At 69.1% G+C, this 57,671-nt stretch carries 42 protein-coding genes and 3 pseudogenes (1 of these 45 running past the window's edge); 25 read left to right on the plus strand and 20 right to left on the minus strand.

Annotated features, from left to right (window positions below; genetic code table 11):
* Positions 1-44: 44 nt before the first annotated feature.
* Entirely contained in the window at positions 45-1,013 is a 969-nt protein-coding gene (locus tag ABCR83_RS20685) for an Acg family FMN-binding oxidoreductase (RefSeq protein WP_462696586.1), read from the minus strand.
* Positions 1,014-1,371: 358 nt separating this feature from the next.
* Between ABCR83_RS20685 and ABCR83_RS20690 the strand changes: the two genes are divergently transcribed.
* From ABCR83_RS20690 to ABCR83_RS20705, 4 genes are read left to right on the plus strand one after another with little or no spacing between them, the layout of a single operon-like run.
* Positions 1,372-2,595, plus strand: a complete 1,224-nt coding sequence (locus ABCR83_RS20690) for an arginine deiminase (protein WP_462696587.1) — start codon at positions 1,372-1,374, stop codon at positions 2,593-2,595.
* Positions 2,596-2,633: 38 nt separating this feature from the next.
* A complete protein-coding gene (argF, locus tag ABCR83_RS20695) occupies positions 2,634-3,635 on the plus strand; it encodes an ornithine carbamoyltransferase (RefSeq protein WP_462696588.1) in 1,002 nt (333 codons plus the stop codon).
* A gap of 15 nt (positions 3,636-3,650) precedes the next feature.
* Positions 3,651-4,604 (plus strand): carbamate kinase, encoded by a 954-nt coding sequence (gene arcC, locus ABCR83_RS20700; RefSeq protein WP_462696589.1) that lies wholly within the window; start codon positions 3,651-3,653, stop codon positions 4,602-4,604.
* A complete protein-coding gene (locus ABCR83_RS20705) occupies positions 4,601-6,130 on the plus strand; it encodes a YfcC family protein (RefSeq protein WP_462696590.1) in 1,530 nt (509 codons plus the stop codon). Before arcC ends, ABCR83_RS20705 begins: the two co-directional genes overlap by 4 nt.
* A gap of 219 nt (positions 6,131-6,349) precedes the next feature.
* On the opposite strand, the gene ABCR83_RS20710 is transcribed toward ABCR83_RS20705, so the two are convergent.
* From ABCR83_RS20710 to ABCR83_RS20720, 3 genes are all read right to left on the minus strand, one after another.
* Positions 6,350-7,030, minus strand: a complete 681-nt coding sequence (locus ABCR83_RS20710; protein WP_462696591.1) for an Rv1733c family protein — start codon at positions 7,028-7,030, stop codon at positions 6,350-6,352.
* Between the two features lie 589 nt (positions 7,031-7,619).
* The gene (locus ABCR83_RS20715; RefSeq protein ID WP_462696592.1) at positions 7,620-9,005 is read right to left on the minus strand and encodes a sporulation protein; all 1,386 of its coding nucleotides are present in this window, start codon (positions 9,003-9,005) and stop codon (positions 7,620-7,622) included.
* 587 nt (positions 9,006-9,592) lie between these two features.
* A complete protein-coding gene (locus ABCR83_RS20720; protein ID WP_462696593.1) occupies positions 9,593-11,980 on the minus strand; it encodes a phosphoketolase family protein in 2,388 nt (795 codons plus the stop codon).
* 172 nt (positions 11,981-12,152) lie between these two features.
* Between ABCR83_RS20720 and ppk2 the strand changes: the two genes are divergently transcribed.
* From ppk2 to ABCR83_RS20735, 3 genes are all read left to right on the plus strand, one after another.
* Positions 12,153-12,965 (plus strand): polyphosphate kinase 2, encoded by an 813-nt coding sequence (ppk2, locus tag ABCR83_RS20725; RefSeq protein ID WP_462696594.1) that lies wholly within the window; start codon positions 12,153-12,155, stop codon positions 12,963-12,965.
* A 152-nt stretch (positions 12,966-13,117) separates the two neighbouring features.
* Positions 13,118-13,552, plus strand: a complete 435-nt coding sequence (locus tag ABCR83_RS20730; protein ID WP_462696595.1) for an Hsp20/alpha crystallin family protein — start codon at positions 13,118-13,120, stop codon at positions 13,550-13,552.
* A gap of 40 nt (positions 13,553-13,592) precedes the next feature.
* Positions 13,593-14,465, plus strand: coding sequence for a universal stress protein (locus ABCR83_RS20735; RefSeq protein WP_462696596.1), 873 nt, complete (start codon positions 13,593-13,595; stop codon positions 14,463-14,465).
* 57 nt (positions 14,466-14,522) lie between these two features.
* Here the strand turns inward: ABCR83_RS20735 and ABCR83_RS20740 are convergent, their stop codons facing one another.
* From ABCR83_RS20740 to ABCR83_RS20750, 3 genes and pseudogenes are all read right to left on the minus strand, one after another.
* Positions 14,523-15,176 (minus strand): molybdopterin-dependent oxidoreductase, encoded by a 654-nt coding sequence (locus ABCR83_RS20740; RefSeq protein WP_462696597.1) that lies wholly within the window; start codon positions 15,174-15,176, stop codon positions 14,523-14,525.
* A gap of 630 nt (positions 15,177-15,806) precedes the next feature.
* Positions 15,807-16,010, minus strand: a pseudogene (locus tag ABCR83_RS20745) (DUF1918 domain-containing protein); the annotation flags it as partial.
* 66 nt (positions 16,011-16,076) lie between these two features.
* The gene (locus ABCR83_RS20750; RefSeq protein ID WP_462696598.1) at positions 16,077-17,075 is read right to left on the minus strand and encodes an Acg family FMN-binding oxidoreductase; all 999 of its coding nucleotides are present in this window, start codon (positions 17,073-17,075) and stop codon (positions 16,077-16,079) included.
* A gap of 186 nt (positions 17,076-17,261) precedes the next feature.
* On the opposite strand from ABCR83_RS20750, the gene ABCR83_RS20755 reads away from it, so the two are divergent.
* The 4 genes from ABCR83_RS20755 to ABCR83_RS20770 all read left to right on the plus strand — a co-directional run bounded on the left by ABCR83_RS20755 (position 17,262) and on the right by ABCR83_RS20770 (position 20,435).
* The gene (locus ABCR83_RS20755; RefSeq protein WP_462696627.1) at positions 17,262-17,936 is read left to right on the plus strand and encodes a CBS domain-containing protein; all 675 of its coding nucleotides are present in this window, start codon (positions 17,262-17,264) and stop codon (positions 17,934-17,936) included.
* Positions 17,937-17,972: 36 nt separating this feature from the next.
* Positions 17,973-18,881 (plus strand): universal stress protein, encoded by a 909-nt coding sequence (locus ABCR83_RS20760; RefSeq protein ID WP_462696599.1) that lies wholly within the window; start codon positions 17,973-17,975, stop codon positions 18,879-18,881.
* A gap of 80 nt (positions 18,882-18,961) precedes the next feature.
* On the plus strand, positions 18,962-19,651 hold the full coding sequence (locus ABCR83_RS20765; protein ID WP_462696600.1) for a CBS domain-containing protein: 690 nt from the start codon (positions 18,962-18,964) through the stop codon (positions 19,649-19,651).
* 160 nt (positions 19,652-19,811) lie between these two features.
* Positions 19,812-20,435, plus strand: a complete 624-nt coding sequence (locus tag ABCR83_RS20770) for a helix-turn-helix domain-containing protein (RefSeq protein WP_462696601.1) — start codon at positions 19,812-19,814, stop codon at positions 20,433-20,435.
* A 283-nt stretch (positions 20,436-20,718) separates the two neighbouring features.
* Here the strand turns inward: ABCR83_RS20770 and ABCR83_RS20775 are convergent, their stop codons facing one another.
* Complete coding sequence (locus ABCR83_RS20775; RefSeq protein ID WP_462696602.1) at positions 20,719-21,963, minus strand: neprosin family prolyl endopeptidase; 1,245 nt, start codon at positions 21,961-21,963, stop codon at positions 20,719-20,721.
* 367 nt (positions 21,964-22,330) lie between these two features.
* Between ABCR83_RS20775 and ABCR83_RS20780 the strand changes: the two genes are divergently transcribed.
* The 8 genes from ABCR83_RS20780 to ABCR83_RS20815 all read left to right on the plus strand — a co-directional run bounded on the left by ABCR83_RS20780 (position 22,331) and on the right by ABCR83_RS20815 (position 32,695).
* Complete coding sequence (locus tag ABCR83_RS20780; protein ID WP_462696603.1) at positions 22,331-24,970, plus strand: aldehyde dehydrogenase family protein; 2,640 nt, start codon at positions 22,331-22,333, stop codon at positions 24,968-24,970.
* A 5-nt stretch (positions 24,971-24,975) separates the two neighbouring features.
* Positions 24,976-26,664 carry a thiamine pyrophosphate-binding protein gene (locus tag ABCR83_RS20785; RefSeq protein ID WP_462696604.1) on the plus strand — a complete coding sequence of 563 codons (1,689 nt, stop codon included), beginning with the start codon at positions 24,976-24,978 and terminating at the stop codon, positions 26,662-26,664.
* Positions 26,661-27,938: a beta-ketoacyl-ACP synthase II gene (gene fabF / locus ABCR83_RS20790; RefSeq protein ID WP_462696605.1), complete on the plus strand. Its 1,278-nt coding sequence runs from the start codon at positions 26,661-26,663 to the stop codon at positions 27,936-27,938. The genes ABCR83_RS20785 and fabF overlap by 4 nt, the downstream gene beginning before the upstream one ends.
* A 10-nt stretch (positions 27,939-27,948) precedes the next feature.
* Entirely contained in the window at positions 27,949-29,919 is a 1,971-nt protein-coding gene (locus tag ABCR83_RS20795; RefSeq protein WP_462696606.1) for a condensation domain-containing protein, read from the plus strand.
* Positions 29,916-31,163, plus strand: a complete 1,248-nt coding sequence (locus ABCR83_RS20800; protein WP_462696607.1) for an aminotransferase class I/II-fold pyridoxal phosphate-dependent enzyme — start codon at positions 29,916-29,918, stop codon at positions 31,161-31,163. Before ABCR83_RS20795 ends, ABCR83_RS20800 begins: the two co-directional genes overlap by 4 nt.
* Before the next feature lie 51 nt (positions 31,164-31,214).
* Positions 31,215-31,457: an acyl carrier protein gene (locus ABCR83_RS20805; protein ID WP_462696608.1), complete on the plus strand. Its 243-nt coding sequence runs from the start codon at positions 31,215-31,217 to the stop codon at positions 31,455-31,457.
* A 70-nt stretch (positions 31,458-31,527) separates the two neighbouring features.
* Positions 31,528-32,289: an SDR family NAD(P)-dependent oxidoreductase gene (locus ABCR83_RS20810; protein ID WP_462696609.1), complete on the plus strand. Its 762-nt coding sequence runs from the start codon at positions 31,528-31,530 to the stop codon at positions 32,287-32,289.
* Between the two features lie 109 nt (positions 32,290-32,398).
* Positions 32,399-32,695 carry a DUF1330 domain-containing protein gene (locus tag ABCR83_RS20815; RefSeq protein WP_462696610.1) on the plus strand — a complete coding sequence of 99 codons (297 nt, stop codon included), beginning with the start codon at positions 32,399-32,401 and terminating at the stop codon, positions 32,693-32,695.
* A 43-nt stretch (positions 32,696-32,738) separates the two neighbouring features.
* On the opposite strand, the pseudogene ABCR83_RS20820 reads toward ABCR83_RS20815, so the two are convergent.
* Positions 32,739-33,278 (minus strand): annotated as a pseudogene (locus ABCR83_RS20820) (carbonyl reductase); the annotation flags it as partial.
* 7 nt (positions 33,279-33,285) lie between these two features.
* On the opposite strand from ABCR83_RS20820, the gene ABCR83_RS20825 reads away from it, so the two are divergent.
* Positions 33,286-34,215 carry a LysR family transcriptional regulator gene (locus ABCR83_RS20825; RefSeq protein ID WP_462696611.1) on the plus strand — a complete coding sequence of 310 codons (930 nt, stop codon included), beginning with the start codon at positions 33,286-33,288 and terminating at the stop codon, positions 34,213-34,215.
* Between the two features lie 22 nt (positions 34,216-34,237).
* Here the strand turns inward: ABCR83_RS20825 and ABCR83_RS20830 are convergent, their stop codons facing one another.
* The 4 genes from ABCR83_RS20830 to ABCR83_RS20845 form a co-directional block, all read right to left on the minus strand.
* Positions 34,238-35,347 carry a SagB family peptide dehydrogenase gene (locus tag ABCR83_RS20830; protein WP_462696612.1) on the minus strand — a complete coding sequence of 370 codons (1,110 nt, stop codon included), beginning with the start codon at positions 35,345-35,347 and terminating at the stop codon, positions 34,238-34,240.
* 28 nt (positions 35,348-35,375) lie between these two features.
* Positions 35,376-37,544, minus strand: coding sequence for a TOMM precursor leader peptide-binding protein (locus tag ABCR83_RS20835; protein WP_462696613.1), 2,169 nt, complete (start codon positions 37,542-37,544; stop codon positions 35,376-35,378).
* A gap of 90 nt (positions 37,545-37,634) precedes the next feature.
* Positions 37,635-37,757, minus strand: coding sequence for a hypothetical protein (locus tag ABCR83_RS20840; protein ID WP_462696614.1), 123 nt, complete (start codon positions 37,755-37,757; stop codon positions 37,635-37,637).
* 218 nt (positions 37,758-37,975) lie between these two features.
* Entirely contained in the window at positions 37,976-39,124 is a 1,149-nt protein-coding gene (locus ABCR83_RS20845; RefSeq protein ID WP_462696615.1) for an NAD(P)/FAD-dependent oxidoreductase, read from the minus strand.
* A 604-nt stretch (positions 39,125-39,728) separates the two neighbouring features.
* Between ABCR83_RS20845 and ABCR83_RS20850 the strand changes: the two genes are divergently transcribed.
* The 3 genes and pseudogenes from ABCR83_RS20850 to ABCR83_RS20860 all read left to right on the plus strand — a co-directional run.
* Entirely contained in the window at positions 39,729-40,985 is a 1,257-nt protein-coding gene (locus tag ABCR83_RS20850; protein ID WP_462696616.1) for a phosphatase PAP2 family protein, read from the plus strand.
* Positions 40,986-41,203: 218 nt separating this feature from the next.
* Positions 41,204-44,359: a hypothetical protein gene (locus ABCR83_RS20855; RefSeq protein ID WP_462696617.1), complete on the plus strand. Its 3,156-nt coding sequence runs from the start codon at positions 41,204-41,206 to the stop codon at positions 44,357-44,359.
* A gap of 174 nt (positions 44,360-44,533) precedes the next feature.
* Positions 44,534-44,665: pseudogene (locus tag ABCR83_RS20860) on the plus strand (SDR family NAD(P)-dependent oxidoreductase); the annotation flags it as partial.
* Positions 44,666-44,677: 12 nt separating this feature from the next.
* Here ABCR83_RS20860 and ABCR83_RS20865 read toward each other — a convergent pair.
* Positions 44,678-46,282 carry an FAD-dependent monooxygenase gene (locus ABCR83_RS20865; protein WP_462696618.1) on the minus strand — a complete coding sequence of 535 codons (1,605 nt, stop codon included), beginning with the start codon at positions 46,280-46,282 and terminating at the stop codon, positions 44,678-44,680.
* A gap of 211 nt (positions 46,283-46,493) precedes the next feature.
* Between ABCR83_RS20865 and ABCR83_RS20870 the strand changes: the two genes are divergently transcribed.
* Together ABCR83_RS20870 and ABCR83_RS20875 are read left to right on the plus strand one after the other, a co-directional pair.
* Entirely contained in the window at positions 46,494-48,884 is a 2,391-nt protein-coding gene (locus ABCR83_RS20870; RefSeq protein WP_462696619.1) for an ATP-binding cassette domain-containing protein, read from the plus strand.
* A 102-nt stretch (positions 48,885-48,986) separates the two neighbouring features.
* Positions 48,987-50,030, plus strand: coding sequence for a zinc-binding alcohol dehydrogenase family protein (locus ABCR83_RS20875; protein WP_462696620.1), 1,044 nt, complete (start codon positions 48,987-48,989; stop codon positions 50,028-50,030).
* 9 nt (positions 50,031-50,039) lie between these two features.
* On the opposite strand, the gene zwf is transcribed toward ABCR83_RS20875, so the two are convergent.
* The 6 genes from zwf to ABCR83_RS20905 all read right to left on the minus strand — a co-directional run.
* A complete protein-coding gene (zwf, locus tag ABCR83_RS20880; RefSeq protein ID WP_462696621.1) occupies positions 50,040-51,518 on the minus strand; it encodes a glucose-6-phosphate dehydrogenase in 1,479 nt (492 codons plus the stop codon).
* A gap of 180 nt (positions 51,519-51,698) precedes the next feature.
* On the minus strand, positions 51,699-52,685 hold the full coding sequence (sbnA, locus tag ABCR83_RS20885) for a 2,3-diaminopropionate biosynthesis protein SbnA (protein ID WP_462696622.1): 987 nt from the start codon (positions 52,683-52,685) through the stop codon (positions 51,699-51,701).
* Between the two features lie 35 nt (positions 52,686-52,720).
* Entirely contained in the window at positions 52,721-53,791 is a 1,071-nt protein-coding gene (gene sbnB, locus ABCR83_RS20890) for a 2,3-diaminopropionate biosynthesis protein SbnB (protein ID WP_462696623.1), read from the minus strand.
* Positions 53,788-54,795: a TauD/TfdA family dioxygenase gene (locus tag ABCR83_RS20895; protein ID WP_462696624.1), complete on the minus strand. Its 1,008-nt coding sequence runs from the start codon at positions 54,793-54,795 to the stop codon at positions 53,788-53,790. The genes sbnB and ABCR83_RS20895 overlap by 4 nt, the downstream gene beginning before the upstream one ends.
* Positions 54,796-54,871: 76 nt before the next feature.
* Positions 54,872-57,409, minus strand: a complete 2,538-nt coding sequence (locus tag ABCR83_RS20900) for a non-ribosomal peptide synthetase (protein WP_462696625.1) — start codon at positions 57,407-57,409, stop codon at positions 54,872-54,874.
* Between the two features lie 35 nt (positions 57,410-57,444).
* Positions 57,445-57,671: the 3' end of a Pls/PosA family non-ribosomal peptide synthetase gene (locus ABCR83_RS20905; RefSeq protein WP_462696626.1), read on the minus strand. 2,383 nt of this gene lie beyond the right edge of the window; the window shows 227 of its 2,610 coding nt (coding positions 2,384-2,610); its start codon lies off the right edge, out of view — the gene reads right to left on this strand; it ends in the stop codon at positions 57,445-57,447.

A 57,671-nucleotide genomic window follows, 5' to 3' on the forward strand; every position in this document is an offset into this window, starting at 1 on the left:
GTGGAGTGTCCTGCACCACCTCGACGGTGCAGGACACGCCACCGTCATTCCGCCGTCGCCGCGGACGCCGTGGCCCGTGGAGTCGGACCGCCGTCCGGCCCGTAGCCGAAGCGGATCAGGAACTGCGGCCACCCCGGTTGTCCGTGGAGCAGCGCCTTGCGCAGGTCCGGCCACTCCAGGGCCTGGTGCAGGGCCGAGGTACGCACACCGTGCGCAGTGGCCAGCAGCAGCATCCGCTCCAGGGCCTGCCCCGCCCGGAGCCAGTCCTCCGGCCGGTCGTACCCCGTGCACACCAGCGCCAGTTGCGCGTGGCGCTCATAGGGCAGCGCCGGCACGCGACGCGCGTCACCGGCACCGGTGAAGTCACGCATCGGAATCCGCCGCGTCGCGTCCCGGGGACCGAGAGCGGAGACCGGGACACCGTACGGGCCGGCGCCGGGCGGGAGAACCCATGCCCGGCTCTCCCTCGTGCGCGCCTTGTCGAGGTGATTGCGCCGCTCCGCCTCGGCGGTCAGAGCGAGCATCCGCCGGGTGGCGACGATGTCGGGAACATGCAGTCGCGCGCCTTCCGTCCGGGTACCCGCCGCCATCTCCGCCACGACCGGCTCCGGCACGGTCCGGCCGGTGAAGGGTATGCGGCTCGTACGGCGCCGGGCTATGGCCTCGTACAGCGCGGGGTCGCGTGAACGGTCGACCGGGGAACCGGTCAGCCGCACCGTGGCCAGCAGATCGGGATCGTCCCCGGGCGGCAGCAGCCGCACCACGGGCTTCCAGCCCAGATGCGCTGCCGCGACGCGCAGGTTGAACACCGCCGCTCCCACGGAGAGATACTGCGCCCGCCTCCTGGGGTCCGCCAACGGTGCCGACCGGCCTCTGACCACGCGGACTTCCAGGGAGCAGGACGCCGGCTCCAGACGGAACCTCCACGGCTGGGAGTTGTGGATCGACGGCGCGGCCACCGCTGCCGAGAGCAGTGTCTCGAGGGAGGCGGCGTCGATTTCCGGTACACGCATCGCGGTCTGTCCTCTCCGGACCCATGACCACGGGCCCGTCGCGTTCTGTTCCCACCCCCACACTGGCCGCCGGGCGGTCGCCGGACCATGGTCCATGGGTCCCCGGCGGGCAGAGTCCGGCCCCCGTGTGATTCCGTCCGGGGTCCGAAGGTCCCGGCCAGGTGGTGGGAGTGGCCCCTGCTCAACTGGGGCCTGTCGGGCAGGCATTGGGACCCTGTGGCCGCCGATGGCAGTGGGGCCGTCGTGACACGTTGGGATTGTTCAACCGGTAGCCCCCGTGAGGTGGTACCGGATCCCAGAGGGCGAGCGCATCCGGCGCACCGGAGCCGACGCCCGTCGCTCCCGTTCCAGGAGAGCCATGAACTTCCACGTTGATTCCGAAGCCGGCCGGCTGCGGCAGGTGATCCTGCACCGCCCCGACCTCGAGCTCAAGCGCCTGACCCCGACGAACAAGGACGCGTTGCTCTTCGACGACGTGCTGTGGGTCAAGCGGGCGAGGGAGGAGCATGACGCCTTCGCCGACACCCTGCGGGACCGCGGCGTACAGGTCCATTACCTGGCCGACCTGCTCACCGAGACCCTGGCCAAGCCCGCCGCCCGCACGCTCGTCCACGACCGTGTCTTCGACGAGCGGGACTTCGGCCCCCTCGCCACCGACCGGATGCGGGCCGTCTTCGACGCCATGGAGCCCACCGAGCTGACGGGCTATCTGATCGGCGGGATGACCAAGCGCGAGCTGACACACCACCTCGGCGCGCTCCACAGCGTACGGCTGCACACCATGGCCCCCGACGACTTCGTCCTGGCCCCGCTCCCCAACCACCTCTTCACCCGAGACACCTCCTGCTGGGTGTACGACGGGGTGAGCGTGAACCCGATGAAGAAGCGGGCACGCCGCCGGGAGACCGTCCACTTCGAGGCCGTCTACCGGCACCACCCGCTCTTCGAGAAGCAGGAGTACCACCTGTGGTCCGGCGGCCAGGCGGACCACCCGTCCACCATCGAAGGCGGCGACGTCCTGGTCATCGGGAACGGCGCGGTCCTGGTGGGCATGAGCGAGCGCACCACGCCACAGGCCGTCGAGGCGCTGGCCCTGCGGATGTTCGCCGCCGGCTCCGCACGCCGCGTGGTGGCCCTGGAGATGCCCAAGAGGCGAAGCTTCATGCACCTCGACACCGTGATGACCATGGTGAGTGGTGACACCTTCACCCAGTACGCCGGGCTCGGCATGCTGCCGTCCTGCACCATCGAGCCGGGAACGGACGGCGACAAGCTGGTGATCACCGACCATGCGCCGGAGGACATGCACCACGCCATCGCCGACGCGCTCGGACTGGCGTCGGTCACCGTCCACTCGGCGACCCAGGACGTCCACTCCGCCGAGCGGGAGCAGTGGGACGACGGCTGCAACGTCCTGGCCGTCGAACCCGGCGTCGTCGTCGCCTACGAGCGCAATGTGACCACCAACACCCATCTGCGCCGCAACGGTATCGAGGTCATCACGATCCGCGGCAGCGAGCTCGGCCGGGGGCGCGGCGGTCCGCGCTGCATGAGCTGCCCCGTCGAGCGCGCCGCCGCCTGACGCTCGTCAATTCCCGATCAGCGGAGGAGTACGTCACCATGGCCCTCAACCTGCGACACCGCAGCTTCCTCAAGGAACTCGACCTCACTCCCGGCGAGTTCCGCTTCCTGCTCGACCTGTCCGCCCAGCTGAAGTCCGCCCGCAACACGGGCACCGAACAACAGCGCCTGCGCGGCAAGAACATCGCCCTGATCTTCGAGAAGACCTCCACCCGCACCCGCTGCGCCTTCGAGACCGCTGCCCACCAACAGGGCGCGCACGTCACGTACTTGGACCCGGCGGGCGCGCAGATCGGCCACAAGGAGTCCATCAAGGACACCGCCCGCGTCCTCGGCCGTCTCTACGACGGCATCGAGTACCGGGGCAGCAGCCAGCGCATCGTCGAGGATCTGTCCGACTACTCCGGCGTCCCGGTGTGGAACGGCCTGACGGACGAATGGCACCCCACCCAGTCCCTCGCCGACGCCCTGACGATGTGGGAGAACACCGACAAGCCCCTGCACGACATCTCCTTCGCCTACCTCGGCGACGCCCGCAACAACGTGGGCAACTCCCTGCTGGTCATGGGCGCGATGCTCGGCATGGACGTCCGCATGGTCGGCCCCGAAAGCCTGCGGAACGCGCCCGAGGTGGTCAAGGAGGCCCGGCGGCTCGCGGAGTCCACCGGTGCGCGGATCACGCTCACGGACGATGTCACCGAAGGGGTGGCGGGCGCGGACTTCCTTTACACCGATGTCTGGGTCTCCATGGGCGAGCCGAAGGAGATCTGGGACGAGCGGATCGCCCTGCTCAAGCCGTACCAGGTGACCGCGGACACGCTCAAGGCCACGGGCAATCCCCGGGTGAAGTTCATGCACTGCCTGCCGGCCTTCCACGACAGCGAGACCACCGTGGGAGCGGCGGTGCTGGCCCGGACCGGTCTGACCGCCCTCGAAGTCACCGACGAGGTCTTCGAGTCCGCGCACTCCATCGTCTTCGACCAGGCCGAGAACCGGCTGCACACCATCAAGGCCGTCCTCGTCGCCACGCTCGGCGACTGAATCTCGGGAGAAGTCATGCGCGTCGTCGTCGCGCTCGGCGGCAATGCCCTGCTCCGCAGGGGAGACCGTCCGGACGCAGCCGTGCAGCACGCCAACGTCAGGGCGGCCGTGGCCGCCCTGGCCCCCCTCGCCCACCGGCACGAACTGGTGATCACCCATGGCAACGGGCCGCAGGTCGGCCTGCTCGCCCTCCAGAGCGCCGCCGACCGGAGCCTCACCTCGCCCTACCCCTTCGACGTCCTCGGCGCCGAGACCCAGGGCATGATCGGCTACTGGCTGCTCCAGTCGCTCCAGAACGCCCTGCCCAATCGCCAGGTCTGCGCCCTGCTCAACCAGACGCTCGTCTCCGCCGCCGACCCCGCGTTCGGCCACCCCACCAAGTTCGTGGGCCCGGTCTACGAACAGGAGGAAGCCGAACGGCTCGCCGCCGAGCGCGGCTGGACGGTCAGGCAGGACGGTCCGCACTGGCGCCGCGTCGTGCCGTCCCCCGACCCGCAACGCGTCGTCGAGACCCGGCTGATCCGCCTGCTGCTCGACTCCGGTGCGGTCGCGGTCTGCGCCGGAGGCGGCGGCGTCCCCGTCATCCGCGACGAAACCGGCCAACTCACCGGAGTGGAAGCCGTCGTCGACAAGGACCTGACCGCCGCCCTGCTCGCCGAGGCACTCGATGCCGACGCGCTGCTGCTGCTCACGGATGTGCCCCAGGTGATGCGGAGTTACGGAACCCCGGACGTGGAGCCCATCGGGCACACCACTCCCGGGCAGTTGCGTGCCGAGCGGTTCCCGGCCGGTTCCATGGGGCCCAAGGTGGAGGCGGTTTGCCGGTTCGTGGAACTCACCGGAGGCATGGCCGCCATCGGTGCCCTCGGCGATGCGCAAGCCATCCTCGACGGCACCGCGGGCACGGTCGTCACCCCCAGCGGCCGCCCCTTCGAGGACGGCACCGACGGACCGCAGGACCGGCCATGACCACACACGCCACCCCGTCCGCCACCCCGGAGTCCGGCAGCGCGCCGGAACCGGCCGGGCCGGCCCGGCGGAGGACCTTCAGATTTCCCTCCGCCTTCACCGTGCTGGCCGCCGTCACCCTCGCCGTCTGGGCCCTGACCTTCGTCATCCCCGCCGGGAGGTATGACACCAAGGACGGCAGCCCGGTTCCGGACACCTATCACTCGGTCAAACTGGCCACCGGGTTCGGGAGTCGGCTCAAGGACCTCTTCCTCTCTCCCGTCAACGGGCTGTACGGGGTCACCGACGCACACTCCGGGCTCACTGCGCCCGGCGGCGACGGTGCGTTCTTCGGAGCGGCGGGAGTGTTCCTGTTCGTCCTCGCCGTGGGCGCCTTCATCACCGTCACCCTGCGGACCGGCGCCCTGACCTCAGGGGTGGCCCGCCTCGCCGAACGGCTCCGGCAGCACCGGACACTTCTGCTGGTGGTGCTGCTGGCCCTGTTCTCCCTGGGCGGCACCACCTACGGCATGGCCGAGGAGACGCTGGGCTTCTACGGACTGATGATCCCGCTGATGCTCAAGCTGGGCTACGACCGGATGGTCGGCGCCGCAGTGATCATGGTCGGCGCCGGGGTGGGCACCCTCGCCTCCACCGTGAACCCCTTCGCCACCGGCGTGGCCTCCGACAGCGCCGGCATCGGCACCGGTGACGGCATCGTGCTCCGGCTGCTGATGTGGGCGGTGCTGACGGCGCTGGCCGCCCTGTATCTGGTGCGCTATGCCAACCGGGTTCTCGCGGACTCCGACCGCTCCCTGGTGGCTCCGGTGCCGGAGGACGACGAGCTCAGACACGAGGGCTCGACTGCCGGACCCCTGACCGTACGGCAGCGCGTCGTGCTGGCCCTCTTCGCCGCGACCTTCCTCTTCATGATCTTCGCCGTGATCCCCTGGGCCGACCTGCACATCACCTTCCTGCCCACCCTGGGCTGGTACTTCCCCGAACTGGCAGCCCTGTTCATCGTGGCGGCCATCGCGGTCGGTCTCATCGCCGGACTCGGCGAGAAGGGCACGACCAGCGCCATCGTGGCAGGCGCGGGGGACTTCATCGGGGCAGCAATGATCATCATGCTGGCCCGTGGGGTCACCGTCATCATGAACAACGCCAGCATCACCGACACCATCCTCCACGCTCTGCACAGCGCCGTCTCCGGGACGTCCTCCGGGTTCTTCACCGTGCTGATGTTCCTGGTGAACATCCCCCTGGCGTTCTTCGTGCCCTCCTCATCCGGGCACGCGGCCCTGGCCATGCCCATCCTCGCCCCGCTCGCCGACTTCGCCGGCGTCAGCCGGGCCCTGGTGGTCACCGCCTACCAGTCCGCCTCCGGCTGGGTAAACCTCATCACCCCGACCTCCGCCGTCGTCATGGGCGGCCTGGCCTTGTCCAAGGTGCGCTACGACCGGTACCTGCGGTTCATGGCACCGCTGATGGGCATCCTGTTGGCGGCCGTTGCAGGCTTCATGATCCTTGGCGCGGCCGTCAATTGACGGCCCTGCCCTCGATTGCTGGACAGGCTTGGGAAAGCCTGTCCAGCAATCGGCGGCTGAGCGGTGGCGTCCCCGGGGCGTACGAGCCCCGACGCCTCCGCCGTGTTGTTCGCGCTGCTTCGATCCTGTTTGTCCAGGGAGCTGTGTCATGGGCCGAACGGACCCTTTGGAGCGGGTGGTTGGACCACTGGCCTGCTCGGCCGCGGATGCCGTGGTCCATCATCGGTACGGCTTCCGCGACCACCGTGGCTCCACCACCTCCCACTCCGCCTCCCACCGGGTGTACCGCTTGCGGTCCAGCGCCGCGATGAGTGCCGCCCGCGCACCGAAGAACACCACGAGGAGACCTACGGCCGTCATGCCACCGGCGAGCCAGGCGACCGCCACGACATCTTCCTGACGCATCGGCGGTTTCGTAAGCTTCTCCTCCCGGTCCACCCAGACCAGGACTTCCTCGCCCTTGGCCGAGCCCTCAGGGACATCGGCAACGCCTGTCCGTTCCTTGCCTTTTGTGCCGGTCCAGCGCACAGGCGCCCGTTGCATGTCGTCCTTGGAGGGGGAGGTGTCGGCCGCGTCCCCGATCAGACGGACGGTGATCTGATGCCTTTGCTCTGATTCCTTATGGAGGGTGTGCATCTGGGACTCGTGCACGTCTTTGGCGACTGCGGGCGTGACGGTCGGCAGGGCGAGGATCAGGAGGAGGAGCAGGCCGGCTTCGAGCCATGCCTGACACCGGTCGGAAGGGCGCCGCAGCGGATTGACCGCCCGCCGCCGAAAGGAGTACGGAACCGGCCCACGCGCATGCGGCGTGCCTCGCGCGTTCATCATTTGCCTCCCAGACGACGGCATCCGACTTGGCGTGCTGTCCCCACGGTCGGGCGCCCGGCTGAGCGGGGTCACGGGGCCGAACGTCCCATGCGGGGGCCGGTGGGGGCCGAAGCGGCGTCAGTTCCCTGGGGCATCGAGCGTCCGGCGGGCCGCACAGTTCCAGCCCGGGCAGCCCGGCCACGGCTGTACGGATGCGGTGCGCCCGGTCCCGGTGGCCGACGTCATGTCCTCCTCGACGACCGCATCATCATCATCCGGGCTCACCATGGCGCCGCGTTGCTCGGCCCGGCTCAGGACGGAGCGGTGGTGGCATACGAGGCCGATGAGTTCGGCATGGCGGAACGGACCGGGTGGAGCGTCGTGGTCACCGGCTATCGCGTCACCACTTGGTGCCTGCCATGCCGACCGTGCCGGTGGCCATCTCGGCAGCGGCGGGGCGTGAGCCCTTGTGCAGGGCTCCGGGTGAGCCGTACGGAGATGGTCAGAGCTGCCTGACTTGCTCCTACAGCGCCTGCCGCAGATGGTACTTATGGAAAGCGACACGGAAGGCGCCCTGGCGGAGCGGGCTAGCCGGAATACGGCTGTAGTAGGCAACCGCGGTAAGACCAGGGCACTTTCCTCGCCGACTGCGGTCCTGCCTGGGGCCGCACCTCGACGTGTGTTAGGCGGGGAAACTGGACGTCAGTGCCCTGACCTGGCTCATGTAGGTCAAGACGGAGTGCTCGCGGCGCCAAGGGCGGAGCGCGCTGGTGAAGATCTTGATGTAGTCGAGGCCGCGTGCGGTCTGAAGCCGGGAGAAGATCTGGAGTGATTCCTGCCCGAGGGACAGGGCGGCGTCCAGGTTCCCCTGCTGGGCGTAGGCCGTGGCCAGGACGGACAGCCGGATACCCCTGGACCTGGCGAACGCGTCCCCGGGCATTGCTCCCAGGGCGTGCCACGCGAAGACGGACTTCGGGCGCCCCAGGTCGCGGAAGATCTCCGTGGCATCCGTGACGACACGCTGCCGGGTGAAGAAGTCGATCCAGGGCCGTTCACCCGTGCCTTCGGCCTGCCCGCGTTCCTGAAGCTGTTCGGCAGCGGCAAGGCAGGCGCAGGCCGAGCGTGCGTCCCCATCCCGTGCGTGCGCGCGTGCCTCGATCAGCTTGGCGAAGCCGAGCACCCGGGGGTCGGCGGCCGGTACCCGCTCGTATGCCCCCTGGGCCATGTCGATGGCCTGCGAGGCGAACCCGCGCATCATGGATTGCATGGCCATCGTGGCCAGGATGTACGAGCCCAGGTGGATGTCGCCCGCGGCCTTGGCCAGCCGCAAGGCCTGGATGTAGTGGCGCTGCGCGGTCTGGTGCTGGTTGGCGTCGAACGCCGTCCAGCCGGCCAGGCGGGCCACCTCGGCGGTCACGGAGAACAGGTCACAGCCATCCCGCTCTGAGTACCGGGTGCGCAGCAGCGGTGTGACGCGCTCGTCCAGGTACTCGGTGAGTGAATGGGACTTCCACAGGGCTCCGCCGAACCGCGAGTCCCACGTCCGTGCGTTGTCGGCCGCTGCGCGGATCTCTTCGATGTGCGCGCGGCCGAGGATATAGGCCCCGGATGACGGCTTCATGGGCTCAGTGGGGCTGATCAGCCAGCGGGTCACCGGTTCGGAGAAGGCTGAGGCGGCAAAAGAAGCCGCGGCCAAGAAGTTGCGTCGGTTCACGGTGCTCCAATACAAGGCCGTTTCGGTGAGCGCCTGCCGTTGGTCTCGCGGAAAGGCGAGGCCGATCGCGCGGTCGTCATGCGCCGATTCCATACCGATGTCGGCCAGGCTCACGGCCCGCCCGAGGCATTCGGCGAGCGCGGTGCAGATGTGCTGGGGCACCGGCCACCTCGGCTGCATGCCCCGGCGGGACCAGTTGGCCACGGAAGTGTGCGTGTATTCGCTGGCGATGCCCTCGGCCAGGCAGAGCTCGTTCAGCCGGTGTGCCAGCCGCTTGTGGCTGATGCCGGACTCCGCGATCAGCTTGTCCAGATGAGCGTTTGCTCCGCGGCCGGAGGCCCTTCCCGCCGTCACAATCTCACGCTCCGTTCCCAGTCAACCGTAGCGCCAACTCCAGCCTAACTGCAGGATGTTGACGTCAACGCCCGCCGCGATCCGTGAGCCCCCCTTGTGAGCCCTGCGGGACTGCTCCCGCCCTGGTGTCCTGACGAGACACGAAGGCGAAGCACACGAAATGCGAGGCTGACCAAGGCCATGACACCCGCCAGGAAGAAATGGATACCGACGTGCGGAGCGCGCTCACGGAGCACAGCGCGCCGACTGCTCGCAACGATCCCCTACGTCGGGCCGCTACTCCCTGAGATCCTGCCACCGTGGGCGATCGCCGTCGTAGCGGCGCTCATAGTTGCGGCGGCCAGCACCGCCGATCGACCTGACTTGCCCCAGGATCCGAGGCGATGGCTCCCGGCAACGTCGACGCCCCGCCCACCGAACGCGGGCACGGAGCAGCTCCACTGACACCGCCCTTCAGACCTGCTCAGGTCCAGTGACATCGGGGCAGCTCGCGTGAGACGGGACAGCAACCGTGATCCCCGGCTGGGTGCTCGTGCTCCCTGCCGGGGATGGCAACGCGTCGAACGGCTGCCGAATAGCTATGGTCGTCACCCCGACCAGGTCCAGTCGGCGACTTCCGGGAGGTCGGTTCCGTGTTCCCGAATCCACGCGTGGTGGCGGGTGCGGGTGTCCTCCATGGTCTGCCGCAGCGTGGCGGCGCGGACGGAGAGGCCGGGGACGCGGTCGATGACGTCCATGACGAGGCGATAGCGGTCGAGGTCGTTGCGTACGACCATGTCGAAGGGCGTGGTGGTGGTGCCGATCTCCTTGTAGCCGCGGACATGCAGATGGGCGTGGCCGGTGCGGCGGTAGGCGAGGCGGTGGATGAGCCAGGGGTAGCCGTGGTAAGCGAAGATGACCGGCTTGTCCTGAGTGAACAGGGCGTCGTACTCGGCGTCGGACATGCCGTGGGGATGCTCCTCCGTCGGCAACAGCCGCGCCAGGTCGACGACATTGACGACGCGCAGGGACAGGCCAGGGAGGCTGTTCCGGATGATCTGGGCAGTGGCCAGGACCTCCTGGGTGGGTACGTCGCCGGCGCAGGCGAGGATGACGTCGGGTTCCCGGGTGCCGTCCTCGGTGCCGGCCCAGGGCCAGATACCGGCGCCCCGGGCGCAGTGGGCCCGTGCCTGCTCCAGGCTCAGCCAGTCGAAGCTGGGCTGCTTGCCGGCGACGATGACGTTGACGTAGTCGCGGCTGCGCAGCACGTGATCGGCCACGGACAACAGGGTGTTGGTGTCCGGCGGGAGGTAGACCCGTACGGCTTCGGGGCTCTTGTTGAGGATGTGGTCGATGAAGCCGGGGTCCTGGTGGGAGAAGCCGTTGTGGTCCTGGCGCCAGACGTGCGAGGTGAGGAGGTAGTTGAGGGAGGCGATGGGGCGGCGCCAGGGGAGGCGGCGGGAAACGCGCAGCCATTTGATGTGCTGGTTGACCATGGAGTCGACGATGTGGACGAACGCCTCGTAGCAGGAGAACAGGCCGTGGCGGCCGGTGAGCAGATATCCCTCCAGCCAGCCCTGGCAGGTGTGTTCGGAGAGGATCTCCATGACACGGCCGTGCCGGTCCAGGTGTTCGTCGGTGGGGAGGGCGGTGGCCTGCCAGGCCTTGCCGCTGGCCCGGTAGACGGCCTGGAGCCGGTTGGAGGCGGTCTCGTCCGGGCCGACGAGGCGGAAGTCGCGGCGTTCGCTCGTGGCTTCCATGACATCCTCGAGCAAGTCGCCCAGGATGCGGGTGGGTTCGTGCAGGGTGGCGCCGGGCTTGTCGACGGGTACGGCGAACCGTTCCAGAGGCGGGATGGGCAGCTCGCGCAGCAGCAGTCCGCCGTTGGCGTGGGGTGTCGCGCCGAGCCTGCGGGTGCCGTCGGGGATGCAGGACAGCACCTCGGGCCGGGGCCGGCCGTGCTCGTCGAAGAGCTCCTGTGGGCGGTACGAGCGCAGCCATGCCTCCAACTGCCGCAGATGCTCGGGGTTGTCGCGCATGCCCGCCAGCGGGACCTGGTGGGCACGCCACGTGCCTTCGACGGGGACGCCGTCCACCTCGGCGGGGCCGGTCCAGCCTTTGGGCGTGCGCAGCACGATCATCGGCCAGCGGGGGCGTTCGGCGATGGCCTCCTCCCGGGCGGTGCGCTGGAGCAGAGCGATGCGGTCGAGCGCGGTGTCCATGGCAGTGGCCATGGCCCGGTGCACGGTCATCGGGTCGTGTCCGGTGACGTGGAGCGGTTCGTGCCCGTAGCCGCGCAGCAGGTCGTCCAGCTCGGGCCCGGGGAGGCGGGACAGCACGGTCGGGTTGGCGATCTTGTAGCCGTTGAGGTGCAGGACGGGCAGGACCGCGCCGTCGTGGACCGGGTCGAGGAACTTGTTCGAGTGCCAGGAGGCGGCCAGCGGTCCGGTCTCGGCCTCGCCGTCGCCGATGACGCACGTGACCACGAGGTCCGGATTGTCGAAGGCGGCTCCGTAGGCGTGGGAGAGGGAGTAGCCCAGTTCGCCGCCCTCGTGGATCGAGCCGGGGGTCTCGGGGGCGACGTGGCTGGGGACGCCGCCGGGGAAGGAGAACTGCCGGAACAGCCGCTCCATACCTGCCGCGTCGCGGCTGACGTCGGGGTACGTCTCGGAGTACGTGCCTTCCAGCCAGGAGTTCGCCAGTACCGCCGGCCCGCCGTGTCCGGGGCCCCAGATGCACAGGGCGTCCAGGTCACGGGCGCGGATGACCCGGTTGAGGTGGGTGTGGACGAGGTTCAGGCCGGGCGAGGTGCCCCAGTGGCCCAGCAGCCGGGGCTTGACGTGCTCGGGGCGCAGCGGCTCTGTCAGCAGCGGGTTGCCCATCAGGTAGATCTGCCCGACGGCCAGGTAGTTCGCGGCGCGCCAGTGGGCGTCCAGCGCCCGCAGCTCCTCCTCGGTGGGACCGGTGGCCGGTGCCGGCGTTGTGACGTCCTGCATGACTGCCTCCGAAGCGTCGGACGGGTCCTTGCCGCGACTCCGTTCCAGCCTGACCCGCCCGTGAGGGAGCCGCCAGGGCCGATCGGAGGGCGGTGGGGACCGTTCGGTCCCTCCACGGTCGGCCAGGCCGGCACGGGCCGTAGCGTTGAGAGGCGCATGGGAGGAGAGGGCAGTGACCGACAGCAATCGGCCGAGGCGCCTGCCACGCTCGGTGTACGAGCGGGAGCTGCTGCGGCTCCAGGTGGAACTGGTCCGACTCCAGGAGTGGGTGCGGGCTGAGGGCAAGCGGCTCGTCGTCGTCTTCGAAGGGCGGGACGCGGCGGGCAAGGGGAGCACGATCAAGCGGGTCACCGAGCGCCTGAATCCACGTGTCGCCCGGATCGCCGCCTTGCCCATCCCGACCGAGCGCGAACGCACGCAGTGGTACTTCCAGCGCTACGTCGCACACCTGCCGGCTGCTGGAGAGATCGTCCTGTTCGACCGCAGCTGGTACAACCGCGCGGGGGTCGAGCACGTCATGAACTTCTGCACCCAAGCGGAATACGAACGCTTCCTCCGCCAGTGCCCCGCCTTCGAACGACTCCTGACCGAAGACGGGATCCTGTTGCGCAAATACTGGTTCTCGGTAAGCGACACCGTGCAGGAACAGCGGTTCCGCGAGCGACTGAGCGACCCGACGCGCCGCTGGAAACTGTCGGCCATGGACCTGGAGTCGATCACCCACTGGGAGGCGTACTCACGGGCCAAGGACGAAATGTTCACGCATACCGACACCCCCGAAGCGCCCTGGTACGTCGTCGAGAGCGACGACAAACGCTCGGCCCGCATCAACATGATCGCCCACCTGCTGTCCACGGTGCCGTACCACGAGGTTCCCGGGCCCGTCCTCGAACTGCCGCCCCGCCCGGCAGCCACCGGATACCGACGGCCTCCTCGGAACCAGCAGACGTACGTGCCCGACCACGCGGCAGAATTGGCCCAGTAGGCGGCGGGCCGGGTACGGCGGGCACCCTCGCCACCTGCCCCACCCGGCCCTGACCAGAGGGCCGGGTGACCCATGGCGCGAGCGTGCCTGCGCGGGATCGTGGAGGGGAAGGGGGGAACGGACGGTGTGATGCCGTTGGGAAGGAGGCCGTCATGGCCGGCTCATCGATATCCAGGCACCGGTCAGGGCTCCCGGAACTGTTCGAGTGGCTCGGATCGGGCTTCCCCGACGTACCAGTGGTATGGGGAGCACGGGATGCGCACCTGATTCCGATCGAGGTCATGGACAGTGGCGCGACGTACGTGCTGCGTGCAGAGCTGCCCGGTATGGACCCTGAGAAGGACATCAAGATCACGGTCGAGGGTGACACCCTCACGGTCCTGGCGGAGCACTCCGAGAGCAAGGAAGACAAACGACACTCGGAGTTCCGCTACGGCTCGTTCGCGCGGTCGGTCCGGCTGCCGTTCCCGATCCCGGAGGACGGCCTCACAGCCGAGTACCGGGACGGCGTCCTCACGGTCACCGTCCCCCGCGTGGTCAAGGAGGAACCGGCTACTCGCACCGTGCCCGTTCGGCGCACCGACTGATCCGCGCTGACTGACCTTCGTGCACAAGGCGGTGGGAACAATGGAACGTTCCCTGGTCGTAGGCGTCGACGGTTCCGACGACAGCCTGGAAGCCCTGGACTGGGCAGTGGACGAGGCGCTCCGTCTCGGCCTGTCCCTGCGCATCGTGTACGCGTCGCTTTGGGAGCGCTACGAAGGCGCGGTGCCGTCCTTCAGTGGCGAACGACCGGCCGACGAGGTCATGACCGAGCGCATCATCGGCTCGGCCGGGCAGCGAGCCCGTCAGCGCGCCCCAGAGCTGAAGATCCACACCACTGTGGTGCCCGAAGACGCCGTGGCCGCCCTTCTGGAGGAGTCGCACGAGGCCGCCGCGCTGGTGACCGGCTCCTCGGGGCGCGGCATCGTCAAGGAGCTGTTGCTGGGCTCGGTGAGCCTTGCCGTGGCCGGCCGCGCCCACTGTCCCGTCACCGTCGTAAGGGGAGAGGAGCGCAACATCCGAGGCATGAACGGCAGGGTCGTCGTCGGAGTCGGCGAGGCCGACGAGGCGGCGACCGCCGTGCGCTTCGCCCTGCGCGAGGCGGAGGCCCGCGGATGCGAGCTCCAGGCGGTTCGGGCCTGGCGCTGCCTCCAGCGGCCCACGGATCCCCTGGCTGTTCTGAATGACACCGCCCGCGCCTACGAAGAGGCGGCCACTGCTGTCCTCGACGAGGTGCTGAGCGATGCCCGGAGCGAGTACCCGGAGGTCACCGTTCGGCGCACCGCGTTCGAAGGGGCCGCCCACAAGGTGCTGCTCGGGCCAACGGCCGAAGCCGATCTCCTGGTCCTCGGCGCCACCCGGCGGCAAGGGCACTTCGGGCTGCAGCTGGGCCGGGTCAGCCACACCGCGCTGCACCACTCGTCCTGCCCGGTCGCTGTCGTTCCCCACAAGGAGTGAGGGCCGAGGCGAGGACGGCGGTCCTCGTCGTCGAGCCGGCCTCATGGGACATCAGTGTCAGAGGGACTGTCGGTAACCGAAGAACTCGTGGTCCTCGTTGTAGCCGCCGAATCCGCTGCCGATGTCGGAGAAGTCGGCGACGAACTCGATCGCCTTGATCCATTTGACCTGCTTGAAGCCGAGTTCGATCTCGTTGCGCAGCCGCAGCGGGGCGCCGTGGCCGAACGGCAGTGCCTGGTCGTTCATGCCGTAGGCGAGCATGGTGAGCCTGCTGTGCATGTGCTCGACGGGATGGGCGTCGTAGTAGGTACCGCCGTCGGCGCCTTCCCCCAAGGAGTAGAACACCACCCACCTGGCCTGCGGATCGGGCGTGACCAGGCCGAGGATCGTGGACATGGAGACGCCCGTCCACTTGGCGACTCCCGACCATCCCTGGATGCAGAAGTGCTGCGTGATCTGCTCATGGACGGGCAGTTTCCGCAGGTCGTCGAGGGACAGCTCGACCGGGTGGGCGACCAGGCCCCCGATGTGCAGCTGGTAGCCGGCGAAGTCGCCCGCCTGCAGGGCCTTGTACTCGGCGGAGTCGGGGTAGCGGCCGTTGTGCCAGAAGTAGGGGGAGATGTCTTTGGCTGTGTAGGCACCGGGGCGTGCGTCCACATGCTCGAACCAGCGTTGCACGCCGCCGATGAGGGCGTATCCGACGCGCTGCACGACCCGGGGATGGCGCAGGGTGAACGGTGTCGCCGCGGCCCATCCGGCGATGATCTGTGGTTGAGGTTGGTGAGCAGACCGGTGGTGAAGACCAGGCTCACGTGGACCACGATGAAGAGCACGAACCAGCCGAAGACGAGGTCGGCGCCACCCCGCCCGCCGCCGGCACCGAGCCCGACCACGTCGCCACAGTATCCATGCCCTTCGTCAGCCCCGAGCGGAAGCCGGGCGGGATCCGGTCGGAGGCCCCCGACGCGTGCGGGCGGTCCTCCGCACCCGTCGAACTGGCCTCGTCCGACATGGCCTCAGCCTCTCATCAGGGTGCGTGTCCAGGTCCTCAGTCAGCGTGGCGTCAAGGAAGCCCCGAGGGTCGTGTCGACTGCGTTGCAGGTGACCCGGTAGCAGCGGGCCAATCCTCGTACAGACACCACTGGGCCGACACGATGGGACTGACGGATCGTCGGTCGGCCACTTCCGTGATCGGGGCACCCCGGTGTCTCGGTGGTGGTGCCCTGGAGGACCGTGCGTATGGACCTCAGCGTGACATGGCCAATCGGCCAACCGAGGCTCCTACCTCTGACAGCGGTGTGTCGTGTCCCTCGACGGCGTCCCTTTCCGCTGCTCGGAGTGCCCCGCCGAGGGCTTGCGCTCCGGATGGTGGACGTGGGCGTCGGGTCCCGGGTACACCAACGTCACCCTGTCGTTGTCCGACCACCGCACGTCGTACGGAGGCGTGCCGTCGGAGTGGTGAAGGCCGACGATCTCTCCGTCTCGTTTCGTCGCTCCTGTCGTCGGACTTTTGACGGTGAGGTGGTCACCCAGACACGCATGCATGATCATCACTCCCTGGGATGCCGATCCGGCATCGCGCGACGTCGAGCGAGCCGCGGATTGGTCTGTCTACGGCTCGATGACGAGCACGTCGCGGACGGGGCGCCGGGGCGTGACCGGGCCTCGTGGCCCGTAGCCGAGGCGGAGGATCATCTGCACGTGGCCCGTACCGGTGGTGGGATCGCGCAGGGGCCAGCGCAGGTCGGGCCACTCCAGGGCTTGCGTGGAGAACGAGGTGGCCAGTCCCTTCGACGTGGCCAGGAGCAGGACGCGCTCCATGGCCTGGCCGGCGACCAGCCAGTCGCGCGGGTGGTCGTCCGACGTGCTGAGCACGGCCAGGTGGGGGTTGTTCTCGAACGATGTCGACCCGAGGTCGGCGGTCGGCTTGCCGCCGGAGAAGTCGCGCATGGGTGCCCGTCCGTCGTGCTTGTGGGGCCCGAAGGCGTACTCCGGGACACCATCGGCCGCCGTGTCCGCCTCGCCGGCGCCGATCCTGGTCCAGCGGGCCAGGTCCTCCTCGCTGCCGCCGTCGGTGAGATTGCGGGCCTCGGCCTCCTCGGCGAGCTCCTGGACCCAGCGCAGGTGCCAGGAGTCGGGGAACGACAACGAGGCGCCTTCTCTGTCGGCGGCGTCCACCAGGGCGGTGCGGAGGTTCTCCGGGATGTCGGTCTCCGAGAACGGGTACCGGCTGGTGTGCCGCTCACGGATTGCGGGATGCAGCAGCCGGAGGCCGACATCCTCCGCCTCATTCGGTGCGGTCGCTCGTACGGTCACGAGCAGCGTCGCATCGGAGACGTCGGGCAGGAGCGTGACCTCGGGGTGCAGCCCCGCTTCCACGATGGCGACACGAAGGTTGAACAGTGCAGCACCGCACCCCAGGTGCAGGGCCCGGCCCTCGGGATCGGAGTGCGGCATGATCCGCTCGAAGTCGGCGTACAGCTGGAAGATGCCGCTTTCCCGCGCATAGTGGAAGCGCCAGGGCTGCGCGTTGTGCATGGACGGAGCGGTCGCCGCGTCCTTCACCAGCTCGGCCACGCGAGCGTCGTCCAGGGTGGATGGTGCTGTCACCGGAGTCTCCCTTCGGACGGTCCGGTTCCGTCGCCAGGATCCCTTCCATGGTCTCTCCGCAGCTCGGACATGGCAGAGGCCGAGCGTCCCTCCCCCTTGGGCCGACCGGCTCATTCCCGGGCTGTCTCTGCCTGGCAGGCTGGCATTGCGGGCACCCAGCACTTCGGGAGAAGGAGTGGGAAGATGTTGCAGCACCGAACAGTCGACGAGCTCATGACCCGGAACGTGATCAAGGTGCGCGGGGACACCCCGTTCAAGGAGATCGTCAGGGAGCTCGCGGAGAATGACGTCACCGCCGTGCCGGTCGTGGACGGCGACGGACGCGTGATCGGTGTGGTGTCCGAGGCCGATCTGATGCGCAAGTCGGCCGACCAGCCCGATCCCTTTGGGCGCATCCCCGTACCGAACCTCGAGAAGTGGGATCGCGCCAAGGCCGAGGGCGCCCGAGCGGAGGAACTCATGTCCGCACCCGCCGTCTGCGCCCGGCCGGAGTGGAACGTCGTCGAGACGGCCCGTCTCATGACGGTCCAGGGCGTGAAGCGACTGCCGGTGGTGGACGAGACCGACAAGCTCCTGGGCATCATCAGCCGGCCCGACCTCCTGCGCGTCTTTCTCCGTGACGACGCCGCCATCCGCGAGGAGATCCACCACGACCTGCTGGAGCAGACCCTGGGCCTGGCACCGTCGGCCGTGACCGCCGAGGTCTCCGAAGGACAGGTCACCCTCACCGGCAGTGTGGAGGCCAGGAGCCTGATCCCGGTCATCGAGCGGCTGTGCCGGTCCGTGGACGGCGTGGTCTCGGTTCACCAGCGCATCACGTACACGGGAGATGACGCGGGCGGTGGCTTCCCCGCTCCCTGACCCACTGCTCTGCGGGGTCGCCGCGGGAGCTTGGCCGTGCAGGTCACGAAGGTGATCACCATGGTGGGAACAGCACTCATCACTGTCGGGCTCGATGGGTCACCCGAGAGCTTGACGGCTGCCCACTGGGCGGCGGACGAGGCCCACCGACGCGGGCTCGGTGTGCGCCTGCTGCACGCGTGGATCCGTTCTGCGGTGGAGCCTGTGGCCTTCCCCGCCGGGACGGACCAGCACTCCTGGGCCAAGCGGGCCGTCGACATGACCGCGTCCGAAATCCATGAACGCTACCCCGATCTGCCGGTCGTCGAGGAGCTTGTGGCCGAGGAGCCCGAGTCCGCCCTGTTGCACGCGGCGCGGGACTCGCTCATGGTCGTTCTCGGTTCACGGCGTGTGGGACCCTTCGAAAGTTTCTTCCTCGGCGATGTGAGCCACCAGATCGCAGCCAAGGCCGAGCAGCCGATGGTTTTCGTGCGCACGGGTACACAGACGGGGGAGGAACAGCGGCGCGCGGCCGACGACGGCGGAGGAGTCGTGGCCGGGGTCAGCCTGCACGGCCCCTGCGACAGCCTCCTGGACTTCGCTTTCGCTGCTGCTGCGGCGAGTGACGCGCCCCTTCGTGTCGTTCACGGACCCGCGCTGCCGGCCCAGGCATACGATCCATGGGGCATTGACCCCGACGTGGCCGCGAAAATCTCCCAGGGAGCCGCACGGGAACTCGGCGAAGCCCTGCGCCCTTGGCGGGAGAAGCATCCGAACGTGCCCCTGACCGAGACCATTCGTCTGGCAAGCCCGGCACGCACTGTCGTGAGCTCGGCGCGCGGGGCCGATCTGCTGGTGATCGGCAGACGCAGGCGATCACACCTCCTGACACCGCACCTGGGCAACGTGGCGCAGGCGTGCGTACATCACGCCCCGTGTCCCTTGGCCCTGGTGCCCCATGACTGAACACCGCTGAACCGCCGTACCGGCTGTCGCCGCGCGAGCCGGGAACGGAACGTACCGGTCGCATCGATGAGGAGCCGGAGATGAAGGACTCTCAACGCACCGTCAGCGACGTCATGACCCAGACGGTCGTGGCCGTCAGCCGCACCGCTCTCTACAAGGAGATCGCGAAGGCCCTCGCCGAGTGGAAGGTCAGCGCCGTGCCCGTACTGGCGGGAGACGGCCGGGTCATCGGGGTCGTCTCGGAGGCGGACCTGCTGCCGAAGGAGGAGTTCAAGGACCGTGACCCGTCCCGGTTCGAGCAGCTCCGCCGTCTCGACGCCCTGGCGAAGGCCGGAGCGGGTACGGCCGAGGAGCTCATGAGTACACCGGCGATCACCGTTCACGGACACGCGACCCTCGCGGAAGCCGCACGCGCGATGGCGCGCAAAGGCGTCAAACGTCTGCCGGTCGTGGACCTGGAAGGGAAACTCGCCGGCATCGTCAGCCGGAGCGACCTGCTCAAGGTGTACCTCCGTGACGACGAGGACATCGCCCAGGAGGTTCGTAAGGAAGTGATCGCACGGCTTTTCCCGAACCGGCGGCCGACCCTGGAGGTCCAGGTGGACGAGGGCGTCGTCACCCTTTCCGGTCAGTTGGCCGACAGGGAACTGGTCCCGGTGGTGGCACGGCTCGTACGGGCCGTGGAGGGCGTCGTCAACGTCGACCTCCAGATCACCGCCCCCGACCGGCCCAGGGCCACAGAGCCACCGGTCGTCGGTCCCCAGTTCTGAGGCGTACCAAGTCGGCTGCCCAGCGCTGGCACGGTATCCCTCGGTCTGATCCCCTGGAGAGGAGTCTGCAGGCGGATCGACCGAGCGGAGGTGAGTGGCTGTGCAGGGCGAAGAACCACAGCCCGGCGAGTCGGCCAGTGCCTCCCCTCACGAGGACACCGTGGCCACCCGGAGCGCCCTGCGGCGCGCCCAGCTCGGAATGACACAGGGAGAAGTCGCAAGCCGTGCCGGCATGTCCCTCGCGTATCTGCGCCAGCTTGAGAAGTTCAGTGGCGACTTCGACCCGGCCGCTGTCATGCGCTTGGCCGCCGCTCTCGAGATGTCGTACGAGGAGCTGTTGAAAGGCCGCGGTGACGCTCCGCCCGGCCAGCAGGCGCCGGCCCCCCACCCCGTCCTTATGCGCCTGTCGGAGCGCGAGTGCTGGGACAGGCTGAGCACACACGGCATCGGCCGTCTGGGGCTGCCGGACGATGCCGGGCCTGTGCTGCTGCCGGTCAATTTCCTGGTGGACGCCCGGACGATCGTCTACCGCACCGAGACGGGGGGCCCGGCAGCCGTCGCCGCCGGAACCCGGCTCGTGTTCGAGACCGATCACATCGATGAGCACCGCAGCAACGGCTGGAGCGTCCTCGTGAGGGGCACCGCGGACCACATCACCGACCCCGAAGCGGTACGAGCCCTTGCCGAGCGACCAGGAGCGCGGCCCTGGGCGGGCGGGAAACGTGATCTCTGGATCCGTATCGTGCCAAGTGACGTGAGCGGTCGGACTATTCGCGAGTTGTGACCGCCTGATTCAGCAGAGCACGCAACTGCGCCGGGCGCTCCGCAGCTACAACAGCGGTCGCCAGCAGTGTGAGCTGTCCGCTCAACACGCTGTCCAGCATCCTCGACGACGCACCGGAATCCGGCGGTGGACCGCATTGGGACAAAGGGAAGGCGTTGCAGGCGGTGGCCGAACTCCGGGATATCGCGATCGCCTTGAGGGTCGGAGAAAACCTCGCTCGACCACCCGCCGTGCCGTGAAGGGCGGCACGCCGGGTGATGAGGACCGTTGAGGGGCGGGGCCGTCATGAGCAGCTTGTCCCGCCGGGGCCGCCGTAGAAGAAGTACTCGTTCCACGGGTCGGCCGCTTGGTTCACCACACAGGTGAAGCAGTTGGGGGAGGGCTGGGAGGCGGTCAGGGACGCCTGCACGGCTCCGCCTGCCGTGGGGTAGTACAGGACGTCGCGGTGGTATGCGGCGTACTGCCAGCCCGCTTCGGCGAAGGCGCCGCTGCCCATCGGGGGCCACGCTGTGTTGTCCACGACCTCGCCGCCGTAGTCGATGTCCGACGCCGAGCCGCTCGCGAGGGGACCGCTGCCGTAGAGGGAGCCCGGGTAGTAGCCCACGGCGTGGCCCGCGTCGGTGCCGCCGAGGTAGAGCCACCAGTTGCCGCCGTTGAAGTACCAGGCGACCTCCAGCTCGTACTGTGCGCCGCCCGCGACGCTCACCGGGGCCAGCGTGCCGCCGAAGGCCCAGCCGGAGTTGGTCTGGACGAAGGCGGAGCAGTCGAGGTTGTAGCAGCCGGTGTTCTGATAGCCGTCGGCCGTCCAGTAGATGAACAGGCATGGCTGTGTCGTGCCGTACTTCCCCGGATAGATCTGGTAGCCGCATTCGGCGGTCTGCACCGGTGAGCCCGCCGCGTACCAGTGCTGCGAGAGCGAGAAGATCTGGTCGCCGACGCCGGGGTCCCAGACGTTGATGAAGCTGTGGCCGCCGAGGTTGCCGGTGACCTGGTAGGCGTGTGCGTACTTGTGCACCCCCGCCTGGATCTGCGGGCCCAGCCGCGGGTGTTGGCCCGTGCCCAGTGGGCTCTTGCGGAAGAAGTTGTGCAGGGTGCCCCTGCGGGCCAGCTCGTCCAGCGTGACCCGGCGCAGGGCGATGGTGCCCGGGGGACACGACATGGCGTGCCCGAACCTGTCGATGCGGTCGGACCTCAACTGCGGTCGTAGCGGCAGGCCTTGTGGGAGGCTGCGGGGGCCGGGTGCGGCCGGGGCATCGACCGGAACGGCCGGCACGGTCCTTGTGTCCCGCAGTGCGGGCTGGCGCTCCACCGGGACGCAGTCGAAGATCTGGCCGTTGTCGTCGACGAAGCTGTGCGGCACGTCCTCGATGCCACGATAGAAGGACAGAAGGTGCGCCCTCATCGCGTCAAATCCCTGAGCCCCGACGCCGCTTGTGGGGCGGGCGGCGGTGAACTGCTCGTGGTTTGTGGAGTTCACGTTGTCGATGAAGGCGGAGAAGTCGGGAAAGTGCGGGAGGTCTCGCGGCATGATCGGGCTCTCCGTTCCGACTGGTGCGGTGACGCCGCGTGCGGCGCCTGCCTAAGAGATCCCCGCGGATTCCCCCATTCAGCCGCAGGTCCCTCGAACGGGACGTTCCGCCCCGGGACTTCGCATCACGGTCCTCGGCCTCGTCACATATCTCTCCCGTCACTACGTACTCAACGACCCACGCATGTCACGGAGTTCCGCTGCAGTACTCGACACCGTTCTACAGGTATGGGATAGTCGTTTTAGATGTATATTGTTGAACGGGAGCAGACGTTATCGCGGGACTGTGGGTTTACCAACGTGTACGTCCAGGAAGTTGAAAACACCCCCTGGCGTTGAGGAGCACGAGTTGCCCATTTTCAGGCGCTTGATCTCGCCCGAGGGGCGCAGCTGGGAGACAGACGAAATCGTGGCCCGGGTATTCGGCGCCAGCGAACTTCTTGCACGCCGCGGCATCGAACCCGGTTCGCGGGTGATGATGAGCGGGGCCAATTCCCCGGAATGGGTCGTCGATTTGCTCGCGCTCATTCACCTCGACGCTTCGGTGGTCCTGGCCGATCATCGAGCCACCCCGGCACAGCGATCACAGATCCGCGCTCAGGCGCGCGTGGTGCTGGAAATCAGCGACGGCACGGGCGACACCGCGGCGCCACGGCCCGCTTCGAACACGGCGGCCGTGCCCGATGTCGCGGCCTGGGCACGACGCCAGGACGCCGCGATCTCGTGGTCGTCGGGTACGACAGGCAGCCCCAAAGGCATAGTCCGCTCCGGTCGCTCGATTCTGGACAACCTCGTACTCAGCGCGGAACGCATGGGGTACCGGCCCGACGACGTCTTCCTGCCCGTCCTGCCGTACTCCCACCAATATGGTCTGTCGGTGGTCCTCTGCTGGTGGCTGGGTGGAGGCACGCTTGTGGTCTACGGGCCAACCACGCGCCTGGACCGTGCACTTGCGGTTGGCGTGAACCACGGACTCTCCATCGTGGACGGGGCCCCGTCGACCTATTACAGCCTGCTCAACTTGCTCGACCGTCGCCCCGCTCTCGCAAACGCGCTGAAAACGGTACGAGCCTGGTGCGTGGGCGGCGCGCCGCTGGGGCGCAATCTGGCGGCCCGGTTCCACGCCCGCACAGGCCTGCACCTGCTCGACGGCTACGGGGCGACCGAGGTGGGAAACATCGCGCTGGCGACCCCTACTGATCCGGTCGGCTGTGGCACGCCGCTGCCCGGCGTGGTCGTCGAAGTCCACGACGACCACGGCAGGCCGCTTCCCAACGGCCGGCTCGGCGAACTCGTCGTACGCAGTGACGGCCTGATGACCGGTCATCTGGGCGATGACGGCGAGATCATTCCGGTTTCGGGTCCGGTTCACCGCACCGGCGACATCGGCCTGCTCGACGACGCCGGCCGCGTCTTCCCGGTCGGGCGCAAGCACGCCGTGCACCGCGACGGCCACACGCTCTATCCCGATCACCTCGCCGAGCGGGCCGAGTCGGCCGGCGCGCAGACGGAGGTCGTCGCCGTCCCCGACGACCGTCTGGGCTGTCGTCTGGTGTTCGTGATCGCGGACCCGGACGATCACGAACCTGCGCACTGGAAACGGGTGCTGCGCTCTGCGCTCGCCCGCTACGAGCAGCCCGACCACATCGTCGTGCTTCCCGCGTTGCCTCTCACGGGCACGGGAAAGCCCGACCTGGCCGTCCTGGAGAAGATCGCCATGACCTCGCTGTCCACGTCGCACAACACGACCACCGACGCAACCGCGCCCGGCTCAACGGTCAGTGCGACCGACTACCGCATCCCCTTCGCCAACCGTGTCGATGCGCTGCGCGCAGTGCGCCGGTATGTGGCCGACAACGAAGACGCAGTGAGGAAAATCCTCACCGAAATCTCGCCCCACCACACCGCCGGTGCGGAGATTCGTTCGTTCCTCGCCACCCTCGACGGAGCGGAGGAGGAGATCCGCCGGGTCCGGCCCGGCTGCGTGCCTCGGGCCGCGGTCTTCATGCCCTCCAACATCCCGCTCTATTCCTACGCGCTTTACCTGCTTGTGGCGTCCCTTTACAGCGACAGCATCACCTTCCGGCCGTCCTCCGAGATCAAAAGCCAGATACAACGCCTGCACGATCTGCTGGCGCCGGTCCACGGCTTACCCATCGAGCTTTTCGAACTCAGCCAGCGTAAGTTTGTGACGGGACCGGTACGCGAGGCGGACCTCATCGTCTTCACCGGAAATTACTCCAATGCCGAGACCATCCGCGAAGGGCTGGCGGAAGACCAGCTCTTCCTCTTCTTCGGTCACGGCATCAACCCGTTCGTGATCGCACCCGACGCCGACCTTACGCGCGCCGTACATGACGTCACGAAAATCCGGCTCTACAACTCGGGCCAGGACTGTTTCGGTCCCGACGTTGTGTTCGCGCCGCAGGGCCGCACCGAGGAATTCGTCAACCTGTTGTCCGCCAAACTGACTTCGCTGCGTTTCGGGCAGAACAGTGACCCGGTCGCCGACTACGGTCCGATCTGTTACGACTCGGCGCTGGTGAAGTGCTCGGACTACCTGGTGCGTCATGCGCGTCACATCCGGCACGGCGGGCGCATCGATCTGCTGTCCCGCAGGATCGAGCCGACCATGCTGCTGTGGGGTTTCGATGACAAGATCCCCCTTGATGAGATGTTCGCCCCGGTGTTCAACGTCGTGGCCTATCCCAGTGCGAGGCGGTTGCGTGAACGAATGTCAGGCCCCTACTTCAGCGAACGTGCGCTGGGAGCGATGGTCTACGGGAACGATCCGGAGACGGTGGACGTTCTGGCCAAGCGCCACCACACCTGTGTCAACCACACGCTGCTCGACGCCGAGGACGGCAACCGACCGTTCGGCGGATTCGGGATAAGGGCGAACTACATCTCCTACGGCGGCGAGCGGCACGCCGAACCACTGCTCATCTCGCAGGCCGTGGCGCAGAATCTCCCGATGGCCGCCCCTACCACGGTCGGTGGGAAGTGACCCGGGTGAGCAAACGGTACGCCGACGCATGGTCCGCAATCGTCGACGTGCTGGTGGCGAACGAGGTGGACACCTGCTTCGGACTGCCCGGCGATGACCTGGAGTTGCTTCGCGCCCTCGACGCTGCCGGCCTGGACCTCGTGCCGTGCCGTGACCAGCGCAACGCGATGTACATGGCGACCGGCTACGCACTGCAGTCAGGCCGGCTCGCCGTATGCGCACTGGGCAAAGGGCCGGCTGTCACACACGCGGCCACGGGGCTGCTCGAGGCGCGGGAGTCCGGTGCACCGGTCCTCGTGCTCGCCGCCGGCGTGCCCGAACAGCGCCGGGGCAGTGGCGGATTCCAGGAACTTGACCAGGTCGCCGTCACAGCGCCCCTTGTGCAATGGGCGCACCGGGTGGGGCATCCGGACCGGGTCGTCCCCGCGACGGTGACGGCGCTGACCCGAGCCGTGGGGCCGCCGCCCGGACCCGTGTACCTGGAGATACCCGATGACGTCCGCACGGCGGAGATCCTCGTCACCGGACCGCAGCCAACGCTGCCCGAACCACTGGTCCTTGAGCCCGTGCCCGTGATGCCGGGACCGGCACTGGCGGCGATCCGCGCGAGCCGGCGGCCGGTGGTGCTGGTGGGCGGCGGAATGCGGCACCGCAACGGCGACGGTGTGGTCGAGCGCTTCGCCGAACTCCTCGGCGCGGCGCTCTTCACCACCGCGTCCGGCCGCGGTGCCGTCGACGAGCGCCACCCGCTGTTCTGCGGCGTGGCCGGCCTCTACGCCGCGGCCCCCGCCCGTGAACTGTGGTCATCCTGCGACCTGGTGGTGTCGCTCGCCGGGCGACTCGAGGAGACAGTCGTCGAAGGCGGAACGCCATGGCCCCCGGTCCCGGTGGTGCAGGTCAATGTCGATCCGGGCGGGCTGTCGGCCGAGTTCGCGGGCCCGCGCGTGCTGGGAGACGCCCGGCACGCCGTGCTCGGCTGGTCGCGGGCGCTGGACGAGGACCGCAAGGCCGAGCACGCGGACGCGACCGAGGGGTGGGCGGACCGGATCGCCGTCGCCCGTAAGGCCATGTCGCTCGAGGTGGAAGCGGAACTGGCCCGCGCGGCGACGCTGCCGGGGATCCGCATCGCCGAGCTGCTCGCCGCGCTCGACGCCACCGCCGGCGAGCCCCGCGTGCTGGTCCAGGAGAACGGGCTGCAGGACATGTGGTCCTACGGCTTCCCCTTCCACACCGGTGGCGGGTCCATCGTGCCGTCGGAGCAAACCCCCTTGGGCTTCGGAGCGGCCGCGGCCATCGGGGTCAAGCGGGCCGCCCCGGACCACGAGGTCACCGCGTTCATCGGGGACGGGGCGTTCCTCGCGGCCCGCGCGGACATCGCCGTCACCGCTCCGGCCCACGGCGGCGTTCTGTACGTGGTGCTGTGCAACGGCGGCTACGGCTGGCTGGACGCCCAACGCGCCCGCCTCGGCCTCGACGCCGAGCGCTACCCCTTCACCCGGCCGGGCGCCCCGCCGCCCGTGGTGGACGGGTCGGACATCCACTGTCGGGTGCTGCGCGACAAGGCCGCGCTGACCGATGAGATCCTTGCCGCGCGACGGTTCTGCTCCCGGGGAGGCACTGCCGTGCTCATGGTGCCGGTCGCCTCCGACGACATCCTCCCGTCCCTCCGCGACGCCGGGGTGGTTCCCCAGTGACGGACGCAGGAGAGCGAGGTGACGCCGGGCGCAGCCGGCCCCGACGCCAGGTGGTGGTCACCGGGTACGGGGCGGTGACGCCGCTGGGTCACAGTGCCGACGAGACATGGACGGCGATGCTGGCCGGGCGCAGCGGCATCGACACCGTGGACGCGATCGACGTGACCGGTCTCGGAGTCCGGATCGGCGGCCAGGTCCGCGGCTTCACACCCGGCCGCTACATGCCGCCGATGGTCAGTCGTCGCGCCGACCCGTACGCGCAGTACGCCCTTGCCGCGGCGCTGGAGGCCTGCGAGCACGCCGGACTCGTCGTCGACGACCGCCTGGCGCCGCGGGTCGCCGTGATCATCGGCAGTGGCTATGGCCCGGTGGGGTCGATCTACCGCGCCGCCAACACGCTGCGCGACAAAGGGCCACGGGCCATCGGCCCGTTCACCCAGGTCACGACCGCCATGGACAGCGCTGCCGGTGAGATCAGCATGCGTCTGGGCACACAAGGGCCCAGCCGTGCCCAGAGCACGGCGTGCGCCAGCGGCGCGGACGCGGTGGGCGCGGGGATGCGCATGATCGGCAATGGGGAGGCCGACATCGTCCTCGTCGGCGGCGCCGACGCCTGCATCACCACCGTCGACCTCGCGGGCAGCGGCAACGCCCGCGCGCTGTCCAGGCGCAACGACGACCCGACCGCGGCGTGCCGGCCGTTCGATGTGCATCGCGACGGGTTCGTGATGAGTGAGGGAGCCGCCGTGGTGGTGTTGGAGGCCGCCGAGGTGGCCGACCGGCGAGGGGCGACGGCCTTGGCCGAACTCGCGGGTTACGGGGCGAGTTCCGACGCCTATCACTGGACCGCCCCGCATCCGGAGGGACGGGGTGCGTGCCTTGCCGTCGAGGCGGCGCTGCGCGACGCAGGGATAACCGGGGCGGACGTGGACTACGTCAACGCGCACGGCACCGGAACGCTGTTGAACGACGCCACCGAGGCGGCCGTCCTGCACAAGGTGCTGGGTGATCATGTCACCCGGATCCCGGTCAGCTCCACCAAGTCGATGACCGGGCACATGATCGGTGCCGCCGGAGCGGTCGAGCTCGTGGCTTCGATCCAGGTCCTCCGCACGGGAGACGTCCCGCCAACAATCAACTGCACCGAGCCAATTGACCCGGACATCAACTTCGTTCCGCACCAGGCGCAGCACCACGACCGTATGCGGATCGCTCTCAGCAACTCGTTCGGCTTCGGCGGCCACAATGCCGCTCTCGTGGTCCGGGCAGTATGAGGTCCCGGCCGTGAACCACCTTCCGCAACCGGCCCCGGGCCCCGCCACCGTCACCCGCAGCGGGCCGCTGACCTGGGTCCAGCAGTGGCACTGGTTCGAGCGCACCATTCCCTCAGCACGGCGGGTGAACCCGACGCCGCTCGCCGACCACTGCCACGTCCCGCCCCCGGCAACCGTCGCCGACGTCCACCTGGCGCTCGCCTCCCTCACCGCCCGCCACGAGGCCCTGCGCACCACTGTCGACCCGCTCCGTCCGATACAACACGTCCACCGCGTGGACTGGGCCCCGCTGCCGGTCGACTATGTCGACGTCCCCGCCGTCGATGCCGACACCCTGGAGGCTGCCACGGCAGCGCTGGCCGCCCGCCCGATCGATCCCGAGCGAAATCCGCCCTGGCTCGCCAGGGTGCTGCTCGAGGCGGGAAAGCCGCGTGCGGTCCTGATGGCCGCCCACCACGTGGTGATCGACGGATGGGGGCTGGCGGTACTGATCAACCAACTGCACGATCAACTGCGCGGCGGCGACGCGCCGGTGGCGGCATCCGTGCACCCGCTCGACGCGGTCGCCGCCCAGCCCCCGGAACGTGCCCGCGCAGCGGAGCGTGAGTGGCTCATGCGTCTCGCGAGCAACCCGACCGGCGTGCTGGCCCCGTTCGGCGGGACCGGCAACGGCGAGGGGCGCCACCGCCTCCAGCACCGCTCGATGGGTGCGTACGACGACCTCGACCGCGTCGCCCGGCGTTATCGGGTCAGCCCGGAGGTCGTGGTGCTCGCGGCGCTGGCCCACGACGTCGCCACCCGAACCGGCGAACACCGGTTCCTCGCGTCGGTGGTGGTCTCCAACCGGGCCCGGGCCGCTCTGCGGAACAGCATCGGTGTCCGGGCCCTGACGGTTCCGGTACAGATCGATCTCCGCCCGGGCGCGGCGTTCGGCGAGGTGGTCGCCTCGGTCGCCGCCGCCTCCGCCGCCGCCTACCGGCACGGTCAGTGGCGCCCCGCGGAGCTGGTCGCCGCCCAGGCGCGCATGGACCGTCGCCGCGGTGTCGTGACCGTCCCCACCATCGAGTACAACTGCTACTCGTGGCCTCGCGACTATCTGGTCCCCGCGCAGAACACCCCGCCGGACGGGTCCGCCAGCTGGATCAGCAGCGCGCCCGACGAGCCCTGCGAGACGCTCTATGTCGACCTCGGCCGCGACTCGGGGGTCGTCACCCTCGATGTGACCGTCGGGGATCACCTGCTCGACGCCGGGCAGGCCATGGAGTTGCCCGTCCGTCTGTGCGGTTTCCTGCGCGTGCTCGCCGACGGTGCCGAGTGCCCGGTTCCGGCACGCTCGCTCACCCCGGCCGCCTCCGGATGGTGGCGCGCCCCGCAGGGATGGGTGTGTTTGCCCAAGGTCGAGGACGTGTTACGCGGCCACCCCGGAGTGCTCGATGTGACGGTGGCGCCCAGCGGGGACGCCGCGGGGGAAGGCGAGGAACCGCACCTCCTTGCGCATGCCCGCGTCGCCCCTGAGGTCACCCCCGGCGACTTGCACCGCCATGTCCTGGACCACCTCGGCGAAGTGCCCGGTCTGGTGGCCCCGGGCCGCTACGTCCTGTCCCCGGCCGGCCTCGAATCCGGCCGTCTGCCCGACCGGTCCTGCACCGCCACCGGCGGCACCGGAACCCTGCGGGTCCCGTCGCGTCCGGCCGCGACGGGCGCCGAACGGGCTCTGGCCGCCGCCGTGGCCGCTGTCGGACCCGGCGGTCCGCCGGTCGGCTCCTTCGACAGCCCTGGTGCCGTGGACATGAACCGTTGCCTCGCCGACCACGGAGTCACCCTGGTCGCCGTCCCTCGTCTACTGGCGCTGCTTCACGAGTTCGGCTTCACCGGGATCGCGTCGGACGAGCTGGCCGGAACGGCCTCGCTCGGCCACCTTGCCGCAGCCCTGGAGCCCTTACCGCCCCGCGCCCATCGTGGAGGAGAAACCTCACCATGACCGCGCCCCACGCCCCCGCACCGTCCGTGGACCGCCTGGCCCCGTGGGCCTTCGCCGCTTTCGTCGAGGCGAACACTCACGACACGGCATACCGCCCGCCGGTGGTGGACGGTCCTGTGGGGCCGACCATCGTCCGCAACGGCCGCGAGCTGGTGAACTTCGCCAGTATCAGCTTCCTCGATCTGGAGCGCCACATCCCGGTACGGCGTCATTTCGCAGAGGGGGCGCTCGCCCACGGCTTGAGCACCAGCGGATCCAGGATGACCCAGGGGATCTGCCGCCCGCACCAAGTGCTGGAGGCGACGATCGCCCGCCACACCGGCAAGGAGCGAGCCATCAGCTTCGCCACCGGGCTCCTGGCCAACATCGGGTTCGTCCACGCCATGAGCAGTTCTGCGCACTTCGACGCCGGGATCGAAGTGCGTAATCACGACACCGTTTTCGTCGTCGACCGTGACGTCCACTGGAGCATCTGGAAGGGCCTGGAGGGACTCGGCTACGGCCGCAAGGTCCACGCGTTCCGGCACAACGACGTCTCCGACCTGGCGCGCATCCTGGACCGGGTCCGGGCCCGCAAGACCGTGGTGATCGCCGAGAGCATCTATTCGGCCGACGGCACCATGGGGCCGATCGCGGAGATTCTCGATGAGTGCGACCGTCACGGCGCCATCAGCATGATCGACGATGCGAACGGCTTCATGGTCTACGGGCCCGAGAACCGTCCGTACGCCCGGGAGGCGGCTGCGATCCGGGAGCGGGCCGACTTCGTCATGGTGTCGCTGTCGAAAGCCATCGGTCTGGAAGGCGGCGCGATTGCCGGGCCGGCGGTGGCCATCGACGCCTTCGAACTGCTCTCCGGCACCTCGATGTTCACCGCCGCCATCCAGCCACCCACCGCTTACACCGCCGAGCGCACGATCGACGCCCTCGCCGGCAATCCGGGGATCGTCGACGACTACTTGGCGCATGCCGCCCGCCTTCGCCGGCAGATGCACGAGGCCGGCACGCCGACGACGCCGACCGAGTCGTACATGCTCTCGGTGCCGATCGGGAACGACGCCGCCGCCCTGCAGATGCGGGAGTGGTTCGTCGAGGACGGCTACCTCGTACCCGTCTTCTCCTACCCGGCCGTCGCACGCAACCAGGCGCTACTGCGCCTGTTCCCGCACGCGGGCCACACCGAGGAGCAGCTGGACGGCTTCCTGCGCACCCTCCTCACCTACCGACGGCGCCTCGGGCTCTGACGTCCCCACCGAGGTTCGCCACACCGACCCCATCCCAAGAAGGAGGAGCCCGTGGTGAACAACACCGACATACTCCACGCCATTGCCAAGATCGTCGAAGAGACCGCCGGCCTCGACCCCGCCGAGGTGACCACCGAGAAGTCGTTCACCGACGATCTCGACATCGACTCCCTGTCGATGGTGGAGATCACCGTGGCGGTCGAGGACAGGTTCGAGGTGAAGATCCCCGACGACCAGGTCGCGGAGTTGAGAACCGTCGGCGACGTGGTGAGCTACCTCGCCAACCACCGGTGACTGCACCGAACAAGACTCACTTCGGGAGATGTGCCGTGCCCAGAATGGTTCCCCATAGGGTCAGGCGGCCATGAGCGTCCTCGATCGCTTCCGGCTCGACGGTCGCGTCGCCGTGGTCACCGGCGCCTCCTCCGGGCTGGGTATCGCCTTCGCCACCGCGGTGGCCGAGGCCGGCGCCGATGTTGTGCTCGGGGCGCGGCGCACCGAGAGGCTGGAGGCTGTGCGCACGGCCGTCGAAGGGCTCGGCCGCCGGGCCGTCGCGGTGCGTACCGACGTTGCCAAGCCGGAGGACTGCCGTGCGCTGGTCGACGCGGCTGTGCACGCATTCGGGCGGGTGGACATTCTTGTCAACAACGCCGGGATCAGCAGTGAACAACCCGCGACGGAGGAGACACCGGAGCAGTTCCGCGAGGTCATCGACATCAATCTCAACGGCTCCTATTGGATGGCCCAGGCCGCGGGCGCGGTGATGCGTCCCGGCAGTGCCATCGTCAACGTCTCGAGCATCCTCGCGCTGGTCACGGGCGGTCTGCCGCAGGCCGCCTACTCGGCGTCGAAGGCCGGGATCCTCGGGCTCACCCGCGATCTCGCCCAGCAGTGGACCCCCAGCAAGGGCATCCGCGTGAACGCCCTCGCGCCGGGCCTTTTCACCTCCGCGATGACCGACGGCTATGCCGAGGGCTACCTTGAGGCGATGATGCCGCGGGTGCTTTCGGGCCGCATCGGGCAGCCCGAGGAGCTCGCTGCGGCTTTGGTCTTCCTCGCCTCCGACGCGGCGTCCTACATCACCGGCACCACCCTGACGGTCGATGGCGGCACGCACATCGCATAGTGACACGCAGCGTGGACCCCGCCGGCCATGCTGATGGGCCGCCGGGCAACGGCGCAGCCATGCCAGGGCAACACCCACCTGCCGTCATCCCGATCGGCCGGAGGACGCTATGACCATGACCGTTTACGCGATAGCCCAGCTCTCCATCCACGACCGTCCCCGCTACGAGTCCTACGTGGCACGATTCGCGACGATGCTCACCCGGTACGACGGCCGGCTGCTGGCGGCCGACGAGCAGCCGCTGGTTGTCGAGGGGCAGTGGGACCGGGACAAGGTCGTCCTCCTGGCCTTCCCCGATCGCGACGCGTTCACCGCGTGGGCGACCTCGCCCGAGTACCTGGAGATATCCCAGGACCGCCTCGCCGCAACCGAGAGCCTCGTTCTCCTGGTTCGTGGCACGGCGTAGCCCAGGGCTGAGTCAAGTCGTCTGCGGGAGGAAACCGCCATCGTTACCGGTCAGAGGGATTGACCATGCGGTCCTGCTCTTCCGGAGGCGTGCCGCTGTGCCAGTCCAGGGCCGTGCCGAAGCGGATCAACTCGCCGTACAGGGCGGGGTCGACGTGCTCGGCGAACACGACGTCGAGCACGGCACGGGCCGCATCGGAGGGTGACCGGGCCTGGCTGTAGTCGCTGAACCACGGCCGGGAGGTGGCGGTGTCGACCATGCCGGGGCAGACGGAGGCGATCAGGATGCCGGTGGCGAGGTCGTGCTCGCGGCGTGCGGCCGCGACCGCGCGCACGGCGGCGACCTGGGCCACCTTTGAAGGCACGTTCAGCCACCGCGGCCAACCCGCCTCGGCGGCGGTGTTGTTGTGGACGGCGGTGCGCCAGGATTCGACGGCGTACTCGACCTGGTCGAGGCCGGCGCCGTCGAACCGCCGGCGCAGCCGTGGGTCGAGGTGGCCGAGGGTGCCGAGACTGCTGGCGATCACGAGCAGCCGGCTGCCGGGGCGCAGGAGGGGGCCGAAGGAGCGCAGGATGGTATGCGTAAACATCATGGACTTCAGGGATGTGTCACTGACGGCACTGCGCGTCTTCCGCGCGGTGGCCGAACAGGGAACCTTCACCGCGGCCGCCGCGTCGCTGGGCTATACCCAGTCGGCGGTGTCCCGGCAGATCGCGGCGATCGAGCGGGCGGCGGGCGCGGAACTGCTGGAGCGACGGCGCGACGGCGTACGGCTCACCTCGGCGGGCCGCGTCGTCATGCGCCGCGCGACAGTCGTGCTCGACGAGATCGCCGCGGCCGCCCGCGAGTTGTCCGGCCTGCCGGAGGAGGGCGGGACCGTGTGCCTGGGCTGGGTGCCCACCGCTGGTACGACCCTGGTGCCGCGCGCCCTCGCCGCGCTGCGGCGCAGCGACCCGGGCGTGCACGTCGTCAGCCGTGAGGGCGGCAGCCCGGCGCTGGTGCGCGCCCTGCGGGCGGGCAGCATCGATCTCGCCCTGCTGTCGTCGGCGCCGCCGTTTCGCGCACCGGACGCCGAGTCACCTCCCTTGGTGTTGCAGACGCTCACCGAGCGCGCCCTGTGCCTGGCCGTGCCCGCGGCGCACCCGCTGGCCCGCGGGGAGTTCGTCGACGTGGCCGACCTGCGCGGGCAGCGGTGGATCGCCGGTTCGGCGTCCGGCGCGGACCGGCTCATGGGGGTGTGGCCGGGTCTGGACGAGCGGCCCGAGATCGCGCACACCGCCCGGGACTGGCTGGCGAAACTGCATTTCGTCGCCGCCGGCTGCGGGCTGACCACGGTGCCCTGCGCACTGGCCCCCGCCGCGCCGCCCGGCGTGCGCATCCTGCCGGTGCGCGGCGGCCCGCAGGAGACGCGGCGCCTGTTGCTGGCCCGGCTCCCTCAGCCGCCGGCCGAACCGGTCGTCCGCCTCGCGGCCGCTTTGCGGGCCGCGGCCCTAGGCGAGGACACCATCCCGGACCCCTGACACACGACCGTCGGCCGTGCTGTCAAGGAACTCGGGGCAACTCGATGCCGGGCTGGAGCGGGATGACGGGAACCGGCGGTTGGTCCGGTGCGGGCAGTCCGAGGGCCAGGCCCCCCACGTGGATCAGGCGGTCCCGGTAGGGCGCCAGGAAGGGCGGCGAAAGCGCACCGTCGATGGCCCCGACGGGGCAAGCACCCAGCCGCAGGTCGGTCGCGGTCAGGCACATGGTCTGGAGCAGGCAACCGGTGTCGCGATAGATCATTGCGAGCGTCATGCCTGAGTATTTCCAGCCGGTGCGAGCCACCCAGGATGTGAGATAGAGGCTGATGGGAGGCGGTTGCCGCAGTTGGGCGGGCACCACGATAAGACGGCGCTGAAGGTCGGTCAGGCCTTCGCTCCAAGGCGCGAGATGGTTCAGTGTGTGCGCGAAGGGGTCGTAGTGGTAGGCACCGGCTTCCAGGCCGTCCACGTCACGGGCGAGGAGATAGGTCTCCAGGCTATGGCGTGCTCCTCCGGATGGCGCGGGACGCTGCGTCTGCTGCAGGTCCGGCGAGGACAGATAGCCACGGACCCGGGCTGCGCGGTCGAGGAAAGCTGCCAGAACGGCCAAGGAAAGGGGATGCGGGGCGAAGGCCCGGATGCTGCGCCGCTCGGTCAGTACGGTGGCCAGGGCACGGCTCGGCACGTCGGTGGCTTCAGGGAGGGGGACGGTGGCGAGGGCTTCGCCGTGCCTCAAGTGGGCGGGTGGTGAGGCCCGTAGATCCCGCCCACTGGCGGCTGCGGTGCCCGCCTGCCGGTGAACTGCCAGCTCATAAGGTGTGCGTCCGTCTGGCGAGCCATGTTCGGGAGACCTTGTGTCGCCCTGCGGTCCGGGCTCGCAGGGGTGCACGATACCGGCCCGGGCGAGCTTGCCCAGGAGCGCGGCCACTGCCTCGGGGCCCGGGGACCGGGGCCATAGGGTGTGCAAGTCCTCGGCGGTGCGCGGGCGGTCCAGGTGGGAGAGTGCTGTCAGCAGCTCCGGCTGGACGGTGAACATCCGCCACTGCCGGCAGTCGCGGACGACCATTCCGGGACCGTCGCTCCATTCGGGCAGCAGGTCGGGGTTGCGCCGGTAGTGCTGCTGCTCACTCATGTGCGACTCCGGGTCTTCGGGAAGGGGTCTACAGGAAGGGCAGCGGCATCGGGTTCAGCTGGTCCTCGCTCAGCGGGGCAGGGCGCGCGCCCATCGCGACGGGCGCCTGGAAGACCCGTGGGCCGCCACGGCGGTGGAAGTCCCTGCGCAGGGTGAGCGGGCACAGCCCGGGAACAATGGTGCGCACGACCGAGACACCGCATTCGTCGACGTCGACCGGTGTGACGTCAACGGTGATCGTCTCGTGGCCGGCCCGCGCCAGGCGCTCGATCGCTTCGGTGAGGTCCGCGCCTGTGGACACCGGGGTGGTCCGGGGAGCGGCGAGTGGGTGTGCGGGGCCGTCGTCGAAGAGCCGCAGGTGGGCCAGCCGTTCGGGTGCGCAGTAGTAGCGGCCGAAGTCCATGACGCCGCGCAGGTCTTGATCAAAGGCCGGGACGCCGTCCCTCCGCAACATGGGCTCGATGGAGGTCAGGCACAGGCAGGCCTCTTCCAGGGCTCCCTGAACGGCCTCGTGCAGATCCAAGGCGGCACGTGCGGCATGGGCGACGACGGGCCGGTCCGGCGTTCCGGTCAGCACCTGCACGCCGACGGCGGGAATCCCGAGATCGGTGGTGAGGTCCTTGCATGTGACCCGGGCACCTGTGGCGATCAAGTCGGCAGCCAAGTCGTGGACTTGACCGTCGCGCAGGCCGGACAGGTCCAGGCGGGGCAGAGCGAGCCGGTTCGCCCAGAAAATGACCGCCGCGTCCCGCTCCACCAGTTCCAGCAGGCCGCTCAGGGCGGCATGCTCGGGGTCACGGCCGGCCGCCAGTCCGTTGGAGATGAGATCGAACCAGGGACGGTGGCCGGAGGGGAAACGGTAGGGTAGGTAGACGGCGCAGGCCGGTACGTAGCGGCGCAGCCCGCTGGTCAGTGAAACGCCCGGAACCCAGTCGATCTCGGTTTCGGGATCGAAGGGAGTGTAGCGGGACAGTCGCGCGTACTCGGCGGCGGATCCCAAGGGCAGGCTGCGAGGGTCGACAGCCGCGTCACCCAGGGCGGCGAGCGTGGCACGCATCAGGTTTCGCTGGTCGTAGACGCCTGCCGCATACCGTTCCAGGGTCTCTCCCAGAGCGCATACGCGGGCGGTGTCCGGGTTCCCCTTGCTCGCGGCGCCTTCCGGGATGGCTCTGACGGAGGAGAACCACGTCGTAGTGGGCATCCCCGTGGTGTAGACGTGGGTGGTGGCGCCCGGCTGCCGGCCCTCGGTCACCCGCAGGCCGCCTACGATCCCGGTCAGCGGGCTGATCGCGTTCCGCATCCGCTCCCAGTCGGTGCCGGCGTCCCGCCCGGGTCCGGGGGCGGGCGGTGTGGCGCTGCGGGGGGCCTGGTGGGCGTCCACGGGGCAGGCGGGGCAGTGGGGCGTGTGCAGCAGGCGATGCCGGGTGCGCTCCAGCGACGAGTGGTCCAACTCGATGAGATGCGACGGGCCCTGGGGGCCGGGATGGGACAGCGATCTGACGGTCTCATGGGCGAGTGCGGCGGCTGCGAGTGCGGTGGTGGGCCAGGCGTTGTTGTCAGCCGCCCCGAAGAGGACGTCAAGAGGCAGGTCGGCGATGGCCTGCCAGGCGTGGTGGGAACGCAGGCGCCGCACCAGGCACACCGGGCAGGGTGTATGCGGTGGTTCCAGCACGGCGTACAGCAGCCGGGTGGGTGTGCTCAGATACGTCATGACCCGGTTGCCACCGGCTTGAGTCGGCCACTGTGCCCAGCAACGCAGCTCGGTCTCGTCCAGGGACAACGGCACGATCGCCATGCGGGTGTTCCGGACACTCGGGACGGCGGACCGGTGAACCCGGAGCCCCGTCCCGGTCAGCAGGGCATGGACGGCGTCGGGCAGCGGGCCTTCTCCGGCCACCAGTACGCCGTTACCGACCGCTGCCACCGCCGTGGTGTCGTAGAGGGGATGGGCGGGCGCCGGTCCATGTTCGGCGAGTAGCCGACGTCGGCGTAGCCCTTCGACCGCCGCTTCGGGCAGGGCTTCCACGCCGATGTGTTCGGTTTCGCCGGCGGTCTGCTCCGGGACGGCACCGCCCAACCGGAGAGTGACCGTGCTGGCGCATACGTAGAGCCAGCCGGATCGTGCGACGAAGCGGACATCGGGGCGGGCGGTGAATTCCGGAGAGGAAGTGGCAGACGGGACCCGGGACGGGTTCATGGCACCACCTTGATCCATGGGCGCGGGCGGAGGGATGACGCGCAGGTGTGCCCTGGTCCAGGACAGGACCGGGGCACACCCTTCGGCCGGCTACTCGGGCTGCTCGTCGTCCACCACGACGGCACAGGAGGAAACGATGCAGCAACTGCTGAACGCCGGCGCGGGCTCCGGAACGGACATCTCCTCGAACATGTCCTGCGTGACGTCATCCATCGAAGTGATCCTTTCCGTGATGATGAGTGCGCCTCGCTTCGCCCGTCTAAGAGCGCTCGATTCGCGCATTCTGTCACCCGGGAAAATTCCCGAAACGGGAGCCGGTAATCAATTCGAGAGAGGCGTGCAAGTGCGCCGGGTGTACACGAGGAATGAAATCGCACCAGCCTGTAAGCATCCTGACGGTTTGTGCTGTTGTCCGATGTATGTATGCACGCTTATTTTCCCCCTGAGATGCTTCGCAGAAAAGCGCTCCGGAATTCCGGATCTTCCTGGTGCTCGCGCAGCCAGCCCAGTTCCTGCTCGGACATCCGAAGGCGCGCGTGCCGTAGGTTCTCCTCGTACGGCCCGGTGAAGCGGTCGACAAGTCCGGCGGCGTATGCGCGCAGTCCGCCCTGCGTCCGCTCCATGTCCCCGATGTCGTCGGCGAGGTGGTTGTCGAGCAGAGCGGCCTGCTCGAAGGCGTCGGCGATGCCCTGCGCGCCAATGGGGTCTTTGTGATACGCGGCGTCGCCGACCAGCACCCAGCCCGGCCCCCATGGGCGGCGGAAGAAGTTCGGCAGATTGGTGCAGCTGTACAGCCGTTCCTCCTGGCGACCGTCGGCCACCAGCTGCCGCAGCTCGGGCGACGCCCGTTCGAGCAGACGCAGGTAGCCTCGCTGTCTGTCCTCTCGAGGGCCAACCCGAGGGCCGGCCGGGGCCTCGACGGGGTCCTGCACATTCACCAGGGTCAGCCCGTTCTGCGTCGGCAGCACGGCGGCACCCACGTCGGCCCCGACGAACAACCGCACGGTCTCACCCGTGATGCCGCTCCAGTAGCTGTACTGGGCGCGAGTCAGCCTTCCGTCCCACCGCTGGTACGGGACGCCTGCCAAACGCGCCACCGTGGAGTTGCGCCCGTCGGCGCCGATCACCAGCCGGGCCTGCTCGACCACTTCCCTGCGCCCGTCCCGCCACGTGTGGCGCACCGCGGTCACCGTGCCGTCCTGGAAGTGCAACCCGTTGACCGACACCCCCTGCCGAAACTCCGCACCGGCGCGCACGGCCGCCTCGGCCAGCACCGCGTCCAGCGCGTACCGGCGCGGCGCACATACCGCGTTCACCGTTCCCTGCGGGGCGACCGGTCCCTCGATACACACCCCAGGGGCTGCAAAGGACATCTTCGTCAACTGCGGACAGCCCGTGCCGAGTACCGCCTCCCGAACTCCCCACTGCTCCAGCAGGGCGGCGCCGCGCATGTGGATGAAAAGCGTGGAGAGGGTGTCCTGCGGAAAGCGGGCCCGGTCCAACAGCAGTACCCGATGTCCGCGCCGGGCCAACAGCATCGCTGTCGTAGCCCCGGCGCATCGCGCTCCTACGATAGCCACGTCATACATATCCGCACCCCTCGAGCTGACACGATCGACTCGTTTTCGGCAGCGAAAGATGAATACCCAGAAAGGCAGTTGTGGATGGCGTCGGGTTGGCTGGGTCAACTCACCGGAGCAGGGCGCAGACCAGGAGTGACCGGAGCACCGGTACTCGCCTATGTGTGTCCCCCCGCACCGGCCCCGGACGGACACGATCACACAGGCCCTGGCACGTCTCGAAGCCCTGCCCGCCACCACCCCGACGATGTCGAGGTCGGAGCCACTGGGTGACCCGTGACACCCTCGATGCCCGCCCGGCGTCGGGAGTTTCGTGGTCACCCCCGGGACGCCGGGCCGTCGAGCGCAGGGTCGCCCGACCTTCGCACCACCCGTGACCGGCGAGACTCACCGCACCGCTCCGATAACATACTTGAGATCGCGATGATCAACCTCATCGTCCGCCCTCACCGGAAACCATGCTGTCCAACACAAAGAGTGACCTGGTCAACCAAATAACAAATCGGTCGAGTAATTGATATCTATAGCGTCGCGGGTGTTTTCGCGAATAAACGGCAGAATTGCATTCTCCGCGTGGCGTCAACCACGGGCGATACTGTGGGGCATGTCAGGTGTGGTGGCCCTCGGGTTCCTCATCATGATGGAGATTGCCGCACGTGGCTACGGCCTACCGGGGCCGATTGCCAACCAGGCCAGGGAGGTCATATTCGCTCCTAAATCGGGGCCGCTGTTGTACGCCAGTATGGCGTTGATGATGGTGGTGCTCACCTGGCGGCAACGGCTCATTGCGGCGGGGGCCGCGATCGGCATCGACATCGCCTTCTTTCTGGTGCGGTGGGCGGTCGGCGCCAAGATGATGTTCGGCAATGGTGCGTTGTGGGTGATTTTGGGCTGTGCGGTCATCGCCATCACGCGCCGCACCGGCCGGGAACGTGTCCTGCTACTGAAGGGCATCGGGTTGGGCCTGCTGCTGGTGGCCGGCCGCAAGACCGGCGACACCTGGCTGCTCATCACCTCGAAGGCCCGTCCGATGGTGCTCGACCAGTACGTGGCAACCGCCGATCACGCGCTGGGCAACCCTTCGTGGCTGGCCGGGCGGATTGTCACGGCCACCGGTCCGATCGGTAACCATGTCCTCGGCTGGGTCTACGGTCAGCTTGCGGTGGCCGCGGTCGTCGTCGCGCTGTACCAGCTGCGTAATGTGGCGGTCGAGCGCCGCTTCCCGGGCCATCATCTGGTGCGTACCTTCCTGGTGATCGGCCTCCTCGGGCCGGGCATCTACATGATCTTCCCAGTGGTCGGACCGATCTTCGCCTATGGCGCCGACGGCGGGCACTGGGCGGTGGCCAACCTGTGGCCGGACACGCCGCCGGCCAATGTTCCGCACTGGATGCCATTCGACGGGATCACCCCACGCAACTGCATGCCCAGCCTGCATACGGCATGGGCTACTGCGATCTTCATTCACTCCCGCAAGGGTCCGTGGATTCTTCGATTTGCAGGCGCGTTCTGGCTGATTGCCACGCTCGGTGCAACGCTGGGCTTCGGCTTTCACTACGGCACGGATATCGTTGCCGGCGTGGTGTTTGTGCTCACGATCGAGGCAGCCCTGCGCTCGCTCGATCGGGGCTGGGATCGGTCGGGAATCCAGCTGGTCGCTTACGGCGCAACGGTCTTCGCTGCGCTCTTGGTGTCGTATCGCTATCTGCCGATGGAGATGGCCAAGTATCCGTGGGTGTTCGGACCGCTTCTCATTCTGGCGATGGCCTCAGTGGTCCATGGCTATGTACGGGCCACCAAAGGGTGGGAACCGAAGGCCGCACCAGCGCGGCAACGGGAACCGCAACCCGAATTGGTGTGAGCCATGTTGCATCGGGTTGCGGGCTGAGGGCTTCCCTTTGCGGGTGACGTCCGCGGACGGCTCGGGGGCCGCGGGCGCCCGGCTGTTCGCGGGTCCGCTCAGCGGAACACCGATGGCGGCAGTGGCGGCCGTTGCGCGAGTATGCGCATGACAATCCTGGTGCTTGGACTCTCTGGGCTGGGGGGCTCGTGCGTAGACGGCGTTGTCTGACGGGAGTGTTGCTCGCAGGGCTCATGGTGGGCGCGCTGCCCGCGCCATCGGCTTCGGCGGCCGACGACCCACCGGTGACCTTCACCGAGGCCCAGCTGTCCAGCGTGCTGTTCACCGCGGCCGTCCGGGCCAAGGACGCCGGTGAGGCCTATGACAAGGACACGGTGGCCAGCGCCGAGTTATTGGACTGGCGGGCAAGACATCCGGCGGCCGATGCCGCCGAAGTCAACGACCATGCCGGCAAGGTGCGTTCGGCCCTGGACGCCAAGCCACAGAACACCCCGGCCGCTCCGTCGCACGCCGAGGTGCTGCGTCGGCTGCTGAAGATCGTCTATGCCGCGCCCAAGACGGAGATCACCGGCCCGCGCATGACGGATCTGCTGGGTGTGGTCACCGGGAAGGACCTCACCCAGGCGCTGCAGTCGAAGGAACAACGCTTGATGGGCGCCCAGCAGGGGTTCGACCTGGACATGGCCTTCGCCAAGGCCGCCTCCGCCACGTGGTCCGGGGTACACGAACTGGCGGCCAAGGATGCCCCGTTCGCGAACACCTGGCGCGACCGGATCGGCGCGGCCACGGCCGGTCAGCCGTTCAGCCTCGATCCCACCGCGGACGTCGCCAGGCTGAAGAACCTGCCCGTCCTGCGCGATGTGGTGGACGTCGACGGCCTGGTCACCAAGGGGCATCAGGGAAGGACCGCATTCTACGGCGAGGTCACACGTCAGCTCGTGTCCCAGCAGGACCGGGTGGACGCGCTCAAGCTCCCGGAAAAAGTGCGGAAGGCCAATGACACCACCCCCATGCCGGACGACCCCAAGGCGGAGGTCAAGGAAGACGTCGTCAAGCAGTACGAGAAGGACCAGGAAGACCGGCAGAAGGTGATCGACCAGGGCAAGAGCGGCGGGGAATACCTGGTCGGCGCGGTGAAATTCGTCGACCCCGGCCTGGGGAACTCACTCGCCGAATACCTGGAGCCCGCCTACAACGTATTCACCAAATGGAACAGCCTGATCACCGCATTGGGCACCCTTGGCGCCGCCACCTCGGTAGGCGCGGTGTTCGGTGGTGTCGGTGCGGCCGTCGGTGCGGTGGTGGGCATCGTACAGATCTTCGGCGGTCTCCTCGGCGGCAATCACGGTGCCGAGCAGGAGGCCCAGAAGCAGCTCCTGGACGCGGTCCACCATGGATTCGAGGCCATGCACAAGGACTTGGCGGCCATCAGCACCACCATGAACACCCGGTTCGACCGCATCGACACCAATCTCAAACAGATCTACTCGACCCTGGTGGAGGGCCTCGGCCAGCTGGTGGCGCTCATCCAGGACGTCAACGCCAACGTGTCCTCCGTCCACCGCGACCTGCTCACCGTGCAGTCGCAGTTGCAGAACTTCGGCTGGGACATCCTCAACTCGCTGAAGGACGCCCAGAAGTACGACTTCCTCAAGACGGCCACCACCTATGTGGACTACCCCGCCTACAACAATGGCCGGACCATCCCCACCGAAAAGGAATATGTGGACGCCGTGTCCACGTATCTGACCATCGGCCGGGACGTTGCCCGCAACAGCACCTTCACGCGGCAGAATTACGCCGAGGACGACCCGGTCACCGTGCTGACCGGACCGGGCAACACCGGCACGGCAGGGGCGGTGGACTGGCTCGCCAACTATGCCAACGAGCACCGCTGGAACACCTATTACCACGTGTCCAAGCAGAACGGAATGGTGCCCAACGCCGACCTCTGGGCGGAGGCGGCACGCGCCTACTACCTGACCGCTCTGCAGAATCCCCAGTGGGCCGGAAGCGAAGGGCCGGAGCAGGCGAGGCTCCGCGACCTCATCGAGGCAGGCGACGAAATCCGGAAGGGAGCCGGGCAGTTCATGGAGCCACGCATGGAACTCGGCGACCCGCGCGTCCTGTCGATCCTCCATATGCATCACTACGAGTCATTCGACGCCTTCGTCAAGCAGGCCGAGCAGCTGACCTCCAAGGTGATGGACCGCAATCACCCCTTCAATCTCTGGACCAATGTCGAGGGCATCTGGCACGGCCTCACCAGCGACCAGCGGCAACAGGCTGTCGCCCTGCCCCAGTCCATGGCGCTCTGCGGCACGGACAACCGCGACCCGGCACCGATACCCGACTCGGCGGCCTCGGCGGCGGACATCAGCCATGCGCTGCAGGTGGACCGCTGGATCAGCCCGAGTCGCCGCATCGACGTCTGTTACGACGGGGCCTTCTTCAACGAGTGGAACTTTGTGATGGCCGGGACGTGCGACCGCGACCTGTGCCGTCACGCGCGCTACTACACCTTCAATGTCAATGTGACGTATTCCGTGACCGGGGGCCCGTGGTCCACGGTCACCGCCAAGAAGGCCAGGCTCCAGCGGAGCAATATTGCCCGGTGCGAGTGGTACGCCCCCCGCAATGACAACCGGGTGCCACCACCCCCGACCTGCCCGGCCTATAACGCCGACGTCAACCGTGAGTTGAGCAATCCACATGACATCGGCATAACGGGTGGCGGTCCGGACGTCCCCGCCGACGCCGGGCTCGAGCAGACCACCAAGATGCTCTCCGACCGGCGTGCGCAGTACTACGACGTCATGGCCGACGAGCTCAACCTCGATCACATCCCGGTGGCACACGAACTGACGAACCAGGTTCTCCTGACCAGGGCGTACTCCGACCTCGGCATGCCCCGCACCATGGCGGCCGACGACCGATTGCGCTCCTATCTCCATGGCACACGCGGCCCCATGGCCAACCTCCCGGCCGCCTTGGGCGAGGCCGCCAACCCCATGCTGTCCAGGGCTTACCGACAAGCGGCCCAAGCGCAGCGCGACATCGGCGACCGCCTGGACGGGCCACTACTGCTCCCGGACCTCAAGCTCGACATCGACCACAACAAGCCCATGGACTGCGCCAGTTTCCGCAATGGGAAGACCGACCCGGTCGCCGCATGCCTCGCCAGGGCCGACTCGCACCGCAGTGCCAGACTGTTCGACCTGGTTCTGGAGCACTTCAACAGACGGAGCCCCGACCCGGTCAAGGAGGGCACGCTTCCGCTGGTCGACGAGGCCCTGGACAATCTGCGGCTGGTCCGCCAGTACCTGCAGACCGCCTACCCCAAGCCTGTGCGTGCCGCTCACCCGGCAGGGTGACGGCCGTGAAGTCCATGACGTCTGCGCATACCGGGTGTGCGGAACTTTCGCTGTCCTCATGGCCTGAGAGTGCCCAGCGTGGAAGGGCGAATCAGGGGCGGGGCCGGGCACTCACCGAGGGCCGACGACACCACACCCACACGCGTCTTTGCCGTATGGAACGAGGAGTTCGGCATGACTGTCATCAAGACCCCCTTCAGTTTCACCAGTACCGCCGCCGAAGTGGCCGCGGGTATCGACCTGACCGGCCGTCGCATGGTGGTCACCGGTACTTCCTCGGGCCTCGGCGCCGAGCTGGCCGACGCCGACCGGGGCTGTTCACCGCGCTCGACGGCTTGCCCGGCGAGGTGACGGACGGGCAAGCGGCGAGCGGGTGATGGCGGTGAGGGCGTGATGGAGGGTGGAATCGCCCGGCGGGCGGTTGCGCCAGCGGGCGCCGATGTGGCCGTCAGGCCGGATGAGCAGTGCTCCGCTTGGGCGGAGGCCGCAGCGGTCGGTGTGTTCGTCGGGAAGGGTCTCGATGCGCAACGGCCATGGTGCGGTGGTCTGTTGCTGCCAGTGGGTGGGGTCCGGGGTGAGCAGGGTGAACCATTCGCCGAAGGCGTCGAGCGTGGAGCGGTTGGGTGTGAGCCAGAGGTGTGGCATGCGATGGCCCGGCCTCGCGGTGGGGACATAGTCCGTGCCGCTGTCGGCCGGCTCGGGTGGGGCGCCGCTGTCGGTGAGGACGGCGTCGGAGTGGTAGGTGACGCCCAGCACCAGACCGAGTTGCGCGAAGTACCGGTCCGACCAGGGCAGTTCGATCCGGGCCGACGCCGCTTCGCCGGCGCGGAGCTGATCGCGGCGCCGGTTCTCCACCTGAAGCATGAGCTGGGTGTTGGCCACCGCTTGGCGAAGAGTCCGGTGGGCGACGGGCTGTCGTTCCGTCTCGTAGGTCTCCAGCAGGCCCGGTCCGGCCCAGCCGTGCAGAACGCCCGCCAGTTTCCAGCACAGATTGTGCACATCGCAGACACCGGCGTTCATGCCCAGGCCGCCGATGATGGGGATCGCGTGCGCGGCATCGCCGGCCAGCAGGATCCGGCCGTGCCCAAAGCGTTCGGCGACAAACGCGTTCATCACCCAGTGCTGAACCCGCACCACCTCGGCCCGGACGTCGGCGCCGGAGCCGAGGGCGCGCGAGACGAGGTCGGACCAGTCGGCGCGCGCGGCGTCCTGGGGTGTGGGAACGAACCAGGCCCAGCCGCCTTCGGGGTAGAGCGGGGCGAATGTTCCGTGCGCGGTGAAGTAGACCCCGGCGGGCTGGTGGGCGCACCAGCGGTCGAGGTCGGCGTCGAACACGACGGTGGTGAAGCCCCCCATCGCTCCCGGGCCGGTGGTGTCGATTCCCAGCCGTTGCCGGACGGTGGAGTTCGCGCCGTCGGCGGCGAGTACATAGCGGGCACGAACCCGAAGTTCCGCACCGCGTTGGTGGTCGACGAGCAGGGCCACGACGCTGTCGGCTGCCTCGGCCAGGCCGATGAGCTCGACCCCGAACCGCAGTTGCGCGTCCGCTGCGGCGAGCAGGACGGGCTCCAGCCGGTCCTGCGAGGTGGCCACGCCGAGCACGGGGCTTTCGGGAACCGGTGCGTTGACCCCGACCATCGCCGCCGTGGCGAAGTCGCGGCCGCACAGGGTGTCGCGGAAGCGGATACGGCCGTACTCCGGAGCGAACGCGTTGGCCGTGATCTCGGCAGCAAGCCCGAGCTGGCGAAAGATCTCCATCGAGCGCACATTGACCAGCCGGGACCGGGGAAAAGGGGACAGCTCACGGTGTTTCTCGACCAGCAATACCCGCACGCCCCAGCGCTCCAGTAGCGCCCGGGCGGTGAGCCCGACCGGCCCACCACCGACGATCAACACCGCCACCTCGGCGTCTGCCACGGGCATGTCGAGCTCCTCCGGCTCACCTTGCACCTGTCGGGGCACTCGGCGAGGGCGGCGTCGGAGCGCCCAGCGGCCTCACCAGGTCTCGAGTGCCACGCGCACCAGCATCGCACGGCAGGGCGACCAGGCAGGCGATATGGAGCGGGCGTTATCCTCGGCCCGCGACCAGGAGCCCTGCGCCGTACCGCGGGGCGCGGCGACGGATGGAGACACGATGAGCAAGGCCGAGCAGGCGGACACACAGTCACCTGCGCCGCACGTTGCCGACAGCCACGATCTGATCCGCGTGCACGGCGCGCGCGAGAACAACCTCAAGGACGTCAGCATCGGGATCCCGAAGCGCCGGCTGACGGTGTTCACCGGCGTCTCCGGCTCGGGCAAGAGCTCGCTGGTGTTCGACACGATCGCCGCGGAGTCGCAGCGGCTGATCAACGAGACCTACAGCGCCTTTGTGCAGGGCTTCATGCCGACGCTGGCGCGGCCCGAGGTCGATGTACTCGAAGGGCTGACGACCGCGATCATCGTCGACCAGCAGCGGATGGGTGCCGACCCCCGCTCCACGGTCGGCACCGCCACCGACGCCAACGCGATGCTGCGCATCCTCTTCAGCCGACTGGGCAAGCCGCACATCGGCTCGCCCAAGGCGTTCTCCTTCAACGTCCCCTCGATCAGCGGAGCGGGTGCGGTCACGCTCGAGCGCGGCGGGGAGACCGTGAAGGAGCGGCGCAGCTTCAGCATCACCGGCGGCATGTGTCCGCGCTGCGAGGGCCGGGGCACGGTCTCCGACATCGACCTCACCCAGCTCTACGACGACTCCAGGTCGCTCGCCGAGGGCGCGCTCACCATCCCCGGCTACAAGGCGGGCGGCTGGAACCACCGGCTCTACAGCGAGTCGGGCTTCTACGACCCGGACAAGCCGATCCGCGAGTACACCAAGAAGGAGCTGCACGACTTCCTCCACCGCGAGCCGACCAGGATGAAGATCGCGGGCATCAACATGACCTACGAGGGACTGATCGGGCGGGTCCAGAAGTCGTTCCTCGCCAAGGACCGGGAGGCGATGCAGCCGCACATCCGGGAGTTCGTGGACCGGGCGGTCACCTTCACCGCCTGCCCCGAGTGCGAGGGCACCCGGCTCAGCGAGGGGGCCCGGTCGTCGAAGATCAAGCGGATCAACATCGCCGACGCCTGCGCGATGCAGATCAGCGACCTGGCCGAATGGGTCCGCGGCCTCGATGAACCTTCGGTCGCGCCGCTGCTCGCGACGTTGCGGCACGCTCTCGACTCGTTCGTGGAGATCGGCCTCGGCTATCTCTCGCTCGACCGGCCGGCGGGCACGCTCTCGGGCGGCGAGGCACAGCGCGTCAAGATGATCCGCCACCTCGGCTCCTCGCTCACCGACACCACCTATGTCTTCGACGAGCCCACCACGGGCCTGCACCCCCATGACATCCAGCGGATGAACGACCTGTTGCGGCGGCTGCGGGACAAGGGCAACACGGTGCTCGTCGTGGAACACAAGCCGGAGGTCATCGCGATCGCCGACCACGTCGTCGACCTCGGCCCCGGAGCCGGTACGGCGGGCGGCACCGTCTGCTTCGAGGGCACCGTCGAGGGGCTGCGGGCCGGCGGCACCATCACCGGCCGTCATTTCGACGACCGGGCCGCCCTCAAGGAGACGGTGCGGAAACCCACCGGCACGCTGGAGATCCGGGGCGCGACCACGAACAACCTGCGCGAGGTCGACGTCGACATCCCGCTCGGGGTGCTGGTCGTTGTCACCGGTGTCGCCGGTTCCGGCAAGAGCTCGCTCATGCATGGGGCGATCCCACCTGGTGCGGGAGTGGTGTCCGTCGACCAGACCGCGATCCGCGGGTCCAGGCGGAGCAACCCGGCGACGTACACCGGACTGCTCGACCCGATCCGCAAGGCGTTCGCGAAGGCCAATGGCGTGAAGCCGGCGCTGTTCAGCGCCAACTCCGAGGGCGCCTGCCCCAACTGCAACGGCGCCGGGGTCGTCTACACCGACCTGGCGATGATGGCCGGCGTCGCCACCACCTGCGAGGAGTGCGAGGGAAAGCGGTTCGAGGCATCGGTGCTCGACCACCACCTCGGCGGCCGCGACATCAGCGAGGTGCTCGCGATGTCGGTGACCGAGGCCGAGGAGTTCTTCGGCGCCGGCGAGGCGCGCACCCCGGCCGCGCACCGCATCCTCGGCCGGCTCGCCGACGTCGGGCTCGGCTACCTCAGCCTCGGCCAGCCGCTCACCACGCTGTCCGGCGGCGAGCGGCAGCGGCTCAAGCTGGCCACCCACATGGCCGACAAGGGCGGTGTCTACCTCCTCGACGAGCCGACCACCGGCCTGCACCTCGCCGACGTCGAGCAGCTGCTCGGCCTGCTCGACCGGCTCGTCGACTCCGGCAAGTCGGTCATCGTCATCGAGCACCACCAGGCGGTCATGGCGCACGCCGACTGGATCATCGACCTCGGCCCCGGCGCCGGCCACGACGGCGGCCGGATCGTCTTCGAGGGCACCCCCGCCGACCTTGTCGCCGCCCGCCACACCCTCACCGGCGAGCACCTCGCGGCCTACGTCGGCACCTGACCCTCCCTGGCAGGGAGTGCCGTGGGGGCGCACCATGAAATGGGTGGCCCCCGGGTGAAGGGGGTCCGGTGGTCGCCGCTGTCCGGCGGAAGGGGCCCGAAGATGTCGAGCGGAACGGATGACGGCCCGACCACCATGGCGTGGGTGGTCGACCACACCGCACCGGCCGCGGAGCATCCGCTGCGCCGCGTGGCACGCCCCCTCGGGCCGCCGGGGCCGTACGGCCTGCTCATCGAGGTGCGTGCCTGCGGGGTGTGCCGCACCGACCTGCACCTCGCCGAGGGCGACCTGGCGCCCCGCATCCCGCGCTGCACCCCGGGCCATGAAGTCGTCGGCCGGGTGCTGTCCACGGGGCCCGGGGCCGAAGGGTTCGCCCAGGGCGAACGGGTCGGTGCCGCCTGGCTGGCGGGCACCTGCGGCACCTGCCGGTACTGCCGGGCGGGCCGGGAGAACCTGTGCCCCGGCTCGCGCTACACCGGGTGGGACCTCCATGGCGGCTACGCCCGGCACGCCGTGGTCGATGCCCGCTACGCCTACCATCTGCCCAAGGGGCCGCCGGACGAGGAGCTGGCACCGCTGCTGTGCGCCGGGATCATCGGCTACCGGGCCCTGGCACGTGCCGCGCTGCCACCCGGCGGCCGGCTCGGTATCTATGGCTTCGGCGCCTCCGCCCACCTGACCGCCCAGCTCGCGATCGGCCGGGGTGCCACCGTGCATGTGCTGACCCGCGCCGAGCAGGCGCGCCGGCTGGCCCTCGACCTCGGGGCCGCCTCCGCGGCCGGGGCGTATGACGCGCCGCCCGAACCTCTCGACGCGGCGATCCTCTTCGCCCCGGTCGGCGACCTGGTCCCGGTGGCCCTCGCCGCGCTCGACCGTGGTGGCACGCTCGCCGTGGCCGGCATTCACCTCACCGACATCCCGGCCCTGAACTACCAGCGGCACCTCTTCCAGGAACGCACGCTGCGCAGCGTCACCGCCAACACCCGTTCCGACGGCCGCGCCTACCTCGCCGAGGTGGCCCAGCGTCCGCCCGTCGTCCATGTCCAGCGCTATCCGCTGAGCCGGGCGGACGAGGCGCTCGCCGACCTGGCCGCGGACCGGGTCACCGGAGCGGCGGTGCTCATTGCCGACGGCGCGGGCGAGTAGCGCTCACGGTCATCTCCCCGGGGCCTCCGGCAGGTGCCAGCGGTAGGGCCGGATGAGCTGGTGGATGCTCTCCGGGCCCCAGGATCCCGGGGCGTACGGCTGGACCGGGGGAGGGTTCTCGAGCAGCGGGGTGGACGCCGCCCAGAGGCGCTCGATGCCGTCGGAGCTGGTGAACAGGGACTGGTCGCCGAGCATCGCGTCGAGGATGAGGCGCTCGTAACCCTCCAGGGCGTGGGCCGTGTTGAAGCAGTCGGTGTACTCGAAGACCATCTCCGCCTCGCCGAGGAGCATCTCGGGGCCGGGTTCCTTGGCGAGGAAGCGGGTGGTGATGCGGCCGGGGTCGTCGAAGTCGATGACCAGCTCGTTGTGCCGTCCTCCGGCGGTGTCCCGCGCGTCGACGGGGAACATGCGGAGGGCGGGTTCACGGAAGCCCAGGGTGACCAGGTGCCGTCCTTGGGCCAGGGCCTTGCCGGAGCGCAGGTAGAAGGGGACTCCGGCCCAGCGCCAGTTGTCCAGTCGGACGCGGAGGGCGGTGAATGTCTCGGTGTCCGAGTCCGGGGCCACGCCCGGTTCGTCGCGGTAGCCCTGGTACTGGCCGCGGACGACCTGGGCCGGGTCGAGGGGCTGCAGGCCGGCGAAGACCTTGTCCTTCTCGTCGCGCAGCGACCGGGCGGTGAGGGTGGCGGGAGGTTCCATCGCGATGAACGCCAGGATCTGGAAGAGATGGGTGACGATCATGTCGCGGAAGGTTCCGGTGCCTTCGAAGAACCCGGCGCGGCCCTCGATGGTGAGCTTCTCCGGTACGTCGATCTGTACATGGCTGATGTGGTTGCGGTTCCAGATGGGCTCGAAGAGGCCGTTGGCGAAGCGGAGGGCGAGGATGTTGTCGACGGACTCCTTGCCGAGGAAGTGGTCGATGCGGAAGACCCGGGATTCGTCGAAGACGGTGTGGATGGTCGCGTCCAGGGCCCGGGCGGAGGCCAGATCCGTGCCGAAGGGCTTCTCCACGATCAGCCGGCCGCCCTCGGCGAGGCCGGTCGAGCCGAGCTCGCCGACGACGGAGGGGAACGCCTTCGGTGGCACGGCGAGGTGGAACAGCCGTCGTGGGCTTCCGCCGATGGCCTGCTCGGCCTCCCGTACCGCAGCCAGCAGCGGTTCGCAGGCGTCGGGGTCGGCGGCGCCGAAGGCCAGGGCGGCCTCGAAGTCCCGCCAGGCCGCGTCCTCGGGCTTCGCACTGCCGAACTCGGCGACGGCCTCCCGCGCGTGCTTGCGGAACTCCCCGGTGCCGATGGCCTCGGCGGCGGGTGCCGAACCGACGATGCGGTAGCGGGAGGGCATCAGTCCGGCCCGGGCGAGGTGGAAGAGGCCCGGCAGGAGTTTGCGCCGGGCGAGGTCGCCGGTGGCGCCGAAGAGCACGATGACATGGTCGTCGGGGCGCGGGCCGCGGTGCTTGGCAGGGCGGGACGGGCTGGCCTCGGTCATTCCCATGGAGCGGCCTCCGGTCTCGTCGGCCCCCACTGCGACCAGTACACGGCCCTGTCTGCCCGCCCGCATCCCCGAACCGTTCGAGCGGAATGGGCCGGTCGGGTGACGACGACTGCCGACGGCCGGTGTGCTCCTCCCCGCGGGGGGAGCACACCGGCCGTTCATCCGGTCACCGGACCCCGGTCAGGCCCGCGGCAGGTCGGCAGTCAGCTCGTCGGAGCCGAGCACGTCCTCACCGTAGAGATCCCGCAGCCAGTTGGTCTGGTAGACGGTGTCCAGGTAGCGCTCGCCCAGGTCCGGGGCGATGGCCACGGTGGTGAGTTCGCCGGCGTCGTGCCGGGCGAGCCAGCTCATCGCACCGCTGACCACCGTGCCGGTGGAGCCGCCGAACAGGAATCCCCGTCTGGCCAGGCGATGGCAGGCACGGATGGTGTCCGCCTCCTCGACCTGGATCACCTCGTCCACATAGGACTCGTCGAGCAGCGCGGGCCGGACGCTGGTACCCAGGCCGGGGATCATCCGGCGGCCGGGAGGGCCGCCGAAGGTCACCGAGCCGACGCTGTCCACCGCGATCACCCGCACCGGCCGGTGCGACTCCCGGAAGTAGCGTGCGCAGCCCATCAGGGTTCCGGTGGTGCCAGCTCCCACGAACAGCACGTCCAGGTGCGGGAATTGACGGTCTATGGCCGGAGCGGTGGTGCGGTAGTGGGCCTTCCAGTTGGCCGGGTTGCTGTACTGGTTGAGCCACACATACCGGTCGTCGGAGGAGCATAACGCCCGCACATGGTCGATCCGGGCGCCGAGGAAACCGCCGTTGGCCGCCGGTTCGGCGATGATGTGCACCTCGCTGCCCAGTGCCTCCATCAGCCTCCTGGCCGACAGATTGCAGCGGGCGTCGGTGACGCACAGGAAGCGGTAGCCCCTGCTCGCCGCGATCATGCTCAGCGCCACGCCCAGGTTTCCGGACGAGGATTCGACCAGGATCGACGACGGTGTCAGGTCGCCGCTCCGCTCGGCCGCCTCCACCATGGCCAGCGCGGCCTTCAGTTTGATCGAGCCGGCGAAGTTGAAGCCCTCGCACTTCAGGAAGAGCGAGTGCCCGAAGATCGGCTGAAGGTCCACATAGAGCTGTTCCTCGTTGAATTCCGTCGGAACGGATATGACTGACACAGTGCCCCCCTCGTATGCGGCTGTGCCTCGGCCGTTCACCCGTACCTGCGCAGCTCATGGAAGAAGTCATCGACGATGTGCAGTTCGCCGGAGCGGACCACCTCGTCGTACACGTACTTGCCCACCGCAAGATCGAGCACCCCGAGCCCGAAGGGCGAGAACACCACCGGCCGGTCCGCCGGTACCGTGACCCGTCCGGCCAGTACGTCGTCCAGCGTGCCCTGCAGGAAGTCCCGCCTGCCGGTGAGCTGTTCGGCCAGGTGCGGTGAGGTCTCGGCCTTGAGGCAGTGCTCGACGTCGTCGACGATGTTGGCCGAGGCGAGCAGGATCTCGGGTGCGAGGTCGCGCAGCGACACATGCAGCACCAGCGGGTGGTGGTCGAACCACGACAGGTCGCTGACATGCGGCCGGCCGGCGACGGTGGCGAAGACGACCAGGTCGCTGCAGCGGATGAGCTGTTCGGCGCTGTCGTGCACGGTGATCCCGGCGGTGGCCCCGGACTGCTCCAGATAGGTCCGGAAGCCCTTGGCGCTGTCGGCGGACAGGTCGTGCACGCCGATCTGGTCGAACGACCAGCCGGTGCCGGCCAGGAAGGTGTGGATGTAGCGGGCGATCAGGCCCGTTCCGAAGAACCCGACGCGCGTCGGGCGCGGCCGGCCGTGGGTGAGCCGGTCGGCCGCCAGGGCCGCCGAGGCGGCCGTCCTGGTGGCGCTGATGATCGAGCTCTCCAGGCAGGCGAACGGGTAACCGGTGTCATGGTCGTTGAGGATCAGCACCGCCGAGGCCCTGGGGACGCCGGCCGTCACATTGGTCGGGAAACTGGAGATCCACTTCAGGCCGTCCACCCGCACCTCCCCGCCGATCGAGGCGGGCAGTGCGATGATCCGGGACGACGGACGGTCGGGGAAACGCAGGAAGTACGACGGCGGGTTGACCGAATCACCGGCTCCGTGTAAGCGGTAGGTGGCCTCGATCAATTCCATGATCTGCTTCTCGCGCCCCTGCAGGGTGCGCTGCACCTGGGCGCCGGAAATCACCGCGAACGGTGGCACGGTGAGCCGCTCGGGCCCGGGGGAATCCGGGGCAGTGGAAGGGGTGGTGGTCATTTGACGGTCACCTCGACGGTAGGGGAGCAGTCGGCCAGCCGCACCTTGTCGGCCATGGCGACGAGCACTTCACGTGGTCCCTCAAAGGGTTCTCTGCTGTGCGCGGTGCGGATGTTGTCGACGAGCATCAGGTCCCCGGCCTGCCAGGGCTCGCGTGCCGTGTGGGCCTCGTAGACCTCGCTCAGCAACTGCACGATGCCTTCGTCGATCGGATCGCCGTTGCCGAAGCGGGTGTTGAACGGCAGCCCGTCGGCGCCGTAGATGTCCACCAGGTATTCGTGCACCTCGGGGACCATCGTCCATTCATTGAGGAAGGCGACCTGGTTGAACCAGCAGCGCCGGCCGGTGACCGGGTGGCGCAGCACGGCGCTGCGGCGCTGCCTGGTGCGCAGTCCGCCGTCGGGCTGCCACTCGAACTCGATCGCCTGGGCGCGGCAGTAGCCTTCGATGGCAGCGCGGTCCTCGGTGCCGAACGCCTCGGCGAAGGAGGCCCCGATCTCGTCGTTGTAGCTGCGGGTGAGCAGCCAGCCCTCCCGCTCGAACCGCTCGACCAGCTGGGCGGGGAGCGCGTCCAGCACGGTCGGCGCGTCGGCCACCGCGGTGGCCCCGCCTTCGGTGGGCGCCTGGAGGCAGGCGAACAGCATCAGGCCGGGGAACTCCAGCGTGTAGCTCAGCTCATGATGCATGCACATCGGCTGGTTCTGCGGCCACTTGGAGGAGGAGTACACGCCGTCGGCATAGGTCTGCCGGGGCGCGAAGGCCTCCTTCTCGGTCATCAGCCCGGTGCCGGCCAGCTCCCGGAAGACGGCGCCGACCGTGTCCGCGTCCCGCAGACCGAGCCCGCGGACCAGGACCGAACCGTGCTCGGCGACCACGGCGCGCAGCGCGTCCCGGTGCCCGGCCGCCCACTGCAACGCGGTGCCGGCGGTCTCGGTGCGCAGCATGGGGAGCCTGCCGGGCCGCAGGTCCACGTCGAGCAGTGAAGCTGAGGATGACGATGGCATGGACGTCCTTTCTCGGTGATTCAGGAAGGTGGGGACGGTGTGGTCGACTCGGCCGGGTGCAGCACCGCCTGGGCCGTCACACCAGGTCGCCGGTGCGTGGCCCGTCGGGTTCGGACAGCAGCTGCAGGAGTCCGGGGCGCCGTTCGGACCTGTCGTCGACCAGCGCCGCCAGGTCGGCCAGGACGGGGTGACGGGTGAGATCCTTGAGGGAGACCGCGCGGTCCAGGGTGATCGCCAGCTTTACCGCCGACAGCGAGGTGCCGCCCCGGTCGAAGAAGTGGTCCCGGCGGCCGATCCGGTCCTGCGGGACGCCGAGCACCTGTGCCCAGGCCCCGGCCAGCCGCCGCTCGGTGGGCGTCTGCGGTGCGTGGTAGTCCTCCTCGGTGGCGTCGAGTTCTCCGGCGAGTGCCCTCAGCGCCCTCTTGTCGATCTTGCTGTTGGCGGTCAGCGGCAGGCGCTCCCGCCAGTGGAAGGCCGAGGGAACCATGTACTCGGGCAGCGATTCACCCAGCCGGTCCCGCAGCGCCCCGGCCTCCAGGGCCCGCGCGGCGGAGTAGAAGGCCACCAAGTGCTTGCTCTGTCCGGCCCGTTCGGCGACCACCACGGCACCGTCCCGGATGCCGGGCACCTGCAGCAGGGCGTTCTCGATGTCGCCGATCTCGATCCGGAAGCCGCGGACCTTGACCTGGGCGTCCCGGCGGCCCAGGAACTCCAGCTTGCCCTCGGGCAGCCAGCGGCCGAAGTCGCCGCTTCGGTAGAGGCGGTTGCCCGGGCGGTGCGGATCGGCCAGGAAGGCCTGCCGGGTGCGCTCGGGGTCGTTGACATAGCCGCGGCCGACGCAGACCCCGGAGAAGGCGATCTCACCGGGGGCGCCCAGCGGCACCGGCGACAGCTGCCCGTCGACCAGGTAGACATGCACATTGTTGATGCAGGGGCCGAGCGGGACCCGGTCCCCGTCCGGTGCCCGCTCCATGATCTCGTGGTTGGTGTCATCCGAAGTCTCGGTCAGGCCATAGGCGTTGACCAGCTTGATCCCGGGCTCGACGGTGAACCAGCGCTGGGCGAGCTCCTTCTTCAGCGCCTCCCCGGTGACGGACACACACCGCAGGTCCGGCAGCTCGCGGGGGTTGCGCTCCAGATGGGACAGCACGGCCTCGAGGTAGGACGGCACCACCTGGAGCACATTGACCCGGCCGTCGACGACCTTGTCGGTGAACCGCTGGACGTCCAGGACCACCTCCTGCGCGATGAACAGGACCTGCCCGCCGGCCAGGAGCGGGGCGAGCAGTTGCCACAGCGAGATGTCGAAGCACTGGGGCGCGGTCTGGGCGACCACCTGCCCTTCGCCGACGCCCAGGGCGTCGATCTTGGCGTAGAGGTGGTTGAGCATGCCCGCGTGCTCGCACATCGCGCCCTTGGGCTCACCGGTGGAGCCGGAGGTGAAGTAGACATAGGCGAGCTGGTCCGGCCCGACGGCGACGCCGAGATCGTCCTCGGCGTGGTCCTCCGCACCGGCCGCGTCGATGAACAGCGTCCGCACTCCGGGCAGCGAGTCCAGGGCCTGGTCGAGGGTGGCGGTGCTGCCGGGCTCGGTCAGCACCAGCCCGCACTCGGCCCGGGAGAGCATGGTCGCGATGCGATCGGCCGGGAAGTGCGGCTCGATGGGCAGATATACGGCACCGGCCTTGAGCACGGCGAGCAGGGCGGTCAGCCAGTCGAGGTTGCGCTCGGTCACCACCGCGACGACGCTCTCCCGCCCGAGCCCCCGTGCCAGCAGTGCCCGGCCCAGCCGGTTGGCGCGTTGATTGAGCTCCCGGTAGGTCAACCGCGTCTCGTCCTGCACGGCGGCGACGGCCTCCGGGTGGGCCCGCACCCGCTCCTCGAACAGCTCATGGAACCGGCGGTCCGGCAGCTCCCGGCGCGGACCGGCGAGCCCCTCGAGCTGGAAGCGGAGTTCGGTGGCGGACAGCAGGCTCTGCCCTGCGTGCTCGGCACCCGGGTCCGCCGCGATCAGTGCGAGCGCGGTGCGGTGATAGCCCGCGATCCGGGCGGCACAGTCCGCGTCGAGCACCTCCGTCCGGTACCGCAGCCGCAGGGTGAGCCGTTCGTCCCGGTGGGCGAACCCCACCCACAGCACGGTGCCCTCGGCAAGACCGCCATCGTCACCGGTCGGCTGCCAGACTGTCTCGAACAGCGGCTCGGCCAGGCCGAGTTCGGCCGCGAGCTCACCGACCGGGAAGCCGCGGTGCGACAACAGCGCGGACTCGGCCCGATGGGCGTCCAGCACCAGCCCCCGCCAGGATCCCGGTTCGGCCGGCAACCGGCAGGGCAACGCCGGGCCGTCCGGCCCGGCGGCATAGCCGATCGTCACCTCCTGCTCGCCGGAGAGCGCGGCGAGCACCTTGGCGTGCGCGGCCAGCAGCACCGAGCCGAGCGGCACCGCCAGGTCGTCCGCCAGCTTCCGCAACGCCGCCACCAGGTCGCCCGGAACGACCGCCGTGTGCTCGGCCACGCCCGTGACCGGATCGCGGGTCCAACGCGGGATCGCGGTGAATCCACCGGCGACCAGCACCCCGTGCCAGAACTCCCGGCCGCCGTCCACTGACTTGCCCATCGAGTCTTCCTCTCCCCTCATTACCACGGTGCCGGTCAGCCGAGCAGGCTGTTGGAGACGGCCTTGCCGCCCGGTGCGAGCACCTGCTGCGGCGCCCGTCCGTCGATCCGCTGCGCGGGGGCCCGCCGGGACCGGTCGGCTCGCAGCTCCGCGGCCGGATTTCCGCCCCACCGCGCGTGCGGGGGGACGTCCTCGCCCTTCATCAGGAAGGAGTCGGCGGCGAGCACCGCACCGTCGCCCATCGTCACGCCGTAGTGGACCA

Source organism: Streptomyces xingningensis (assembly GCF_054957865.1).

Excerpts from the sequence above, each read along its gene's own strand:
- zwf (WP_462696621.1), bottom strand. The coding sequence starts at position 51,518 with ATGGGAATGACCGAGGCCAGCCCGTCCCGCCCTGCCAAGCACCGCGGC.
- ABCR83_RS20835 (WP_462696613.1), bottom strand. The coding sequence starts at position 37,544 with ATGAACCCGTCCCGGGTCCCGTCTGCCACTTCCTCTCCGGAATTCACC.
- ABCR83_RS20825 (WP_462696611.1), top strand. The coding sequence starts at position 33,286 with ATGGACTTCAGGGATGTGTCACTGACGGCACTGCGCGTCTTCCGCGCG.
- ABCR83_RS20690 (WP_462696587.1), top strand. The coding sequence starts at position 1,372 with ATGAACTTCCACGTTGATTCCGAAGCCGGCCGGCTGCGGCAGGTGATC.
- ABCR83_RS20705 (WP_462696590.1), top strand. The coding sequence starts at position 4,601 with ATGACCACACACGCCACCCCGTCCGCCACCCCGGAGTCCGGCAGCGCG.
- ABCR83_RS20730 (WP_462696595.1), top strand. The coding sequence starts at position 13,118 with ATGGCCGGCTCATCGATATCCAGGCACCGGTCAGGGCTCCCGGAACTG.
- ABCR83_RS20870 (WP_462696619.1), top strand. The coding sequence starts at position 46,494 with ATGAGCAAGGCCGAGCAGGCGGACACACAGTCACCTGCGCCGCACGTT.
- ABCR83_RS20830 (WP_462696612.1), bottom strand. The coding sequence starts at position 35,347 with ATGAGTGAGCAGCAGCACTACCGGCGCAACCCCGACCTGCTGCCCGAA.
- ABCR83_RS20895 (WP_462696624.1), bottom strand. The coding sequence starts at position 54,795 with ATGCCATCGTCATCCTCAGCTTCACTGCTCGACGTGGACCTGCGGCCC.
- ABCR83_RS20815 (WP_462696610.1), top strand. The coding sequence starts at position 32,399 with ATGACCATGACCGTTTACGCGATAGCCCAGCTCTCCATCCACGACCGT.
- ABCR83_RS20775 (WP_462696602.1), bottom strand. The coding sequence starts at position 21,963 with ATGCCGCGAGACCTCCCGCACTTTCCCGACTTCTCCGCCTTCATCGAC.
- ABCR83_RS20840 (WP_462696614.1), bottom strand. The coding sequence starts at position 37,757 with ATGGATGACGTCACGCAGGACATGTTCGAGGAGATGTCCGTTCCGGAG.
- argF (WP_462696588.1), top strand. The coding sequence starts at position 2,634 with ATGGCCCTCAACCTGCGACACCGCAGCTTCCTCAAGGAACTCGACCTC.
- ABCR83_RS20765 (WP_462696600.1), top strand. The coding sequence starts at position 18,962 with ATGAAGGACTCTCAACGCACCGTCAGCGACGTCATGACCCAGACGGTC.
- ABCR83_RS20865 (WP_462696618.1), bottom strand. The coding sequence starts at position 46,282 with ATGCCCGTGGCAGACGCCGAGGTGGCGGTGTTGATCGTCGGTGGTGGG.
- ABCR83_RS20900 (WP_462696625.1), bottom strand. The coding sequence starts at position 57,409 with ATGGGCAAGTCAGTGGACGGCGGCCGGGAGTTCTGGCACGGGGTGCTG.
- ABCR83_RS20685 (WP_462696586.1), bottom strand. The coding sequence starts at position 1,013 with ATGCGTGTACCGGAAATCGACGCCGCCTCCCTCGAGACACTGCTCTCG.
- ABCR83_RS20850 (WP_462696616.1), top strand. The coding sequence starts at position 39,729 with ATGTCAGGTGTGGTGGCCCTCGGGTTCCTCATCATGATGGAGATTGCC.
- ABCR83_RS20810 (WP_462696609.1), top strand. The coding sequence starts at position 31,528 with ATGAGCGTCCTCGATCGCTTCCGGCTCGACGGTCGCGTCGCCGTGGTC.
- ABCR83_RS20720 (WP_462696593.1), bottom strand. The coding sequence starts at position 11,980 with ATGCAGGACGTCACAACGCCGGCACCGGCCACCGGTCCCACCGAGGAG.
- ABCR83_RS20800 (WP_462696607.1), top strand. The coding sequence starts at position 29,916 with ATGACCGCGCCCCACGCCCCCGCACCGTCCGTGGACCGCCTGGCCCCG.
- ABCR83_RS20735 (WP_462696596.1), top strand. The coding sequence starts at position 13,593 with ATGGAACGTTCCCTGGTCGTAGGCGTCGACGGTTCCGACGACAGCCTG.
- ABCR83_RS20875 (WP_462696620.1), top strand. The coding sequence starts at position 48,987 with ATGTCGAGCGGAACGGATGACGGCCCGACCACCATGGCGTGGGTGGTC.
- arcC (WP_462696589.1), top strand. The coding sequence starts at position 3,651 with ATGCGCGTCGTCGTCGCGCTCGGCGGCAATGCCCTGCTCCGCAGGGGA.
- sbnB (WP_462696623.1), bottom strand. The coding sequence starts at position 53,791 with ATGACCACCACCCCTTCCACTGCCCCGGATTCCCCCGGGCCCGAGCGG.